This window comes from Comamonas halotolerans (assembly GCF_030162935.1).
Lineage (GTDB): Bacteria > Pseudomonadota > Gammaproteobacteria > Burkholderiales > Burkholderiaceae_C > Comamonas > Comamonas halotolerans.
In genome coordinates, this window is sequence record NZ_JASAUZ010000009.1 from 1 (window position 1) to 55,967 (window position 55,967).

The 55,967-nt window shown below is 57.2% G+C and carries 46 protein-coding genes; 16 read left to right on the forward strand and 30 right to left on the reverse strand.

All coding sequences use genetic code 11. From position 1 onward, the window contains the following. Window positions 1–213 precede the first annotated feature (213 nt). The 9 genes from QEP11_RS06550 to QEP11_RS06590 all read right to left on the reverse strand — a co-directional run bounded on the left by QEP11_RS06550 (window position 214) and on the right by QEP11_RS06590 (window position 9,777). The gene (locus QEP11_RS06550; RefSeq protein ID WP_284335845.1) at window positions 214–1,659 is read right to left on the reverse strand and encodes an ATP-binding protein; all 1,446 of its coding nucleotides are present in this window, start codon (window positions 1,657–1,659) and stop codon (window positions 214–216) included. Further along, window positions 1,656–2,333, reverse strand: coding sequence for a response regulator (locus tag QEP11_RS06555; RefSeq protein WP_284335846.1), 678 nt, complete (start codon window positions 2,331–2,333; stop codon window positions 1,656–1,658). Before QEP11_RS06555 ends, QEP11_RS06550 begins: the two co-directional genes overlap by 4 nt. A 206-nt stretch (window positions 2,334–2,539) precedes the next feature. Further along, a complete protein-coding gene (locus tag QEP11_RS06560) occupies window positions 2,540–5,725 on the reverse strand; it encodes a tetrathionate reductase subunit A (RefSeq protein WP_284335847.1) in 3,186 nt (1,061 codons plus the stop codon). A 103-nt stretch (window positions 5,726–5,828) separates the two neighbouring features. Continuing rightward, window positions 5,829–6,866, reverse strand: a complete 1,038-nt coding sequence (nrfD, locus tag QEP11_RS06565; protein WP_284335848.1) for an NrfD/PsrC family molybdoenzyme membrane anchor subunit — start codon at window positions 6,864–6,866, stop codon at window positions 5,829–5,831. A 17-nt stretch (window positions 6,867–6,883) separates the two neighbouring features. Next, window positions 6,884–7,654 carry a sulfate reduction electron transfer complex DsrMKJOP subunit DsrO gene (gene dsrO / locus QEP11_RS06570; RefSeq protein ID WP_284335849.1) on the reverse strand — a complete coding sequence of 257 codons (771 nt, stop codon included), beginning with the start codon at window positions 7,652–7,654 and terminating at the stop codon, window positions 6,884–6,886. 618 nt (window positions 7,655–8,272) lie between these two features. Beyond that, the gene (locus tag QEP11_RS06575) at window positions 8,273–8,695 is read right to left on the reverse strand and encodes a DUF6691 family protein (RefSeq protein WP_284335850.1); all 423 of its coding nucleotides are present in this window, start codon (window positions 8,693–8,695) and stop codon (window positions 8,273–8,275) included. A gap of 19 nt (window positions 8,696–8,714) precedes the next feature. Next, the gene (locus QEP11_RS06580) at window positions 8,715–9,158 is read right to left on the reverse strand and encodes a YeeE/YedE family protein (RefSeq protein WP_284335851.1); all 444 of its coding nucleotides are present in this window, start codon (window positions 9,156–9,158) and stop codon (window positions 8,715–8,717) included. Further along, complete coding sequence (locus QEP11_RS06585) at window positions 9,155–9,523, reverse strand: ArsR/SmtB family transcription factor (protein WP_284335852.1); 369 nt, start codon at window positions 9,521–9,523, stop codon at window positions 9,155–9,157. Before QEP11_RS06585 ends, QEP11_RS06580 begins: the two co-directional genes overlap by 4 nt. A gap of 56 nt (window positions 9,524–9,579) precedes the next feature. Beyond that, window positions 9,580–9,777, reverse strand: coding sequence for a YgaP family membrane protein (locus QEP11_RS06590; protein WP_284335853.1), 198 nt, complete (start codon window positions 9,775–9,777; stop codon window positions 9,580–9,582). 133 nt (window positions 9,778–9,910) lie between these two features. Here QEP11_RS06590 and QEP11_RS06595 point away from each other — a divergent pair, with 133 nt between their 5' ends. Both QEP11_RS06595 and QEP11_RS06600 read left to right on the forward strand, forming a co-directional pair. Next, window positions 9,911–10,831 carry an MBL fold metallo-hydrolase gene (locus QEP11_RS06595; RefSeq protein WP_284335854.1) on the forward strand — a complete coding sequence of 307 codons (921 nt, stop codon included), beginning with the start codon at window positions 9,911–9,913 and terminating at the stop codon, window positions 10,829–10,831. Window positions 10,832–10,875: 44 nt separating this feature from the next. Next, complete coding sequence (locus tag QEP11_RS06600; RefSeq protein WP_284335855.1) at window positions 10,876–11,235, forward strand: carboxymuconolactone decarboxylase family protein; 360 nt, start codon at window positions 10,876–10,878, stop codon at window positions 11,233–11,235. Between the two features lie 84 nt (window positions 11,236–11,319). Here the strand turns inward: QEP11_RS06600 and QEP11_RS06605 are convergent, their stop codons facing one another. The 3 genes from QEP11_RS06605 to QEP11_RS06615 form a co-directional block, all read right to left on the reverse strand. After that, window positions 11,320–12,603, reverse strand: coding sequence for a TRAP transporter large permease (locus QEP11_RS06605; protein ID WP_284335856.1), 1,284 nt, complete (start codon window positions 12,601–12,603; stop codon window positions 11,320–11,322). Between the two features lie 24 nt (window positions 12,604–12,627). After that, the gene (locus tag QEP11_RS06610) at window positions 12,628–13,143 is read right to left on the reverse strand and encodes a TRAP transporter small permease (RefSeq protein ID WP_284335857.1); all 516 of its coding nucleotides are present in this window, start codon (window positions 13,141–13,143) and stop codon (window positions 12,628–12,630) included. Window positions 13,144–13,340: 197 nt separating this feature from the next. Next, complete coding sequence (locus QEP11_RS06615; RefSeq protein WP_284335858.1) at window positions 13,341–14,327, reverse strand: TRAP transporter substrate-binding protein; 987 nt, start codon at window positions 14,325–14,327, stop codon at window positions 13,341–13,343. Window positions 14,328–14,695: 368 nt separating this feature from the next. On the opposite strand from QEP11_RS06615, the gene QEP11_RS06620 reads away from it, so the two are divergent. After that, window positions 14,696–15,067: a hypothetical protein gene (locus QEP11_RS06620; RefSeq protein WP_284335859.1), complete on the forward strand. Its 372-nt coding sequence runs from the start codon at window positions 14,696–14,698 to the stop codon at window positions 15,065–15,067. Window positions 15,068–15,162: 95 nt separating this feature from the next. Here QEP11_RS06620 and QEP11_RS06625 read toward each other — a convergent pair whose 3' ends face one another. Continuing rightward, window positions 15,163–15,714: an NADPH-dependent FMN reductase gene (locus QEP11_RS06625; RefSeq protein WP_284335860.1), complete on the reverse strand. Its 552-nt coding sequence runs from the start codon at window positions 15,712–15,714 to the stop codon at window positions 15,163–15,165. 135 nt (window positions 15,715–15,849) lie between these two features. Between QEP11_RS06625 and QEP11_RS06630 the strand changes: the two genes are divergently transcribed. Both QEP11_RS06630 and QEP11_RS06635 read left to right on the forward strand, forming a co-directional pair. Continuing rightward, window positions 15,850–16,587: an energy-coupling factor ABC transporter ATP-binding protein gene (locus QEP11_RS06630; RefSeq protein ID WP_284335861.1), complete on the forward strand. Its 738-nt coding sequence runs from the start codon at window positions 15,850–15,852 to the stop codon at window positions 16,585–16,587. 3 nt (window positions 16,588–16,590) lie between these two features. Then, window positions 16,591–17,184 carry an energy-coupling factor transporter transmembrane component T family protein gene (locus QEP11_RS06635; RefSeq protein ID WP_284335862.1) on the forward strand — a complete coding sequence of 198 codons (594 nt, stop codon included), beginning with the start codon at window positions 16,591–16,593 and terminating at the stop codon, window positions 17,182–17,184. Between the two features lie 68 nt (window positions 17,185–17,252). On the opposite strand, the gene QEP11_RS06640 is transcribed toward QEP11_RS06635, so the two are convergent. The 4 genes from QEP11_RS06640 to QEP11_RS06655 form a co-directional block, all read right to left on the reverse strand. Further along, entirely contained in the window at window positions 17,253–17,690 is a 438-nt protein-coding gene (locus tag QEP11_RS06640) for a universal stress protein (RefSeq protein ID WP_284335863.1), read from the reverse strand. A gap of 99 nt (window positions 17,691–17,789) precedes the next feature. Then, entirely contained in the window at window positions 17,790–18,551 is a 762-nt protein-coding gene (locus QEP11_RS06645) for a 2OG-Fe dioxygenase family protein (RefSeq protein WP_284335864.1), read from the reverse strand. 222 nt (window positions 18,552–18,773) lie between these two features. Further along, window positions 18,774–20,459 carry a long-chain fatty acid--CoA ligase gene (locus QEP11_RS06650; protein ID WP_284335865.1) on the reverse strand — a complete coding sequence of 562 codons (1,686 nt, stop codon included), beginning with the start codon at window positions 20,457–20,459 and terminating at the stop codon, window positions 18,774–18,776. A gap of 273 nt (window positions 20,460–20,732) precedes the next feature. Then, the gene (locus tag QEP11_RS06655; RefSeq protein WP_284335866.1) at window positions 20,733–21,329 is read right to left on the reverse strand and encodes a hypothetical protein; all 597 of its coding nucleotides are present in this window, start codon (window positions 21,327–21,329) and stop codon (window positions 20,733–20,735) included. 208 nt (window positions 21,330–21,537) lie between these two features. Between QEP11_RS06655 and QEP11_RS06660 the strand changes: the two genes are divergently transcribed. Further along, entirely contained in the window at window positions 21,538–22,524 is a 987-nt protein-coding gene (locus tag QEP11_RS06660) for an SDR family oxidoreductase (protein WP_284335867.1), read from the forward strand. A gap of 63 nt (window positions 22,525–22,587) precedes the next feature. On the opposite strand, the gene QEP11_RS06665 is transcribed toward QEP11_RS06660, so the two are convergent. The 5 genes from QEP11_RS06665 to panD form a co-directional block, all read right to left on the reverse strand. Then, on the reverse strand, window positions 22,588–22,770 hold the full coding sequence (locus QEP11_RS06665; RefSeq protein WP_284335868.1) for a hypothetical protein: 183 nt from the start codon (window positions 22,768–22,770) through the stop codon (window positions 22,588–22,590). Between the two features lie 97 nt (window positions 22,771–22,867). Further along, window positions 22,868–24,268: an MBL fold metallo-hydrolase RNA specificity domain-containing protein gene (locus QEP11_RS06670; RefSeq protein ID WP_284335869.1), complete on the reverse strand. Its 1,401-nt coding sequence runs from the start codon at window positions 24,266–24,268 to the stop codon at window positions 22,868–22,870. Between the two features lie 207 nt (window positions 24,269–24,475). Beyond that, complete coding sequence (panC, locus tag QEP11_RS06675) at window positions 24,476–25,324, reverse strand: pantoate--beta-alanine ligase (protein WP_284335870.1); 849 nt, start codon at window positions 25,322–25,324, stop codon at window positions 24,476–24,478. A gap of 126 nt (window positions 25,325–25,450) precedes the next feature. Next, the gene (gene panB / locus QEP11_RS06680; RefSeq protein ID WP_284335871.1) at window positions 25,451–26,344 is read right to left on the reverse strand and encodes a 3-methyl-2-oxobutanoate hydroxymethyltransferase; all 894 of its coding nucleotides are present in this window, start codon (window positions 26,342–26,344) and stop codon (window positions 25,451–25,453) included. A 108-nt stretch (window positions 26,345–26,452) separates the two neighbouring features. Then, window positions 26,453–26,833, reverse strand: a complete 381-nt coding sequence (panD, locus tag QEP11_RS06685; protein WP_284335872.1) for an aspartate 1-decarboxylase — start codon at window positions 26,831–26,833, stop codon at window positions 26,453–26,455. Window positions 26,834–27,131: 298 nt separating this feature from the next. On the opposite strand from panD, the gene QEP11_RS06690 reads away from it, so the two are divergent. The 5 genes from QEP11_RS06690 (at window position 27,132) to QEP11_RS06710 (ending at window position 34,184) form a co-directional block, all read left to right on the forward strand. After that, a complete protein-coding gene (locus tag QEP11_RS06690) occupies window positions 27,132–28,019 on the forward strand; it encodes a MurR/RpiR family transcriptional regulator (protein ID WP_284335873.1) in 888 nt (295 codons plus the stop codon). 422 nt (window positions 28,020–28,441) lie between these two features. Further along, a complete protein-coding gene (locus QEP11_RS06695) occupies window positions 28,442–29,416 on the forward strand; it encodes a TAXI family TRAP transporter solute-binding subunit (RefSeq protein WP_284335874.1) in 975 nt (324 codons plus the stop codon). Window positions 29,417–29,600: 184 nt separating this feature from the next. After that, entirely contained in the window at window positions 29,601–32,204 is a 2,604-nt protein-coding gene (locus QEP11_RS06700; protein WP_284335889.1) for a TRAP transporter permease, read from the forward strand. A 43-nt stretch (window positions 32,205–32,247) separates the two neighbouring features. Next, window positions 32,248–33,579 (forward strand): aspartate aminotransferase family protein, encoded by a 1,332-nt coding sequence (locus QEP11_RS06705; protein ID WP_284335875.1) that lies wholly within the window; start codon window positions 32,248–32,250, stop codon window positions 33,577–33,579. Window positions 33,580–33,608: 29 nt separating this feature from the next. After that, window positions 33,609–34,184, forward strand: a complete 576-nt coding sequence (locus tag QEP11_RS06710) for a carboxymuconolactone decarboxylase family protein (protein ID WP_284335876.1) — start codon at window positions 33,609–33,611, stop codon at window positions 34,182–34,184. Between the two features lie 111 nt (window positions 34,185–34,295). Here the strand turns inward: QEP11_RS06710 and QEP11_RS06715 are convergent, their stop codons facing one another. Then, window positions 34,296–34,799 (reverse strand): hypothetical protein, encoded by a 504-nt coding sequence (locus tag QEP11_RS06715; RefSeq protein ID WP_284335877.1) that lies wholly within the window; start codon window positions 34,797–34,799, stop codon window positions 34,296–34,298. Window positions 34,800–34,873: 74 nt separating this feature from the next. After that, complete coding sequence (hrpA, locus tag QEP11_RS06720; protein WP_284335878.1) at window positions 34,874–38,920, reverse strand: ATP-dependent RNA helicase HrpA; 4,047 nt, start codon at window positions 38,918–38,920, stop codon at window positions 34,874–34,876. A 262-nt stretch (window positions 38,921–39,182) separates the two neighbouring features. Between hrpA and QEP11_RS06725 the strand changes: the two genes are divergently transcribed. Next, on the forward strand, window positions 39,183–40,355 hold the full coding sequence (locus QEP11_RS06725) for a metallophosphoesterase (protein ID WP_284335879.1): 1,173 nt from the start codon (window positions 39,183–39,185) through the stop codon (window positions 40,353–40,355). Between the two features lie 82 nt (window positions 40,356–40,437). Here QEP11_RS06725 and QEP11_RS06730 read toward each other — a convergent pair whose 3' ends face one another. The 3 genes from QEP11_RS06730 to QEP11_RS06740 form a co-directional block, all read right to left on the reverse strand. Further along, window positions 40,438–42,588: an FUSC family protein gene (locus QEP11_RS06730; RefSeq protein WP_284335880.1), complete on the reverse strand. Its 2,151-nt coding sequence runs from the start codon at window positions 42,586–42,588 to the stop codon at window positions 40,438–40,440. Continuing rightward, a complete protein-coding gene (locus QEP11_RS06735; protein ID WP_284335881.1) occupies window positions 42,585–43,004 on the reverse strand; it encodes a MarR family winged helix-turn-helix transcriptional regulator in 420 nt (139 codons plus the stop codon). Before QEP11_RS06735 ends, QEP11_RS06730 begins: the two co-directional genes overlap by 4 nt. 423 nt (window positions 43,005–43,427) lie before the next feature. Beyond that, a complete protein-coding gene (locus QEP11_RS06740; protein WP_284335890.1) occupies window positions 43,428–44,000 on the reverse strand; it encodes a flavin reductase family protein in 573 nt (190 codons plus the stop codon). A 110-nt stretch (window positions 44,001–44,110) separates the two neighbouring features. Between QEP11_RS06740 and QEP11_RS06745 the strand changes: the two genes are divergently transcribed. Continuing rightward, window positions 44,111–45,088 (forward strand): alpha/beta fold hydrolase, encoded by a 978-nt coding sequence (locus tag QEP11_RS06745; RefSeq protein WP_284335882.1) that lies wholly within the window; start codon window positions 44,111–44,113, stop codon window positions 45,086–45,088. Here the strand turns inward: QEP11_RS06745 and phnE are convergent. The 3 genes from phnE to QEP11_RS06760 all read right to left on the reverse strand — a co-directional run bounded on the left by phnE (window position 45,078) and on the right by QEP11_RS06760 (window position 48,532). Continuing rightward, on the reverse strand, window positions 45,078–46,652 hold the full coding sequence (phnE, locus tag QEP11_RS06750) for a phosphonate ABC transporter, permease protein PhnE (protein ID WP_284335883.1): 1,575 nt from the start codon (window positions 46,650–46,652) through the stop codon (window positions 45,078–45,080). The two genes, QEP11_RS06745 and phnE, sit on opposite strands and share 11 nt — an antisense overlap. Next, on the reverse strand, window positions 46,652–47,476 hold the full coding sequence (locus QEP11_RS06755; RefSeq protein ID WP_284335884.1) for a phosphonate ABC transporter ATP-binding protein: 825 nt from the start codon (window positions 47,474–47,476) through the stop codon (window positions 46,652–46,654). Before QEP11_RS06755 ends, phnE begins: the two co-directional genes overlap by 1 nt. 174 nt (window positions 47,477–47,650) lie before the next feature. Beyond that, window positions 47,651–48,532 (reverse strand): putative selenate ABC transporter substrate-binding protein, encoded by an 882-nt coding sequence (locus tag QEP11_RS06760; protein WP_284335885.1) that lies wholly within the window; start codon window positions 48,530–48,532, stop codon window positions 47,651–47,653. Between the two features lie 410 nt (window positions 48,533–48,942). On the opposite strand from QEP11_RS06760, the gene argA reads away from it, so the two are divergent. The 3 genes from argA (at window position 48,943) to QEP11_RS06775 (ending at window position 55,733) form a co-directional block, all read left to right on the forward strand. Beyond that, window positions 48,943–50,289: an amino-acid N-acetyltransferase gene (gene argA / locus QEP11_RS06765; RefSeq protein ID WP_284335886.1), complete on the forward strand. Its 1,347-nt coding sequence runs from the start codon at window positions 48,943–48,945 to the stop codon at window positions 50,287–50,289. Window positions 50,290–50,786: 497 nt separating this feature from the next. Further along, window positions 50,787–53,162, forward strand: a complete 2,376-nt coding sequence (locus QEP11_RS06770; protein WP_284335887.1) for an adenosylcobalamin-dependent ribonucleoside-diphosphate reductase — start codon at window positions 50,787–50,789, stop codon at window positions 53,160–53,162. 1,470 nt (window positions 53,163–54,632) lie between these two features. Then, the gene (locus QEP11_RS06775) at window positions 54,633–55,733 is read left to right on the forward strand and encodes a branched-chain amino acid aminotransferase (protein ID WP_284335888.1); all 1,101 of its coding nucleotides are present in this window, start codon (window positions 54,633–54,635) and stop codon (window positions 55,731–55,733) included. Window positions 55,734–55,967 lie beyond the last annotated feature (234 nt).

Here is a 55,967-nt window from a genome sequence, read left to right on the forward strand (position 1 = left end):
TCCATTAATCGTATTAATGATGAGATAGCTCAATCCCAGGCAGGTTTGTGCAGCTGCTTGCATACAAAGATAAGCGCCCAATTCAGCCCACGGGAGCCCACTGGTTGCCTACGACGACAACCGAGTACAGAACTCTGTCTGCTATCAGGTAGGCGTCAACACCGCGCTTGACTGCTCTCCAGCAGGAAAACCAGGTAAACGCTGTTGCGCGGTTCACGTACCAAGGGGCACATGCAGCGGCACATGCAGTGCCACCCGCAATCCCCCGCCGGTTGCAGCCTCCAGACTAAGCTGCCCCCCTGCGCTGTAGAGGATGCGTTGAACAATGGTCAAGCCCAGTCCAGCGCCTTGGCCTAGAGGATTTTTTCGCCAGAAACGTTGCATGGCCTGCGCGCACTCTGCGTCTGTCATGCCCGGGCCATAGTCACGCACCAGGATGCATAAAGCCTGCAACCCGGGGTCCACCCGCCATTCAATTTCAACAGGTTGCATGCCGGAGTTATGCCGCAATGCGTTATCCAGCACATTGCTGATGGCAGAGATCAGCAATGACACAGGGAGAGGAAGAACAATCACTCGGTCTTGCCAACCAGAAGGATCGCTGGGGTGAATGATGGTGATCAGTGCTGCTTCATCACCTTTAGCACGTGCATTTTTTGTCGACTGTTCGCACGCTCGCTCAACAGCAGCCAAGATTTGTGCACCTGTATGTTGCTCGACCACAGGAGCACTCGTTCCTTCAATGCGAGCCAGTAGCAGCAGCTGCTCCAGCGTGTCCTGCATATGAGAAATACCTTGTTGTGTGTGCTCCAGCGCCTGCTTGATTTGCTCGCTGGCGGCGAAGCTATGCTCGCCAAGGCGTGCGCTTTCACGTTCACATAACAGTTGGGTCACCTGCATATGGGTTTTGATGGCCGTCAGCGGTGTACGCAGCTCATGCGCGGCATCCGCAGTCCAGCGCCTCTCATGCTCCAGTGCTGCATGCGTGCGCTCCAGCAAAGCATTGAGGCTTTTAACCATGGGTGCCAGTTCAGCTATATCCTGGCCGACTTCAATGGGCGTGTTGTCTTGCGGGGGGCGCTGAGCCAGGGCTTGTTGCAAGCGCCTCAGGGGCTCAAGTCCTTTTGTGCCTACCCACCAGGTGATTGCCAGCACTCCTATGAGTGCCATCACAAAGGGCAGCACCATCGCATAGGCAAACGACTGCATCAGGCTTTCGCGAATATCGATTCGGTCTGCCGTTGTGATGCGAATGCCGTTTTCCTCCAGTACATAGGTACGCCATGGTTTTCCGCCTTTGGTGATGCGCCCAAAGCCCAGCTCCGCCAGCTGACCGAAACCGGGGCTGTTGTCGGTGCTGGCAATGGGCAGCACTTCGACTTCACTGCGTACCAGGCTGACTTCACAGGCGACGCCATCACGCGCAATGACTGAGGTGAGGTCCACTTGTGGGCCAGGCTCACCAGCGGGTTCGACATGGGCATGTGAAAACTGTCCCACAATTCCTGCGACCATGCGTGTCGAGGCTACCAGACGATCATCCAGCACGTTCTGTAGCTCACTACGCATGCTGGTAAACATCCATGCAGCTACGGTGCTCCAAAGCACGCAGATGGAGATGCACAGCGTCACCACCAGCCGCAGACGCAAACTTTTCATGGCTGCGCCCTGCAGTAAGCGCTACCCAGACGGAAACCAATTCCGCGCACGGTTTCGATGATGTTGCCGCCCAGTTTTTTGCGCAGATTGTGTACGTGCACATTCACGGTGTTGCTGCCCACGTCTTGCTCAAAGCCATACAGGCTGTCATGTAGCTGAGAAAGCGTAAGCACGCGTCCATTGGCTTGCAGCAAGGCGTCCAGCAGGGCCCACTCTCGGCGTGCTAGCTCCACTGCTTGGCCCTGTACCCAGGCTTCATGGGCTGCCGGGTTAAGGCGCAGGCCCGGCCATTCCAGCCAATCACTGGCGCGGCCTGCTGCACGGCGATGCAAGGCTTGCAAACGCACCACCAACTCTTGCAGATCAAACGGTTTGGTCAGGTAGTCATCACTGCCTGTCTGGAAACCCTCCAGCTTGTCTTCCAAGGCACTGCGGGCCGTCAGGATCAGTACCGGCATCGTCAAGCCACGCGCTCGCCATTGGCGCAACAACTGCAGGCCATCACCGTCAGGCAAGCCCAAATCCAGCACGCACCCATCAAATCGGCTACCGGCTATCAAGAGTTGCGCAGCGGCAGCACTGTTGGCGACATCACAGGTAAAGCCATGCAGCTCCAAGCCAGTCTTAATACCTGAAGCTACCAGTGTGTTGTCTTCAACAATCAATGTATGCATAAGCGAGCATGCGCTTTCCAATAGAACAATGGGCGTGTACTTTGCCAAGTATGGACTGTGTATGGTCTGACAATTATGGACAGTGCAGTGGGCAGTGGCACGCTGGTGCGAGGCCAGACAAGGACTGCTCAAGTAGCAGCCAACGAAAATGCCCACCACCCAGGGTGGGCAAGCCTCCAGGCTGGCCGTAGCGATAAAGTACGTCACTAAACCTTTTTGACACGTACAGGCAAGCCTTGGCGAACAACGGCGCCTGAAACCCAGTCAATCCAGACGTTGTCTCTGGCTGGCCTGGTCGGGTCTGCAAAACCCAAGGTGTTCAGGTTGACACCGTTGCCGTGCTGCGGGTTGGCATAGGTGGCATTCCCGTCCACGGTATGAGGCACTGTACCCAACTGTTTGTGCCCATAACCATACTCGATGGCAATCGCACCCTGCGCAATGCCGCTGCGCACCAAGGCCACGCCTTGCAATTTGGCTCCTGGTGTCTCGACTTCAATGCGGTCGCCATTGGCAATGCCCAGGCTAGCCGCATCCTGTGCATTCAAGCTGATGGGATTGTGCGGATGCACCTGGCGCAAACGAGGCGCTGCTATCGACATGCTGCTCATCAGGTTGGACTTGTACGAGCTCATGCTCAGCGGCCATTGGGTTTGCGGGAAGTGCTCGCGCATGCTGCTGCCGTCTGCAAAACGCGCCGGATACCATGTGGGGCAGCCGCTATAGCGCTCGCCCGTCATCGAATGACGCATCTTGGCCAGACCTTCGTGCCAGATTTGCACAGGGAACTTGTGCGCCTGCTTGAGATGGTCGCCCTTCCAGGCGTTTTCCACCTTGTCAAAACGCCCGCCCCGGCTCATCACCATTGCCACACGGCGGACCTCCTCAGGCTTCAAGCGCTGCTGCAATGCTGGCATCCATTTGTTCAGACCGGTGAGGGCAATGTCGTCGTCGCTTGCTTCAGGCACAGGCTGACCCGCCTGGTAAGCAATGTTGCACATGCCGCGCAGATAAAAGTCTTCGGCACATTCCAGATCCAAAGGCTCGCCGTATTTGGTGGACATGGCGTTCTTGCCGAAACCAGGCAATTGCAGCTGTTTGGCAAGCGCAAATACAAAGGTTTCAAAACTCACGGGCCTGCCATCCGCAGTCTTGGTCGTCGCTGCATCCACCGTGGGCCAGCGCACGGTGCTGCTCTTTGCAACCACGTCTGCCCACGGCGCGCCAATGCCCCAGCTTTCATACGTCACCGTGTCCGGCACGATGTAGTCGGCCAAAGCAGAGGTTTCGTTGATGAACGGATCCACCGAGATGAACAAAGGCAGCTTCTTGGGGTCCTTGATGGCATCCACCAGCGTGTTTTCAAATCCACAGATCGCATACACCGGGTTGCTCATGTGGTTGATCCACGCTTTGACAGGGTATGGATAGCCCAGCAAACCCGCCGCCAACATTTCACTGCTTAGACCTCCTGGCGCGGGATACCAGGGAGCCTTGGCAGGATATGGATTCTGGCCCGCATCTTTCTTACGCTTGAACTCACTGGTTTTCTCATACGGGAAGCGGGTCCGCGACAAAGAGACGCCGCTGGCCTTCACCGCCCCTTTGAACTGTGCAAAGTTGTAGCGTGGCCCTGGACCAAATGGACCGAATGGACCCGCGTCCATCACCCAGCCACCCTTGACATTCAAGTTGCCAATCAGATTGTTCAGCATGGCAATGGCATAGGCGGTGTAAAAGCCTGCGCCGCTCATGGTTCCGCCATGCGAGTTGGCTACAGCTTGCTTGCCGTGGCTGGTGAATTCACGCGCCAGCGCCTGAATTTCTTCCACAGGCACGCCGCAGACTGCTGAATACGCCTCCAGCGTCATTTGCTGCGCTTCTTCCCGCAACTTGGAGATGGATGTGCTGACGGATACGCCAGCTTCAGATGCAGGAGCACCGCCTTGTGCGGGCAGCTGCAATTTCACTTGCAGATCTTTCACCCACATTTCAGCGGGCTGCGCCGTGGTGTGCGGTGCCAGACTGCCATCGTGCAACTGCACCACATACACATCTTCGACGGGAGTTTTCTCGTCTTCTGCCGCAGGCAAGGGCCACCCCATGTCCGCACCGCGAAGAAACTGGCCGTAGCGTGGGTGCTCCGGGTCATTGATCAAAAGGTGGGTGGCATTGCTCCACGATGCCTCTCCAGCGGCAGCCATGGCTGCGGGGCCGGGCTGACTCAGGAACTGGGCGTCATAGCGTTCGTTGTCCAGGATCCAACGAATCATACCCATCACCAAAGCCAGATCGGTGGCGGGTTTGATCGGTAGCCAGCGGTTGTTGTCACCTGAAGCATGGCTGGACGAAGTGGGCAGAACTGGCGAAACCACCACATAGGTATAAGTTTGCTCTTCACGCGAACGAGCCTCTGCCAGTTCGCGGCCCTGACGCTGAAAGGGATTGCCAGCCTGTGCGGGCGCTGTACCAATGAACAAGCCAAACCGCGAGTTTTTCCAGTCGGGCTTTCCATGAGGCATGCCGGGAATATTGCCCAACGCAGCCGCCGTGCCCACACGATAGCTTTGACCACAATAAGCCCCATGGTTGGCGACGTTGACCGTGCCAAATGCTTGCCGAGCAAAACGATTGATCAACGGGGTTCGCCCTTCATTGGAGGCATCGGTGACAAGTAGCTGGTTGGCCTTGGGGCCGTACTCGGGGTTGTCCGCATCAATCAGTGTTTGCAGATCACGGATACGGGCCAAGCCTTCCACATGGCCTTCACCAAACAGGTCTCCGCCTTCGCTGATTTCCTGCACCAGCTGTTCCAGGGAGATGCTTTTCCACTGACCTGAGCCTCGTGGCCCCACACGCTTGAGCGGGGTCAGCACGCGATGCTCTGCCTTCTGGTGCGCCAGCATGGCCGAACCGCGCGCGCAACTGGTAGCACGGCCTTCCAGGCCGTTGTCACCACCGAGCATGGCAAACACCTCACGCACCGGCATTTCCATGGGCGCAGGGTTGGTTGTGGCCAGTGGGTGGTAAGGATTGCCTGCAATGCGCAAGATGGTGTTGCTCTCGGTGTCAATGCGCACGCGCACACCGCATTGCGTCCAGCAGCCCAGGCAGCTCGAGGGGCTAACCACCTGGCCCGGTTGGGTGCTAAGTTGACCCGTCACAGGATCAATACGGAACTCTGGCTGTAGCGAATTGCCACGCGTTGCGCTAGCAGTGGAAACACCCGAGGTTCCATTCACTAACCCTTTGGCTCCACGTGCCACGGTTTGGCCATAGCCTGCGGCAAAGGCGGCCAAGCCACCTGCGACGGCACCACCGCGCAGCAGCATGCGCCGACGCGCGACATCTGTTTCTTTGGATTGTTCGGGGGTAAATTTCTTGTCAGTCATGCTTGCCCTTTCAGGGCAGGCGCATGCAGCTTTGAAGCGCTGCCTGCACCCGTCAATATTGCGTTAAAGGCTGTTTACGGTTTGTTGGCTTCAAGCCTTGCACTTAAGCGGGTTGGCTGAGTCGGCCTGGAAACGCTTCCAAAACCCAGGTGACCATGGCCACCAACGCCACGCACAGACCCGCCACACCAACCATGCCCATCAGGCCATCGCCACCCCATGGCATGTGGTACAGATACAAACCGGCGCCAAACTTGGGCACGCCCTGCACCCCCATGAACAACGCCCATCGGAATGCCCAGGCAGCAGCAGCCAAGCCCAGACCCAATACCAGCGTGAAGCCTCTGGCTTCCAGACGATGGCGCCCTCGCAACAAGGCCCCCACCACGACGGCACCAAAGATGGCGGAACCAATCATCGTCAGACGCCAGACCGGGAACTCCTGCATCAAACGCAGCGCCTCGTTAAACGATGGGCTCATCCCCAGCATGCCGCTCACAGCCCAGGCCACCGCTACCAGTACTAGTAACGCGGCCAGACACAAACCCATGCTGCGCAAGGCTTGCATCGCGGATGCGCCAGGACGCAGATTGGCAGGCAAGAACCGCCCAATCACCATGGCAACACCAACCGCTGCCAGCCATCCTGTCAGTGCGAGATTGATCGGTACCCACAACGTGTTCCACAGGGGGCGCGCGCGAATCACCATCATTTCCGCCCCTGTGTACACACAAATAGACAGAGCAGATAACACCAGCAAAGGTGCCAGCAAGCGCATCCAGCGCTGCAGACCCAACCACCACAAGGCACACATGGCAAGCGATAGCACCACAAACAAAGGCAATAACAGAGCGCCCCATGACATCCATGACCATGGCGTGAAATGCGCATAAAAGTGCCAGAAACGCGCAGGTTGGTGCAAGTCTGCCAACAGTGATACCGGTGCAGCCATGGCACTCACAGCCAGAGTCAGCACCGCTACAGGCAACATGCGCTGCAGCGCACTGCCTGCCTGCCCATACACGCACATGCTCACCAGCAGCGCGGCGCCTGTGGCCACGCCAACCAAGAAGAAATACTGCACTGCCCAAGGCAACCAGGCCACTTCGTAGTGCGGTGTCAGGAGTTCAATGATTTGCATAACGGTCTCCTGGGAGTTCAATGCTCAGCCAGCAGGCGCACGCTGGCTTGTCCATCAACGCCGTGCACAAAGGCATCCGGCAGACCGATGTAGAACACACGTGGTGACGTCTGCATGTCCGGCTTGAGCACCTTGATCTCATCCTGGTGCTGCGCCATGCGTTGATTTATTTCGCTGCCGGGATCGTTCAGATCTCCAATCACACGGGCACCTCCTACACAGCTTTCCACACAGGCTGGCAGCAAGCCAGCTTCCAATCGATGCTCACAGAAGGTGCATTTGTCTGCCGTTTGTGTTTCGTGGTTGATAAAACGTGCGTCATAAGGACAGGCCTGCACGCAGTAACCACACCCCACACAGCGTTCGTTGTCCACCAGCACAATGCCGTCAGTGCGCTGAAACGTGGCTTGAACAGGGCACACAGGTACACAGGGTGGGTTATCGCAGTGATTGCAAAGCCGCGGCAGGCTGACCATGGCTGGCTCACGCGCTCCCTCCTCATGGATCTCGTACTGCAGCACGGTGGTACGGAACTGACCGATAGGAGGCAGGTTTTCTACCGAGCAACTCACCGTACATGCCTGACAGCCAATGCATTTGCGCATATCAACCAGCATGCCAAACCGCTTGCCTTTCAGGCCTGGACGGCGGTTGGGTTGAAAATGCGCACTTTCAGGTTCTGCCTGCGCCGTATTAGCTAAACCCAAGCCTGTGGCCAAAGCCACCAATTCCTGCAAAAAACTACGTTTGCTGTCGGAAGTCGTGGGAATATGGCGGTTTTCATTCATATTGAAAATCCGTTTATTAATAAAACAAACTGATTCTCCAAGTATTAACACCCCACCAAATTGATATCAATCAATAGCACAAGCTATTGATTTTAAATACATTTTTAGAGAAAATTTTTAATTATATTTAATGAATATTAAGAAATAATTAAGTGGTTTTAATTATTTATTCGGTTCAACACTGAAAAATTACAAGATCAAAGTCAAAAAGAAAAACAGAAAACAGAAAACAGAAAATAGAAAATAGAAAATAGAAAATAGAAAATAGAAAATCAATGCAGGTTGTAATGAATTTTTTAAAAAATAAATAAACCTACTTCTTCGGCATGAAATATTTCCATCACCATGAAGCACGCTTAAATGGAGCACGTAGCGCAAGTCTTCCCCCCCCACGCATTGAGTAATGCCTCACCGCACACTGGTCACTGCCAGGCATAGGTCATAAGTCTGAAATGCGTCTGCGTACTTTGTGCTGGCGTTAACAAGGTCACCAGCTCAGGCCTGACATGGTTTGCCAACAAGCTTTCAACGTGTATCCCATGAGTTGGAACCTGCTTTGGGCCATCAGAACAAGCAATGCTCCACAGAGATAAAAGGAGCTGTGCCAAGAGTGCGCAATCACCTTGCGCCAGACATCCTGCTCCATACATGCTGCACCACGATGCCAGCCACCATGGCGGCAACAAACAGTACTACCTCTGTTTGCAGTGTTGCCAGATTCATGACCGCAGGCCCCGGGCAAAAGCCTGCAAGCCCCCAGCCCACACCAAACATGGCAGCGCCCACCAGCAGTTTGCAGTCAATCTTTGTTGATGTGGGCAGCTGCATTGGCTCACCCAGCAAGGAGGTTTGACGCTGCTTGGCCCATGTAAAAGCCACCAACCCTATCGCAATAGCACCGCCCATCACCAAGCCCAGTGATGGATCCCATGTGCCAAAAATATCCAGAAAATTTTGCACCTTGGCAGGGTTTCCCATGCCAGACAACAGCAGTCCCAGGCCAAATACCAGCCCGGCAAGTAAAGCGATCAAAACAATCATGGCTTTACCCCTCTCCCCCTCAAACCAGCACATGGCGCATGACAAACACAGTCAGCACACCTGTGCCCATAAACATCAGCGTCGCGGCCAAAGAACGCAGCGACAAACGCGAGAGACCGCATACACCGTGACCGCTGGTGCAACCCGAGCCCAAGCGAGTGCCAAAACCCACCAGCAAACCCGCAATCACAATCACAACGGGATTGGATGGCATCTCCATGGCTGGCAAGGGCGCAAACCACTGCCACAACAATGGAGCAGCCAGCATGCCGATCACAAACGCGAGACGCCAGCTCCATTGCCGCACAGACGTCCACGTCGTGCCTTGCAGCAGGTTGCCGAGAATGCCACTGATGCCTGCAATGCGTCCCAGCAATACCACCATCAAAGCCGCAGCGGCTCCAATGAGCACGCCGCCTGCCAGAGAGGACCAGGGTGTGAAACCGAGCCAGTCAATGCTCATGTTTGAGCTCCATGTGCGGCTGGGCCGCAAAAAAGTTGATGCACCACCTGCATCAGTTGCAAGGCTCGGGCATCAGCCAGCTGGTACCAGATGAATTTGCCCTCACGGCGCGTTGACACCAGTCCGTCGCGACGCAAAACCCCTAGCTGCTGAGACAGCGTGGGTTGGGTAATTCCGGTGAGCTGCTCCAGCTCACTGACCGTACGCTCCTGCACTGCAATCTGGCACAGCAGCATCAGCCTGTCTTCATTGCCCAAAAGTTTGAGCAATGACACCGCTTCCGCAGCATGCGCACGCATGCTGGCCAAGTCCATCTCCGCTGCTGCAGCAGCTGTCTGCTCACTCAATGATTCATGCGAAACCATGTTGTTGCCAGCGGGCGCTGATGCGCCCTTTTTCTTTCAAAAGTGCTGTTGATGGCTCATTGTCTGCGATGCAGCGGACAACTGCTGACACCCAGCAAGGTGTACAAAGGACAGAAACGCACAATCCCTGTCAGCAACGGCACGACTCCCAGCCACCCCCACCATCCCACCGTTCCAGTGGCAGCCAAGACAATCAATACCAAGCCCACCACGATGCGTAACCAACGATCCCAACCTCCAATATTTGCTTTCATTGCATTCTCCCTAGTTGATGGAACATAGATTGCGCTGACTGTTCTCGACGTCAGACCAAACGGTTTACACAATCTATGTTTTTATATTATATTATTTTTAATAATATTTCATGACCGTTGATAAGGAAGTCGCATGTGCACATCCATCGCTCCTCACATTGAGTCCTTTTTCGATGCAGTCACTGGCACAGTCAGTCATGTGCTGGCCGACACGGTAAGCAAACATGCCGCCGTCATTGATCCGGTACTCGACTTTGATGCCAAATCAGGCTCCCTGACCAGCGCCAGCAGTGACCGGATCATTGACTACATACGCCAGCAAGCCTGGCAGGTGCAGTGGATTTTGGAGACCCACGCTCATGCGGATCACATCTCTGGTGCCCAGCATATTCGCCACCACCTGGGGGGCAAGATCGCCATTGGTGCCAATATTCGCAAAGTGCAAAAGCTATTCCGCTCGGTGTTTCACTTTGAGCGCAGTTTTTTACCGGATGGCAGCCAGTTCGATCATCTTTTTGAAGATGGTGACGTGTTCCAAGTTGGTGACCTTGAAGTCACTGCCCTGCTGGTTCCCGGACATACACCCGCCGATATGGCATATCTGGTTGGCAAGGATGTGTTTGTGGGAGACACCTTGTTCATGCCCGATGTGGGAACGGCCCGTGCAGACTTTCCAGGCGGCGATGCCACAACGCTATACCGCTCCATCCAGCGGATCCTGAGCCTGACTGCTGACACCCGGATTCACGTCTGCCACGACTACCCGCCTGATGGACGAGGCCCCGCCTGGGTCAGCACGGTGGCTGAGCAAAAAGCGCAGAACATCCACGTGCATGACGGTATCAGCGAAGCGCAGTTTGTGGAGATGCGCAATCGACGCGATGCCACCTTGCCCATGCCGACCTTGATCCTGCCTTCGGTACAGGTGAATTTGCGTGCAGGCCGGATGCCACCTGCACTGGCCGATGGGCGCACCTATATCGAACTGCCTGTCAATGCCTTCCTGAAAGACCGCAGTCAGGCTCCTGACGGCATTTGGCAAGACATCTGCTAAATCTATCCACGATTCACCGCATCACAACCACCAAGGAGTTCAGCATGAGTTCGTTTGATCACAATAACCTGACCCGTGACATCAACAACGCGCTACGCCCATTCCGTCAATCGCAAAGCAGCGTCATGCAAGGCTTTGCACAGCTGGCACAAGCCTCCATGGCCGAAGGTGCCATCAGCGCCAAGCACAAAGAGCTGATTGCGCTGGCCATTGGCGTCACCCAGCGCTGCTCTGGCTGTATTGGCTTTCATACCAAGGCTTTGCAAAAACTGGGGGCTACCCGCCAGGAGCTGGAAGAGATGCTGGGCATCGCTGTATATATGGGCGGAGGCCCTGCGCTGATGTATGCTGCCGAAGCGCTCGACGCCTGGGACAAGCTGACCCCACCACTGCAAGCAGCCTGAGCGCCAGCAAGGCGCACACACAAACGCATAACGTTGCCATAAAAAAGCCCGGTAAATCCGGGCTTCATTGTTTCTGACTAAGGCTCAGAACCCCAGAGTGTGTGGCAGCCACACCGACAAAGCGGGCACAAAGGTCAGAAGCATCAACACGATCAGCTGCGCCACCAAGAAAATGGGGAGTTCCTTGTTAAGCTCGGAAAGCGAAGTTTTTGTAGCTACACAAGTCACAAACAGCAGCCCTCCCACAGGCGGAGTGATCATGCCCAAGGTCAGGTTAACCACAACCACCATGGCAAACTGAATGGGATCAATACCCAGTGCATTGGCAATAGGAGCCAGGATAGGCACGAGGATCATGATGCCTGGCAACGGCTCCATGAAAATGCCAAAAATCAGCAACAATACGTTCACTGCCAACAGGAACATGATGGGAGAAAGCTCCCAGTTGATGATCAACTCCGACAGGTACTGCGGAATACCTTCCACTGTCAAAATCCAGGCAAAAGGTTGCGATGCAGCCATCACCAGCAACACAGATGCTGTCAGCAGCCCCGAGCGGGCAGTGATACCGGGAATGGCATCCCAGCGCAGTGTGCGATAGATCCATTTTCCGCAGATAAAGGCATACACCACGGCCACAACCGACGCTTCTGTGGGCGTGAACACGCCAAAGCGGATACCGATGATGATCAAGGCGACCAGCAACAAGACAGGAATGGCTTTGAGCGTATTGATCAGCATCTCTTTGCCCGAAGGTCGTGCCTCGGTCGAACGATAGCCACGCTTTTTGCACACCCACCAGTTCACCACGCACAAAGCGGCAGCAATCAGCAAGCCAGGCACAAAGCCTGCAATGAACAAGGCCCCCACCGAGACGTTTTCATCCTGCAGTGAGTAGATGATCATGCTGATCGAGGGAGGAATGATGGGGCCGATGATGGCGGAGTTGGCCGATAGCGCGGCCGCATAAGGACGGTCGTAGCCAGCCTTGGCCATCATCTTGGTCATCATGGCACCGGGGCCAGCAGCATCGGCCAGCGCCGAGCCCGAAATACCGGCAAACAAGACTGAAGAGCCAACATTGGCGTAACCCAGCCCACCCCTCAGATGACCTACGAACTGCGCCGCAAAACGCAGCAAAACCTGCGTCAGCGCACCACCAGACATCAGCTCTGCCGCAAAGATGAAAAATGGCACGGCCATCAGGGGGAAACTGTCAATGCCGGTGAACATCTCCTTGAAAACCACCAGTTGCGGATAGCGCCCACCCACAAACACGGCAATTGCCGAGGCAATCGCCAAGGCAAATGCCACGGGAAAGCCCAACACCATCAGGACCACCAGACCCACAATCAGTGTCAACGTCATTTCTGTTCCTTGTTCTGACCCTGCTTACAGCGAGCCTGCTGTTTCACCATCGATTTCTTCGGAGCGCTCGAACTCCCCTTCCTGGATGTAGTTGCGAGCAATCAGCAGCAAATGCACCAGCATCAGCACAAAGCCCACGGGCATGGCTGCGTAGATGAAAGAGATCGGAATATCCGTTGCTGCCGTACTTTGAAAGCGTGTGCGCCACACGTAATCGCTGGAGGCCACTGTCATGAAGATAAAAAACAGCGACAGCCCCACCACCACCAAAGTCCGCAATACACGTGCCGTACGTGTGCTGACTGCGCGGTGCAGGTTGTCAATTGCGACATGACCACCAAAGCGCAACGCCAGACCGGCACCAAGAAATGCCACCCAGATCATCATGTGGCGCGCAACTTCTTCGGCCCAGATGATGGAGTCGCCTGTGCTGTAGCGCAGCACCACGTTGCAAAAAATGATGATGGCCATGGCCAGCAGCAAAACGATCAATAACCAGCGGTTGGCAAACACCAAGCCACGTTCAAAGCGATCCAGCATAGCTTTTGGTTGAAGTCTTGCACCGCATGCAAGCACTCCGATTCCCCGTTAGACAATCTATCGCCCTTGGCTTGCAAGCAAGCTTTTGGGCACCAGTGCACAACATTCCTGCACACGGCCAGAAAAGGCAAAGCCTGCGGGGCTTGAAGCACACGCAGGCCAGCTACCTTTTCTCGCGCAAGAAGAAGCTGTTGTGCTTACTTCACGTTGGCAATTGCGTCCAAGGCCTGTTGACCGAACTTCTTGGCGTACTGCTTGTAGGCGGGCTCCAGCGCCGCACGGAATGCAGCGGTATCCACCTTCTCGACCACCTGCATGCCGTTGCTCTTGGCCAATTCGACACCCTTGGTTTCCACGTCATCCACAAATGCACGCGAAGCGCTCGCACCCGCCTTGGCGCCTTCGGTAAAGGCTGCTTTTTGTGCATCGCTCAGGCTACCCCAGAATGTAGGCGACAAGATCAGCACCACAGGCGCGTAAACGTGTGCTGTCAGCGTCAGATGCTTTTGCACTTCCCACAGCTTGGAAGAAGTCAGCACAGAGATGGGGTTCTCCTGACCATCAATCGTGCCTTGCTGCAGTGCACTGATCACTTCGGGCCAGGACATGGGTGTAGGCGATGCGCCCAGCGTACGGAACGCTGTGATATGCACAGGATTTTCAGTCACTCGGATCTTCAGACCCTTCATATCCGGCACGCTCTTGACCGCAACCTTGTTGTTGGTCAGGTGGCGGAAACCTTGCTCGCCCCAGGCCAGCGCAACCAGACCACGTTGCTTGAATTTACCTAGCAGGTCTTGACCAAACTTGCCGTCCAGCACTGCACGAGCGTGCGCAGTGTCACGGAACAGGAAAGGAATATCGACAATACCGACATCACCCACGAAATTGCTCAAAGCACCCGTGGAAACGATGGCCGCTTCCACCGTGCCCAATTGCAGGCCTTCAATCAGCTCGCGCTCACCACCCAGCGCACTGGAAGGGAACTGCTTAACGGCAAATGCACCGCCCGTGGCTTTTTCTACAGACTCGGACCAAGCTTTGGCTGCAGCACCGTAGTGCGAGTTCACAGCCAGCGCGTAGCCCAGCTTGACTTCCTTAGGGGCAGCAACAGCATTACCTGCAGCCAGCGCCACGGCAGCAGTAGCGCAAGCGGCAATAAAAGTACGGCGAATCATGACCATGGGAATTCCTCGTTGTCTGTCAGCAAGCAATTTTTCGCATTTTGTGTTACTTGCCCATGGGCTCAGCAAACGCTGCAAAGTGCGACTTGTAAAAAAACTGCCATACATTGTAGAAAATTCAAGCAGTGAGAATATTGCTTCAAAGCGCCAGCAGAAAAGCAAAAAATCTTTTTAAAAACAAGCAGCTATTTGGACAAAGAAAATCAAAACTGCAAAAAACAACCACTACGTGTTTATACGCACATAGCGAAAAACGAAGGCAGACTCCTGGCACAAGAACCCCAGCCCCATGCTGTGAGAAACGTTACTTAGTGTTTCCCCTGGGTCTAGAATGAGTACTACCTCTATGAAAAGGCCAAACTGACCTCATGGCAGCACACAGACCCCCCTCTCCAGCAAGCAATGACTCCCGACTGATCATGATTTTGGTCAGTACTGCGTTGGTGCTGATTGCAGCATTGATGGTGGGTGGCTATTGGATGCAAAAGCAGCGCAGCCAGCAAACCCAGCGCATACAGGCTGCCGATGTGTATGAAAGCTATCTGCGCAATACCAGCCCAACGCCAATGCCAGTCGAGACAGACCCGTCGGTCATCAGTTCACAGGCTCAGGCGCAAGCAACCCGTAATTTTTTGCTCAACCATCCAGCTGTGACGCCTGGTCCAGGCTTTGACATGCCTGGAGTGCAATCCACAGGCAAAACCATTGTGGATGCCATGGACCATGCGCAAAGGCTCTAAGCGGACCGCGCCACATTTGAAATTAGAAAAGGAGCTGTAAATAGCTCCTTTTTGGTGGGCAGCACGAATGCACCACCCAAGTGCACACTGTCTATTTAGCGCTTGTGCTTGCCGATCCAGGCCACAAACTGATCGACAAACTTCTGTACAAACGCATTGCTGCGCTCACCGACAGCACCGTCTGCGCCAAAGAAATCTTCCTTGTATTGCAGGAACATCTCTGGCTGGCCCAGAGTCGGCATATTCAAAAATGCCAGCACATTGCGCAAATGTTGCTGCGCCATGGACGTTCCGGCCGCACCAGGGGACATGCCAATCACTGCAGCAGGCTTGCCATCCCAGACACTATGACCGTATGGACGCGAACCCTGGTCCAGTGCATTTTTGAGCACTCCCGGCATTGAGCGGTTGTACTCCGCAGTCACGAACAGCACCGCATCCACATCGCGCAAGGCATCGCGGAACTGCTTGACCACAGCCACTTCGTTGCCATCGTCGTCCTGGTTGTACAGAGGCAGTGCCCCAATTTCCACCTCTTTAAACACAACGCCTTCAGGAGCCATCTTCATGATGGCTTGTGCCAGCTGGCGGTTGAATGACGCTTTGCGCAGGCTGCCCACGATCACGGCAACTTGGATTTGGCTCATAAAAAACTCCTGGGTTGATCACATTGAACATTATGTGTCCGTGTCCGAGGCTTGCACGTGGGCACACGCCTACAACCACGGTTTGCAGGCAATCCATCAGGCACAATGCGGCCTGCTTTGCCTGCTAGTCGTTGAATGAATCCTTCCTCCGCCTCTGACTTCGGTTCCACACCTGATCTGGAAGTGCGCCACGTGCATTTGCAGCGTGGACGCACGCACGTTTTTACAGGCTTGAGCTTGCAGTTGCATGAGGCCCGCATTGGCCTGATTGGCGACAACGGCGTTGGCAAAACCAGCTTGCTGCGTCTATTGTGCGGACTGGAGGTACCCGACAGCGGTCATGTGCTCAGCCAGGGACAGGACTTGCATGGAGCAGGTGCGCAACGTGCTCGGTGGGTGGGCATGATGTTTCAAAACCCCGATGACCAGATCATCTTTCCAACGGTCGTGGAAGAGTTGGCCCTTGGCTTGCAGCCGCAAGGACTGAGCAAAAAGGCAGCCAAGGCCCAAGCCTTGGAGTTTTTGCAAGAGCGAGGTCTGCAGGACTGGGCCGATCGCGCAGTCACCAGCCTGAGCCAAGGGCAGCGCCAGCACGTGTGCTGGCTGGCATTGCTGCTGGCAGGCCCCCGCAGCCTGTTGCTTGACGAGCCTTACGCCAGTCTGGATTTACCCAGCCAGGCACGCCTGGCACAAGATATTGCCCTCGCGCGACAACAAGTCATTGTCTCCACCCATTTGCTGGATCACGTGCGCCACTTCCCTCGTGTGATCTGGCTGGACCAAGGGGCTGTTCGTGCCGATGGTGCAGGCCCTGAGGTATGCGCAGCTTATGAAGCCAATGTGCGTGAGCGCATTGCAGCCATGGCAGGCTAGAACATGGGGAGTCTCTACAGCGAACACCTGACGTGGCTGCACCGCCTGAGCCCTGCGCTTAAGCTGGTGCTGATGGCCGTGCTCAGCACCGCACTGTTCATGGTGCACGCCCCCACCATCATGCTGGGCTGCGCACTGGCTTGCTGCGTGCTGTGGCTGAGCCTGGGCAAGGCCACGCGGGTAGCGCGCCGACTGATTCTTTCGGTGCTGGTTGCAGCATTATTGATTGCCGCATTTCATGCCTATATGGGCAACTACGATTTAGCCATTGTCAGCGCGCTGCGTCTGGCCTGCGCTTCCACTTTGGGCGTGGCATTGACGGTAACCACCCACCCCACGCACATACTGCAGCTATTGGAAACACTGCTCGCCCCTTTGTCCAGATTAGGCTTTCCAGCGCAGCGCTTTGCATTGCAACTGGCGCTGATGATGCGTTTTATTGAGCATTTTTTTGTTCAATGGAAACGCCTGGACGAGGCCTACCGGCTGCGCACAGGCAAGGCAGGCGGATTTCGGCTGCTTGCACCGCTGAGCATTCAAATGCTGCAGACGGCCAAACGTGTGGCCGATGCACTCTTCGCCCGATTAGGACAATAAGCTTCGCGAGCACCACAAAAAAACGCTGCACGAATGCAGCGTTTCGAGTCTCATGAGGGAAAGCGCAATCAGTCGCGCACCACCAGTACCGGTACATGCGCCGTTTGCAGCACACGCTGAGCCACGCTACCCAGGACCAGCTTTTCCAGACCACGGCGACCATGCGAGCCCATCACGATCAGGTCAGCACCCACATGCTCACCCACACGTGCAATGCCTTCGTGTACAGCATGTCCCTCGCCCACCATTGTCTTCACAGTCACACCGGAGTTGGCCATCGCTTGGTTCACATCTTCCAGCGCCTTGTTGGCTTCAGCAGTCGCCGCGCTCAGATATTGCGCTTGACCATAAGCGAAGTCTGCACCCACGCCTGTGAAAGGATAAGGATCGAGCACGTAAACGGCTGTCACTTCGCTACCAAATGCCTTGGCAAGTTCTGCCGCCTTGGATACCGCTTTGAGCGAGGTTTCCGACCCATCGACAGGAACCAGAATGTGCTTGAACATGAATAACTCCTAGTTGTGTGAACAGGCAGTTGATGCATGCATCAACCGATGATTACAGTCTGCGCCTGTAGTAGAACGCCAACCTTGATTCGCGTCAAATCAGCCGGTGTTTTTATTGCTGTCACCCTGAAATCCATGGGCTCTGCATGTCACTACCAAGGTATCACGTGTGCCGTTACTGCCATTTTCCAGAGGCTGGATAGGAGTGGATTCATGAATCATGCGCGCATCATCAAGCAGCATCAATGACCATGGTTCGGTCAGCGTAAAACGCAGACCGCCAGGACCTGATGCTTCAAAGATACGTGTTTCCCCACCTTTGATATTTCTGCGACCGACCAGGAACACCGCCACCAAATCAACACCGTCTCGGTGCGCACCTTCCGGTGTGGGGCGTCCGATACCATTGGCGGTATCAATGCGAAACTGGTGGGCTTCCACATAGCATGTAGATAGTGCTTGTGATGCAAACAACTGCTGAGACAGATGCGCCAGCGCACTCACCAATTGCCTCCACACCACCTGCTCGGTGGTGGAGGCCAGCATGGGGGCAAACCAGCGCTCCATGCCTCCGTGCAATGCGTTGTATTTCACTGGCTGCCAGTGTGCGCGGTGCGGCACTTGCTGTACCTCTCCTCCAGCCACAGTAAAGCTGGAATGGCGCCGAAATCGGTAGCGGCCTCCATCCTTCAAAAACGCATCTTCAGGCAAATTCTCCCAGTCAGTGTTCAGTGCAAGCAAATCTTGCAGATCACAACCAAGCCACGCTGCCACGTCTTGCGGCTGCAACACCACATAACCATGGTCACGCAACTGCTCAGCCACCCGACTGGGGGAGTGATAAGGAGGAGAGAAAGTCATCGCAACAGCCATAGCCCTCAAGCTTACTCCTCGTTGGCTTGTTGTTGTCTGTCAATACGAATACGCAAGCCATAGCAGCTCGCCATAGCTATGGACTGATTACAGCTTCACACCTCCGCATGGCAGATGTAACAGCATCAGCGCCCCCTCAAGCCCATGGAAAAAAGCCTGTGCTTTACCAAAAGAAAAGCACAGGTTTAGCTTCACGTCAGCCGCACGTCACTAGGCAGTTTCTGCTTCTTGCAGCAAGCGCCACATCACCTTGCCGCTGCCGCTCTTGGGCAATGCATCCACAAACGACACCAGACGTGGGACTTTGTAAGCCGCCATGTTCTCACGACACCAGGCAATGATGTCTTCCTCGGACACCTGTCCCTTGTGGGTTTCGCGCAAAACCACCACCGCTTTGACCGTCTCTCCCCGATAGGCATCCTTGGCTGCAATCACACACGCTTCCTGAATGGCTGGGTGGCGGAACATCAGCGCCTCCACTTCAGCAGGCCAGACCTTGAAACCACTGGCATTGATCATGCGCTTGAGGCGGTCGGTGATGAAGAAATAGCCATCTTCATCCATGCGTCCCAGATCTCCTGTACGGAAAAAACGCTGGCCATCCAGTTCTACGAACACAGCCTGGGTGGCTGCTTCGTTACGCCAGTAGCCCTGAAACAGCTGCGGCCCGGCCACCACAATCTCGCCTTGCTCACCCACAGGCATTTCTTCCAGCGTTTCGGGGTCAACCACACGGCTTTCCGTACCAATAAATGGAATGCCCAGACACTGCTGCTTGGCGTTTTCCGGTGGATTGTTGTGCGAGGGGGCTGCCGTCTCGGTCAAGCCATAGCCTTCCTGGTAGCGCAATCCGTACGCCTCAAACAAGCGTTGCGCCACCGCTTGCGGCATGGCGGCACCGCCACCACCGATATAAGTCAGGCTTGTCAGGTCAAACTGTTTGAAGTTGGGGCTGCCAAACAGATCAATCACCATGGTCGGAATATTGGTCCAGTTCGTGACCTTGTACTGCGAGATCAGCCTACCCGCCAGTTCGCGGTCCCAACGCGGCATCAGCACCATGGTGGCACCCACATAAATGCTGGAATGCATCATGGACACCATGCCCGTGATATGGAACATGGGAATGACAGCCAGCGTCACGTTTTCGCTGGTGGCATTGCCCCACACGGCCGATGCAATCGCGTTGCTCATGATGCTCGAATGCGTGTGCATGCAGCCTTTGGGCAAACCTGTGGTGCCGCTGGTGTAGGGCAGCACACTCAAATCATTTGGACCAACCTCCAACGCCGGAACATCAGCCCTACACGCCAGAGCTTGCCGCCAAGTCACAACTTCACCGCCATTGAGCTGCAGCGCCGGGCGCTCCATGGTCAACCAGGCTTGCCAGGCGTCAGGAATGAATTCCCTTTGCCCTTGCTCGGGCAAGTATTCGCCCACCTGGCTCACGATGACCTGCTGCAGCCCTTGTCCGGCTGGCAAGGCATTGCTTGCCTTCACCAACTCTTGCCCCAGATCGGCTGTAGTGATTGCCAGCTTCACCTCACCATCAGTGATGTAGTGTTCCAGCTCCTGCGCCAGATTCATGGGGTTCACTGGCACTACCACGGCATTGGCCCGCAAGATGGCGAAGTGTGCCAACACCAGCTGCGGCAGGTTTTGCATCAGCAATATCACCCGATCGCCCTTGCGCACACCGCTGGCATGCAAATGCGCTGCCAGCCGCTGTGCACCATCGGCCAATTGACGGTAGGTGGTGCACTTGCCGAAAAACTGCAGTGCTGCTTTATCGGGATAGCGCCGCGCACTGGTCTCCAGGTTGTCCCACAAAGAAGTCGCCGGTGCTGTCAAGGACTGGGGAACACGACGTGGCCAATGATTGAAGTGCGCGCGCATAAAGGCAGATCCATTTCAGGTTGCGAAGACCTAAAACTAGCGCCTCCGATGCCAAACCGCATTCGGGAAGGTCCCCACGCAACGTCACGTTTGCGACCTTTTGTTGTGTTTCGCTATGCAGAACCGCCAAACGAAAAAATGTTTTAAGAAACTACTATTGCTCCCTTTTTCTTCAAATCGTCACAGTAGACAAGCACCATTTGCTACTCAAGTTGAAGCACGGAGCACACCATGGTGACAGACAGCGCACAAGCGAGCCGTTTCTGGATGGCTTCACTGCTTCATATTTCCAGTTTGACGTCTGCGCAAGCGCCCACGTTGCACTGCGATCGACAGCAAAGCATGGGAAGTCAATGGCTTCCCACCCACTACGGACTGTACGTAGTCTTGCCACATCTGGCCTTGCTGCTCCACATTTGCTAGCCAGAACTGGCGCAGCAGTGCTGTGGCACTGCTGCATTCTGTGTAGAGATAAGGATTCTCGCGCCGCACTAGCCAGCGCCACTGCAAGAGCAGCGCTTGCCGCGAAACCGCAACCCCTTGCCTGCGCTGCAAGGCATGCAGCAGCTCATGGGCAAACAAACCAGCCACCAGCGGATGCTCCAGGCGCAGCCCTTCCTTTGGATCACCACCTTCATACATGGGCTTTGGAAAAGATAAACGCCCTCCATTGAATGACAAGGCTCTGCGAGTGTCCCCCAATCTACGAAGACCAACACGCACGTTGGCGATCAGCCAACTGCCTTGCTGAAGGCCAAAAAAGGTCAACACAAAAGCACGCTCATCTGGCAACAGACCGCGCCATCCAAGTGCTTGGCAATGACTCCACACAGCAGAAAGAGAACGGACAAAAGCGGTAAACAAAGACATGGTGATAACACTGCATTGAACCGCAGCCCGGCTCACCTCTGTGAAAGCGCACGCAAAAACCATATACGCCTTCCGCCCACTGTTGAGGCATTAGAAGCCGACACTCTCCTACCCTGCCGATAAAGATTTGCCCCCAAACCATTAGGCCTGCCTTGGCAACACTGACTACGACTTTCATACGACTTTGAGCCCAGACCAAGGAGATCTCATGGCGACACGCACCGCTGCGTCCACCACAGCCCAAACCACTGCCCAGCGGCAACGACGTTTACAAAAAGCCCAAAACACCAAAGACGCACAGGCCAGCTCCAAAGCTGCGGCACCGGGTCCCGGCCATGCAATGCCAAGCACCCCCATGCCCAGACAGACGCTGGACAAGCCCGGTCACGAGCACCGCATGGAGTGCAAGCCGCTGTTTGCGGCACCTCACTACCGAGGCAGTGGCAAGTTGAAGGGAATGACTGCCCTGATCACCGGTGGAGACTCCGGCATAGGCCGTGCTGTCGCCATACTCTTTGCAAGAGAGGGGGCAAATGTGGCAATCGCCTATCTCAACGAGCAAAAGGACGCCAAAACCACTTCGCAATATGTCCGAGAGGAAGGTGCCCAATGCCTGCTGCTAGCAGGCGATGTGCGAGACCCTGCTTACTGCGAGCAGGCAGTGCGCAAAGTGGTCAAAAAATTCGGAGGTCTCAATATCTTGGTCAACAATGCTGCTTTCCAAGAGCATGCTGAAGACCTGGAAAGCCTGAGCGACGCGCGCATCGACGAAACCTTCAAGACCAATATCTACGGCTATATGCATATGGCCCGGGCTGCCCTGCCCCACATGCAGCGCGGCGACTGCATCATCAACACAGGCTCCGTCACCGGCTTGCGCGGAAGCGCCTATTTGCTGGACTACGCAGCCACCAAGGGTGCCATTCATGCCTGGACCAAATCATTGGCTGCCAATCTGGCTGAACGTGGCATTCGAGTGAACGCCGTTGCTCCAGGCCCGGTGTGGACGCCCCTGAATCCTGCCGACCGCACAGAAGACGATATTGCCAATTTTGGTGCGGACACTGATATGGGCCGCCCCGCACAACCAGAAGAAATATCCCCTGCCTATGTGTTTTTGGCTGCGCCTGCATGTGCCAGCTATATCACCGGCATGGTGCTGCCAATTACTGGTTCCGCAGGTGATGGGGCTTAATTTCCACAAAGCAATGCGCGCGTTCACATGACTGGAAATCAAGCCAGAAATGGCCCGTACAACCTAGCTGGGCTTCACATCCGGCGGCAGCTGAATCGGTGGAGTGCCCGTTGGTGGCTCCTGGATCGGCACGGGCTTGGGTGGCTTTGGCGGAGCAATCGGAGGCTTAGGCATTGGTGGCACCGGGCTGCTGGGCACCGACTCTCCCACCGCAGCGCTAGCCTCTTCCAAATGACAGCGATGCATGACATGTCCTTTCTGCTTAAATATTGTGCATCGCTTTGTGCGCAGCACACTGTCAGTCTAGGTCGCCTGTATCGATATATCCACCAGGACGCACAGCCTATAGATCAAAGCGCTGCCCCAGCTGCGGAATCCGCACTTCAAACCCCAGTTGACTCTGCAACTTGGCAGCCAGCGCCTGGGCAGCATGTTCTTCCCCATGCACGACATAGGTATGACGAGGCGGCTGCCTGAAAGCACCAGCCCATTCCAGCAATGCTTTTTGATCGGCGTGGGCGGAGAAGCCCCCCAGGGTGTGCACCGAAGCACGCACATCGATCTGCTCTCCAAACATACGTACCTGCTTGACGCCATCTACCAGGCGGCGTCCCAGCGAGCCTTTGGACTGGAAGCCACAAATCACAACCGCGCACTCGGAGCGACCAAGATTGTTGCGTAAATGGTGCAGCACACGGCCGGCATCGCACATGCCACTGGCCGAAATGATGACCGCGCCACTCTTGATGCGGTTGAGCTTGATCGAGTCCTCCACATCCGTGATGAAGTGAACGTGCTGGGCGTCTTGCAGCTGTTTGACAGCCCCCAGCAAACGATGCGCCTCCTCGTCAAACACCGAGAAATGCTTCATCGTGATCGCTGTGGCTGCCACGGCCATTGGTGAATCCACAAAAATCTCAACATGCGCCAAGCGCCCCTCTTGCTTGAGCTGCAAAAAGTGATAGAGCAACTCCTGCGTGCGTCCCACGGCAAAGGCTGGGATCACCACATTGCCACGCGGCGCAGTCGTGTTGACGATCTCGACCAGTTCATCCAGGGTGGAAGCGGAGTCTTTGTGCAAACGATCACCATAGGTGGACTCCAACAGCAGGACGTCAGCGTCTTCAATCGTTGTGGGGTCGCGTAATATCACTCGTCCAGGCTGCCCCAAATCGCCACTGGCCACCAATTTGCGAGTACCCCCCTCTCCGTCGTTGAGCCAGATTTCTACAATCGCAGAGCCCAGGATATGACCCGCATCACGGAAACACACTCTCACGGATGGGTGAGCATCAAACGTTTTTCCATAGGTTTTGGCATGGACCAGCTCCATCGTGCGCGCCACGTGACTGAGTGTGTATAACGGTTGCGGCACATCGCGGTCAGACTTTTTGCCCTCCCGTTTGCGACGTGCTGCACGCTCCGCATCCGTCAGCTGAATGTGCGCGCTGTCTTTGAGCAGCACATCAAGCAAATCTTGCGTTGCCAAAGTCGTGTAGATGGGCCCCTTGAATCCCTTGGCCACCAGCTTGGGCAATAAGCCGCTGTGATCGATATGGGCATGCGTGAGAATCACAAAGTCCACACGCGATGCATCAAAGGCGAAAGCCTCCGCGTTGTGGGTATCGGCTTCCTGCCCGCCCTGAGCCATGCCACAGTCGATCAAAAAACGGCAGCCATGGGCTTCAACCAAATAACAAGACCCCGTCACGGTCTGCGCCGCGCCATAAAAGGTGATATGCATGAAATTGCCGAACTGTGATGCGAATGCATGCAATTTAGCACTGATGGCCAGCTCCCTTTGACGGCGCTTCCGCGGGTCTTGATAAGCATCAAGCCGAGTTCTCAGCCAGAGCGCTCAAGCCCGCTTGCTCGCGCAAGCACATTACGCACACATTTTTGGCACGAACGGGATCTGCAGCCTTGCCCCGTCGGCAGCCCTGAGGCTGGCTCAAAACTCCAGATTGTCAATCAGCCGCGTACCTCCGAGCCGGGCTGCGCCCAAAGCTACCAAAGGGGACTGCGGAGCAACGCCGTCGACAGGCGGGAGCAAATCATCACGTTGACGCACGGTCAGATAGTCGGGCTGCCAGCCCAAGCCGGTCAAACGCTCCATGGCTTGAGTTTCCAACTCGGCCAGTGGCAGTTGCGAGTGACGAACCTGATGGGCCAGCCATTCCAGCTGCGCGTACAAGGCCCGGGCTTGTGCACGTTGTTCGACACTCAGATATGCATTGCGCGAACTCAAGGCCAGACCATCATCGGCACGCTCCGTATCGATGCCGACAATCTGGACTGGCAGCGCAAACTGCCGCACCATGTGGCGAATCACCAGCAACTGCTGGTAGTCCTTCTTGCCAAACACGGCCACTCCACCGCCTGATGCACCAAATACACAGGCAAACAGCTTCATCACCACAGTGCATACGCCCGTAAAGAAGCCGGGGCGGAAGTGGCCTTCCAGCATATCTGCGAGTTGAGGATCGGGCTGCAGCTTGAAAGTCTGAGGCTGGGGATAGAGATCATGCTCCTTGGGTGCAAACAGCACATCGCAGCCCTGCGCCTGCAGCTTGGCGCAGTCAGCGTCAAAGGTGCGCGGGTAGCTGTCAAAGTCTTCGTGCGGCAGAAACTGCAAGCGATTCACAAAAATACTGGCTACGGTGACATCCCCATGCCCGCGTGCATGGCGTACCAAAGACAGATGCCCCTCGTGCAAATTGCCCATGGTGGGCACAAACGCGGGACGACCACGGCCTGCCAGGGCCGCACGCAAGGAATCAATGGAATGAACTATCTGCATCTCAGACGTCCTCTCGAAATATATGGGCCAATAAGGTTTGCAACTGAGACAAGGCCCGAAGCTGCAGGGAGTACGCCGATACGTCAAGGCGATGCAACGACGTCCCAGGAGTGGTGTTAGCCGGTCTTACCAGGCATGTAGGCTGTTGTCGGGGAAAGTGCCAGCTTTCACGGCCTGCACATAGGCTTGCATGGCCCCTTTGATGCTGCCGGCATCCGCCATGAAGTTGTGCACAAACTTGGGCATCTTGCCCAGATTCATGCCCAGCATGTCATGCAGCACCAGCACCTGACCCGCAGTACCATGACCCGCGCCAATACCTATGGTGTGGCAGTGTTGCAGCTCTTGCGTGATGCTGGTCGCCAACGCAGCCGGCACCATCTCCAGCACCAGCATGGCAGCCCCTGCATTTTGCAACTCCAGAGATTGCTGACGCAGCAACTGCGCAGCAGCATCATCCCTGCCTTGCACACGGTAGCCACCCAGCGCATAAACAGTTTGCGGTGTCAGCCCCAGGTGCGCGCACACGGGTACGCCACGCGCCACCAGAAACTCCACGGTCTTGGCGGTCCACCCGCCTCCTTCTAGCTTGACCATGTGTGCCCCGGCCTGCATCAAGGCACAGGCATTGCGCATGGCTTGCTCAGCGCTTTCCGCATAGCTGCCATAAGGCATGTCAGCCACCAGCCAGGTCGTGCCCTGGCAACGGTGCAGCCCACGTGCCACGCTGGCTGTGTGGTAGATCATTTCGTCCATCGACACTCCGACGGTGCTGTGGCGCCCCTGGCAGACCATGCCCAGCGAATCTCCCACCAAGATGCAGTCCACGCCTGCCGCATCGGCCACTGCCGCAAAAGTGGCGTCATAAGCCGTCAGCATGGCAATTTTTTCCCCTTGCTCACGCATATGTGCCAGGCGCGGCAGGCTCACCGGCTTGCGCGCGGGCATGGGAGATGCTGGGGGTATGGTTCCGTAAGGTGTGCCTGAAGGCGCACCGCCATCTGTGTGCAAAGAAGTCATGTCTGTATTCACCGTGGTCACCGGCACGGGCTAGTCGCAGCCCTTTGGCAGTGGCAGGTCAAAACCAATGCTCCGGCAAGCCTTGCCAAAGCAGCTCAAAAGCAGCGCTTACAGCGTCTGCGTCGGCACCTTGTGGCGTAGCTCTGTCTGGCGGTTGTTGTCATCCACAAATACCAGCTGTGGCTGGTGTTCTGCCACATTGCTTTCATGCACCTGGGCAAAGCTGGCAATGATGAGCAAGTCGCCTACCGCTGCGCGGCGTGCTGCCGAGCCATTCACGGAAATCATGCCGCTGCCACGCTCGCCTTTGATGGCATAGGTGACAAAGCGCTCACCATTGTCGATATTCCAGATATGGATCTGTTCGTTCTCGACGATATTGGCAGCTTCCAGCAGATCTTCGTCAATGGCGCACGAGCCCTCGTAATGCAACTCGCATTGTGTGGTTTTGACCCGGTGGATCTTGGACTTCAAAAGTGTGCGGAACATGATTTCTCCCTATGTGTCTGTTTGTGGCGCACCGCTGCAAGCCGTTGACCTGCCCCCGTTTCGGTGCATCCTTTGTTGCGCCGCAGCATTGTGCATGCTGTGCGCAAATCGCTCAACCCCGAACACCCAAGCTATCACCGACAAGGCTTGACAACGCTGGCTTTCCGGGACGAAATGCAACATCAAAATCTCTCAGCACGTGTTGACGATCTCAAGGCTGGTCTTTATCTGTGCAGGCACGGTCATACAGCCCGGATAATCAGTCACCAAATATGCGCTTATATAGAAAGTTTGGACTGTGACGCTGGGCATTCGTGAACAAATCCTTCAGCAATTTGAAAGCTTGAGTCCCCAACTGCAAGCTGCCGCGCGCTTTGTGGTCGATCACCCCCATGAGGTGCTGATGCGCTCCATGCGTGGTCTGGCTGATCTAGCAGCTGTGCCCCCCACTACATTCGTGCGCTTGGCCCAGCAACTGGGCTATGAAGGCTGGCCCGCGCTCAAAGACGAGTTCGCCCATGCGTTGGGACTGGACCAGTCCAATGGATATGCCGGGCGTGCACAACGCCTGGCAGGTCACGCACACAAACCCTCACTAACCGATGAGCTGTTTGACGCCCACGTGACCAACCTGGAGCACACCCGGCAGCAATCAGCAGCCAAGCTGATGCCACTGGCCCAGTGTTTGCAATCCGCTCGTCAGGTCTATATTGCAGGCTTTCGTGCCAGCTACCCGCTGGCATTTGCCCTGCTGTATGGTTACCGGCTCTTCCGCGACAGCGTGCACTCGCTGGATTCACATGCACATAACCTGGAAATGCAGCTGCGCCCCTTGCGCGCAGAGGATGTGCTTGTAGCCATCAGCTTTGCGCCCTATTCGCGAGAATGCCTGGAATTGGCCCAAGCCGCCAAGGACCGGGGCGCCCGTGTGGTGACGCTGACAGACAGCGACACCTCGCCCCTGGCACGCATGGCAGACCACACGGCCTTGTTTGCGGTCGACAGCCCGTCCTTCTTCCCCTCTGTGGCTGCAGGCATGGCCTTGGTCGAAGCTTTGCTGGAGCAGCTGGTAGCCCAGGGCGATGCCCTGCTGCCCCAGCGCATTCAGAAAGCCGAGTCGGCCTTGGTCGAAAGCGGCGTCTACGTACAGGGCAAGCAAGCACTCAAAGCCTTTCGGCATCGATGAAGCTAGCGCTAATGCGGCTGAAAATGGATGACGAATATCCGCTGCGGCGCCCTTTCTGATCATTGCATGTTCTGATTTCGTCAGCACAAACCTGCTTTTCATTCATTTTTTGAGTTGTGCTGCACAGTCGCTGCAGCATTCATCGGCAGCGCGCACCATCCTGGAGCAAGAGTTGCACAACGGTGCAGCATGAAATGTCTCCGGCTCACACGCAGAGCGCACCAGAGGCCGCTTCGGCCATTTTTACGACACCATGCCCTGCCTGACAGCACACCCCTGCATACAGCACTGGCTGGAGGCGGGCTTCCCCCTATTGGCACAAATGTTGCAAAAGAATAAAACACGAATCGTTTGTTCCAAAACCAGGGCTTCTCACCTTGTCGGGGCCATCCCGGCTCATCGCCCGTCACCAGGAGTTCTCTATGCGCACTGCATTTTTCCCCGCTGCTCTGGCCTTGGCCGCCACCACATTGACGGCCCCTGCCACCATGGCTCAGCAATCCAAGTTCGTGACCATTGGCACCGGCGGTGTCACCGGTGTGTATTACGCCGCAGGCGGTGCCATCTGCCGGCTGGTCAACAAGGACCGCGCCAAACACGGTCTGCGCTGCTCGGTGGAATCCACAGGTGGTTCAGTCTTCAACGCCAATGCCATCCGCGCAGGCGAGCTGGATATGGGTGTGGTGCAGTCCGACGTGCAATACGGTGCCGTGAATGGTGAAGGCCAGTTCAAAGCAGCAGGCCCATCGACTGATCTGCGCGCCATGTTCTCCATGCATCCAGAGCCCATGACTGTGGTGGTGCGCAAAGAGTTGAATGCCCAGACACTGAACGACCTCAAAGGCAAACGCTTTAACGTGGGCAACCCTGGCTCGGGCCACCGTGCAGGCGCGGATGACATGCTGGCCGCCTTCGGCATGAAAACCAGCGACCTGAGCCTGGCGTCCGAACTCAAGGCTGATGAACACGGGCCTGCGCTTTGTGACGGCAAGATTGACGGTTTCGTGTTCGCCGTAGGGCACCCCTCGGCCAACATTCAGGATCCCACCACGGCTTGCGGTGCAAAGCTGCTGTCATTGCAGGGGAACAACATCGACAAGCTGGTGGCTGAGCGCAGCTATCTGGCCAAGGCCACCATTGCCGGTGGCACTTACCCCAACAACCCGCAAGCCACCGAGACCTACGGCGTGCTGGCGACATTTGTGACCAGCGCCCAGACACCTTCCGAGACGGTTTACGCCGTGGTCAAGCAAGTGTTTGACAACTTTGATGACTTCAAAAAGCTGCATCCAGCCTTGGCTCACCTCAAGGTGGAGGACATGGTCGCCAACGGCCTGACAGCCCCTTTGCATGAAGGCGCAGCACGTTACTACAAAGAAAAGGGCTGGCTCAAGTAAGCCTGGCACAGACATGTGCTTCAACACCTTGCCATGCCAAGCATACGAGCCATGCGAGGTGTTGGCCGCTCCTCCAAGCAGAAGCTGCCACACAGCAGATTCTCCTTGCTGCTGCACACAAGGTATGCAGCAAAACGTCTGAGACTGATTCACACGGGACGTGTACACCCCGCACGGCAAGCCTATGGCAACTGATATTGAAAAAGCCCCAGCGGCACTGCAGACCCTGGTCGCGGACAGCGACACAGGTGGACGCAGCGCGAAGGGCATTGCGGCAGGCGTGGTGTTTGCCATTTCCATTTTCTGGGCACTGTTTCAGCTATGGCAGGCATCGCCTTTGCCTTTTGCGCTGCGTTGGGGCGTACTCAACGATACAGAAGCGCGCTCCATCCACCTGGGGCTGGCGCTGTTTCTGGCCTTTTTGGCATTTCCCGCATGGCGCAGTGAGAGGGCACGCCAAAGCGTGCCGTGGTTTGACTGGGTACTGGCGGCAACGGCAGCCTTTGCAGGCAGCTTTTTGTTCACCTTCTATAACGAGCTGGCCTCCCGCCCCGGCCAGCCCAGCACGCTGGACATCGTGACCGGTACTGCCGGTTTGCTACTTTTGCTGGAAGCCACCCGCCGCGCTGTGGGTTGGCCCATGGCAGCGCTGGCCATTGTCTTTATTGCGTACTGCCTGCTCGGCCCCTGGATGCCGGATGTGCTGTCGCACAAAGGCGCATCGTTCAACCGCTTGCTTTCGCAGATGTGGCTGGGCACCGAAGGCGTATTCGGTGTGGCATTGGGCGTGTCATCGAGCACCATTTTTGTGTATGTGCTGTTTGGCGCCCTGCTTGACCGCGCGGGCGGCGGCAACTACATGATGCAAGTGAGCTTTGCTGCGCTGGGCCACCTGCGCGGCGGCCCGGCCAAAGTGGCCGTGGTCTCGTCCGGCTTGAACGGTTTGATCTCTGGCTCTTCCGTTTCCAATGTGGTGTCTGGCGGCATTTTCACCATCCCGCTGATGAAGAAAGCGGGCTATGGCGGCGTCAAAGCTGCAGCCATTGAAACCATGAGTTCGACCAACGGCCAGATCATGCCGCCTGTCATGGGCGCCGCAGCCTTCTTGATGGTGGAGTACGTGGGCATACCCTACTCCGAAGTCTGCAAGCACGCATTCTTGCCAGCAGTGTTGTCATATATCGGCCTGTTCTACATCGTGCACCTGGAGGCGCTCAAGCTGGGGATTGAGCCCATGGTCCAACCTCTGCAGCGCACGCTGCGTGAAAAAGCCTTGCGCACTGCCCTGGGCTGCAGCGGCACCTTGGTACTGGTGTGCTTCCTGTACTTTGTGCTGGAAGCCGCCAAGTCTTTGCTGGGTGACTATGCTGGCTGGGCCGTCGGCAGCGTGATGCTGGTGCTATACCTCACCTCCATTCGCATGTCTGCCCGAGAGCCTGACCTGCCCGAAGACATTGATGTCTCCAATCCCAAGCGTCTGGACACCTGGTCCACCGTCAAGGCTGGCACCCACTTCCTGCTGCCTATCGGCACCCTGATCTGGGCGCTGATGGTGGAAGAACTCTCCCCCGCACTGGCCGCCTTCTGGGCTGTCATGGTCATGCTGGTGCTGATGACCACCCAGCACGCTTTGCAGGCCTGGCTGCGCAAGTCCGGCGATGTCTTCGCCCAGTTACGCGTGGGTGTCAACGATGTGGTGCAGGGTCTGAACGCGGGTAGCCGCAACATGATTGGCGTGGCCATTGCGACAGGTACTGCGGGCATCATTGTGGGAGCCATTTCTCTGACCGGATTGGGCCTGCGCATGACGGAGTTTGTCGAATTCGTGGCCCAGGGCAATGTGCTGCTGATGCTGCTGTTCACCGCATTCGTCTGTTTGGTGCTGGGGCTGGGCGTCCCCACCACGGCCAACTATGTGCTGGTAGCGACACTGATGGCGCCTGTGGTGGTGGAACTGGGCGCGCAAAACGGCCTCATCATTCCCTTGATTGCCGTGCATCTGTTCGTGTTCTATTACGGACTGCTCGGTGATGTGACGCCCCCGGTAGGGCTGGCCACCTTTGCCGGGGCGGCCATTGCGCAAGAAAACGCCATCAGGGTGGGCATCCAGGGAGCTCTGTATGGTCTGCGCACCGTGATCCTGCCCTTTATCTGGATCTTCAACCCTGCCTTGCTGCTGTTTGGTGTGAACAGCTGGACAGAGATTGCGCTGGTTGCCTTCGCTTCTTTGCTGGCCATGCTCGCATTCACAGCCATCACCATGAACTGGATGCGCGTGCGCTGCAAGCCGTGGGAGCTGGTCATGCTTGCACTGGCCACCGTGCTGCTGTTCCGCCCTGACTTCTTCATGGACCGCATTGCCCCTGCCTACTCCAGCGCGCCAGCCACGCAGATTTATGAAATTGCCAAGCAGGCGCCTGCCGGTGCATCACTGGTAGCCGTCATCAGCGGCATGACGCTGGAAGGTGACGAGCGCACCAAAACTGTTTCTGTTCCGCTGGGTGAGCCCAATGACAGCGCCCACAAACGCATCGCAGACACCGGATTGCAGTTGATGGCGCTGGGCGACACAGTGCAAATTTCTGCTGTGCGCTTTGGCAGCGCAGCTCGCAAAGCAGGCTTTGAAGAAGGTTTTGACATCACTTCAATTCAACTGCCCACGCATCGCCCTTCGCCATACTGGTTTTATCTGCCTGGCGTGCTGCTGCTGATCGCAGTCTGGTGGCTGCAAGGTCGCCGCATGGAATCCGTTTCTCCGCCAAAAAGCACTTCAGCGCTTGCTGCCTAAGCACTGAAAGCGTGCCTTTCATTCCATATCCATCTTCAATACCATGACACACGTCATTCACCGCTCCTTGCTCTCAACCCCACGCGTTGCTCAAAGTGCCCAGGGGGTCTTCATCACTGACACCAGCGGCAAGCACTACATTGATGCCAGTGGCGGCGCCGCTGTCTCTTGCCTGGGCCACAGCCACCCTGATGTACTGGCAGCCATGCATACCCAGCTCAATCAACTGGCCTATGCGCACACCAGCTTCTTCACCAGTGCCGTAGCGGAAGAGTTGGCCGACCACCTGGCCTGCCATGCACCTGAAGGTTTGAACAACGTCTACTTCGTCTCGGGTGGCTCCGAGGCCGTGGAAGCTGCGCTGAAGATGGCGCGCCAGTACTTTGTGGAAATTGGCCAGCCCCAGCGTACCCGCTTTGTGGCACGCAGCCAGAGCTACCACGGCAATACCTTGGGTGCCCTGGCCGTCGGTGGGAATGAATGGCGCCGCAAACAGTTTGCGCCGCTTTTGATGGATGTGGGCCGCGTCAGCGCCGCCTACGCCTACCGTGACCAGCGCGAAGATGAAACACTGGAGCAATATGGCCAGCGGCTGGTGGCCGAGATTGACGCCAAATTCCAAGAAATGGGGCCCGATACCGTCATCGCCTTTGTTGCTGAGACCGTGGTCGGAGCTACCGCTGGCGCACTGACGGCACCCCCCGGCTACTTTGCCGGTGTGCGTGCACTGTGCGATCACTACGGCATTCTGTTCATCGCCGATGAGGTGATGTGTGGCATGGGCCGCACCGGCACGCTGCACGCCGTTGAACAGGAAGGCGTGGTGCCAGACCTGCTGACAATTGCCAAGGGTTTGGGCGGTGGCTATCAGCCCATTGGAGCCGTGCTGGCCAAAGACCATGTGGTGCAAGGCATGCGCCGAGGCAGCGGCCTGTTCCAGCACGGACATACCTATCTGGGCCACCCTATGGCCGCAGCCGCTGCATTGGCGGTGCAAAAGGTGATTCAGCGCGACCAGCTGTTGCCCCAGGTGCGTGCACGTGGTGACTATCTGCGCAATGCTCTGCAAGCCCGGCTTGGCGAGCATGCGCACGTAGGTGACATCCGTGGTCGTGGCCTGTTCATGGCAGTGGAACTTGTGCAGGACCGCGCCACCAAGGCCACGTTTGCCCCCTCCCGCAAGCTGCATGCGGCCATCAAGGCCCAAGCCATGGAACACGGCCTGCTTTGTTACCCCATGGGCGGGACCATCGATGGCCAGAATGGCGATCACGTGCTGCTGGCTCCGCCCTTCATCTGCAGCGAAGCAGACCTCGACCTTATTGTCGAGCGTCTGGCGCAATCGATTGACGCAGGCCTGCGCGTAACGGCCTGAATCCCGACAACCTCCTCAGACTTCACACCATGTACACCCTTGACGATGACCGCATGCCCCCCATCCCTCCCAGCGATTGGACGCCGGAACAACGCCGTCTCGCCCAGCCCATCATCGATGGGCCACGCGGCGCTTTGATCTCGCCTTTTGTCCCTCTGCTGCGCAGCCCTGAGCTGATGGACCATGCACAGCGCATGGGCGAGTACCTGCGCTATCGCAGCAGTATTGGTCTGCGCCTGTCCGAGCTGGCTATTTGCATCACGGCACGCCAGTGGTCACAGCAGGTGGAATGGGCGATCCACGCCCCCATCGCCCAGCGTGAAGGCATTGACCCTGCAGCGCTGGACGATATTGCCCATGGCCGCCGCCCCCAGGCATTGCAAGCCGATGAAGTCGTGCTGTATGAGTTTTGTCATGAATTGCATCACAACCGCGGTGTCAGCGACGCCACTTGGCAAGCAGCCAAAGACTTGTGGGGAGAGCAAGGGGTGATGGACCTCATCGGTGTGAACGGCTACTACAGCTTCCTGTCCATGGTGATGAACAGTGCCCGTACCGCCGTACCCCCATCCACGGCAAAGCCCCTGCCTGTACTGGCGGGGTAGGCCATGCCCCCAGCACCGCAGTCATGGAATACGCCTGCCCATTGCGCACGCCTGTTGCCCTGTTGCTGAAACAAAATACGCAGCGACGATAAAGGGATAGAGCTGTTGCGCTCACAGCCCCAATTCTTTGGCTGCGGCTTTCAGTTCAGCAAACTGGTACTCCTGCACCGTGTGCCTGGATGTCACCACACGACCGTCAGGACCGGGCACCAGCAACCATGCCGTAGCGCCCTCATCAACGGGGTGTGGCATGGCAAACATCAAAAATTCGCAGTCAACGCCCCACACATCATCCACCTGCATGGGCTGGCACTCAGCAGGAATGTGCATGTAGGTGACCTGCTCAGCCACGGCACGCAAAAAATCTTCATCCTGCGTGTCATTGGCATCTGCCGCACCTTGAACGGGGTTCACATGGCGAATCAGCGGCGTGCTGCTAAAAGATGCATGCGCCCATACATCCGCCTCACGCTGAAACATCAGTGTGGCCGATCCCGTGAAGGCAAAGCCTGCGGGATCATCGCCCATGCAATAGGCACGGGCAGCGGCCACGGCTTGGGCATAGCTGTCATTGTCAATAGCCACCACACACAGGTCTTGGGTGATATCGGTCATGAAAATTCCTTGAATAATGCCCGCACCACACATGGGTTAGGCTGCATGCCGCATGTAAGCCAGCAATGCCGGTTTTACTGCTGCAACTGCACCCAGACTTTGTCGAGGCGTTTGGCGCTCACCGGGTATGGTGTGCGCAGTTCTTGCGCAAAAAAACTCACTCGCAACTCTTCCAGCATCCAGCGGTACTCCTGCATGCGTGCATCAATCTGGCCTTTGCGCTCCGCCACAAGGCGCCAGTAGCGCTGCTCCAGCGGTTGCAGCTCTTTGTACTTGGCCGCATCGCGAGCGGGATCAGCGCGGTATTTGTCCAGCCGTGTGGTAATCGCCTTCAGATAGCGCGCATAGTGCCCAAGTTGGCTCCAGGGTGCCACGGCGATAAAGTTCTTGGGCATGAGCTTTTGCAATTGCTCGCCCGCATCCTTCGTGGCTTCAGGAGCGTTTTTGGTGTCCTTGATCTTGCGCGCAGCGGCTGCGTACTCGGTCAGGATCACGCCAGCCATACGCGCAACCTCATTGGCAATCAAGGTCAATCGACCCCGACCATCGTGCACGCGTTGCTTGAAGTCAGCCTCATTGGCAGGCAGCGGCTCTTGCAGAAAAGCTCGGTCAATGGCCACATCAATAATCTGGCTGCGCAACTCTTCCTGCGTACCCAGAGGCATATAGGACACGGCCATTTTTTGCAGGTCGGGAATATTTTTTTCCAGGTATTTGAGCGCATCCTTGATCTGCAAAGCGAATAGTCTGCGCAGACCCACGCGGTGTTTGGCCGCAGCTACTTCGGGCTCATCAAACACTTCAATGCCCACGTCCGTTCCGTGATCGATCAGCGCCGGGAAACCAATCAGCGTTGTGCTGCCCTTGCTGATTTCCATCAGCTCCGGCAGTTCTCCAAAGCTCCAAGCGGTGTAGCGCTGCTCTGCCTTTTGGGCAGGCGCAGACTTGGCCACTGGCTTTTCGTTTTGGCTCTGCGCCTTGCCAGGCTTGGGCGTTGCAGCGGGAGCTGCGGCCATCCGGGATTGCTCTACTGTGGCGGCCACCTTCAAGGATGCCAGTGCCTGGAAGGCCCCGCGTGCCTTGGCGCCCCACTCCGCTTTGAGGGCAGCCAGATTGCGCCCCTGGCCCAGCTGACGGCCATGCTCGTCAATCACCCGGAAGTTCATGAACAGGTGGGGGCTGAGCATGTCCAGCTTGAAGTCGGCGCGCTTGACGTCCAGAGAGGTCTCGTCCCGCACCTGTTTGAGCAGCACATCAATCAGCCCCCCCCTGGCCCAGCGCTCAGACTGCGTGAACAGCTCTGCCAGACGCGTGGCACTCTCGGGCAACGGGACAAAACGGCTGCGCGGGCGCTGCGGCAAACTCTTGAGCAGGGCCTGAATCTTGTCCTTGAGCATGCCAGGCACCAGCCATTCGGCGCGCTCTTCACTCACCTGGTTGAGCACAAACAGCGGCACCGTCACCGTCACGCCATCACGTGCGTCACCTGGGCTGTGCAAATAGGCTGCGCTGCAATCCACACCGCCTAGCTTGACCACCTTGGGAAAGTTGTCCGTTGTGATGCCAGCGGCTTCATGGCGCATCAGCTCGTCTCTGGACAGACGCAGCAACTCGGCCTGCCCCTTGCTGGCCGTGCGGAACCACCTGTCAAAGGTGGCACCACTGTAAATGCCTTTGGGAATGTGCTGCTCGTAAAAGGCGTAGATCAGCTCGTCGTCCACCAGTACGTCCTGGCGGCGCGACTTGTGCTCCAGGTCTTCAATCTTGCGCACCATTTTCTGGTTGGCGGGCAGGAAGTGCCACTGCGTATCCCACTGCCCTTCGACCAGTGCCTGACGGATAAACATGGTGCGCGCCGCATCGGGATCCACACGGCCATAGCTGACGCTGCGACCGTTGTAGACCACCAGTCCATAAAGCGTGGCACGCTCCTGCGCCACCACATCGGCCTGCTTCTTGGACCAGTGCGGATCGAGCAATTGCTTTTTGAGCAGATGTGCGCCCACCTCTTCCAGCCATTGCGGATCAATTGCAGCAATGCCACGGCCATACAGACGCGAGGTTTCGACCAGCTCGGCGGCAACAATCCAGCGCCCAGGCTTTTTGCTCAAATGCGCTCCGGGGTGGGGATGGAATTTGATGCCACGCGCGCCCAGGTAGGCGTCGCTTTCCTCGCCCTTGTAGCCGATATTGCCCAGCAACCCTGACAGCATGGACAGATGTACGGCGTCATAGCCCGCGGCTTCGTTATTGATCAGCCACTTTTGCTCTTTGACCACGGTGAGCAGCTGGCTGTGAATGTCACGCCACTCCCGCACGCGTCGGATGTTGATGAAGTTCTGGCGCAGCAGCTGCTCCCACTGGCGATTGCTAAGCTTGTGGGTATCTTCCTGCACCCCTTCAGCCGGGTTGAACAGCGCCAGACGTTCTTCCACCGAGCCGTCCAGTTGCGCCCCGCTGGCACGCTGGCTCACTGGCAAAAAAGCCTGATTGCGTGCGCTCGGCTTGGCCGCAGGCGCGTGCTGCGCGGCCATTTCCTTGCGGCTCTTGGCCACCGCCTTGCCTCCACGGGCATCCTGCAGCCATTTCCACAGACGCAGATAGCCGCTGAACTCGCTCTTCTCGTCATCAAACTTGGCATGCTGCTGGTCGGCTTGCTGCTGCGCCTCCAGAGGACGGTCACGGACATCCTGCACCGACAGCGCCGAGGCAATGATCAGCACCTCCGCCAGCGCCCCGCGCTCACGGGCTTCCACAATCATGCGACCCACACGCGGGTCCAGCGGCAGACGCGACAGCTCCTTGCCCATATGCAACAAGTTGCCGCGCTCGTCCACAGCACCCAGCTCGGCCAGCAACTGGTAACCGTCTGCAATCGCACGGCCCGAGGGAGCTTCCAGGAACGGGAAGTGCACCACATCGCCCAGCCCCAGCGACTTCATGCGCAAAATCACGCCCGCCAAAGAGCTGCGCAGGATTTCCGGGTCAGTGAACGGCGTGCGACTGATGAAATCTGCCTCGTCGTACAGGCGAATACAGATACCGTCGGCCACCCGGCCACAGCGGCCCGCACGCTGGTTGGCTGCGGCCTGGCTGATGGGCTCCACCAGCAACTGCTCCACTTTGCTGCGGAAGGAATAGCGTTTCACGCGCGCCGTACCTGCATCAATCACATAGCGAATACCAGGTACGGTCAGCGAAGTTTCGGCCACGTTGGTTGCCAGCACAATGCGGCGGCCTGTGTGCCCATCAAAAATTCGATCCTGCTCGGCCTGTGACAGGCGCGAGAACAAGGGCAGCACTTCCGCATTACGCAGCGCTGGCTGGTGCTGCAAGTGCTTGCGCAAGTGATCCGCTGCCTCGCGGATTTCACGTTCCCCGGGCAGGAACACCAGAATGTCGCCGCCCTTGCCACCACCATTCCACAGCTCATCCACGGCATCAGCCATCGCATCGTTGAGGTCGTAGTCCTTTTTTTCCTCAAATGGGCGATAGCGCACCTCCACCGGATAGGTACGCCCCGAAACCATGATGACAGGCGCCGGCCCCTTGGAGCCTTCAAAGTGCTTGGCAAAACGGTCGGCATCAATCGTGGCGGAAGTGACCACCACTTTCAGATCGGGGCGCCTGGGCAGAATCTGCTTGATGTAACCCAGCAAGAAGTCGATGTTCAGGCTGCGCTCGTGCGCTTCGTCAATGATCAGCGTGTCGTATTGCCTGAGCAGCGGATCAGTCTGCGTTTCGGCCAGCAAGATACCGTCGGTCATCAGCTTGACGGACGCACCCTTTTGCAACGTGTCCTGAAATCGTACCTTGTAGCCAACCACTTCCCCCAGCGGCGTGCCCAACTCTTCTGCAATGCGCTTGGCCACCGAAGATGCCGCAATGCGGCGCGGCTGGGTATGACCAATCAAGTGCCCACGCACCTGTCCATTGGCGTCTGGCTGCGCATTGATCTTGCCGCGCCCTAGCGCCAAGGCAATCTTGGGCAACTGCGTGGTTTTACCCGAGCCTGTCTCTCCACAGACAATGATGACCTGGTGCTTGTCCAGCGCCTCCATGATTTCTTCACGGCGGCTGGATACGGGGAGCGACTCGGGGAACGTGATCTTCAAAGACATAAGGGGCGCAATTATCCGCGCAGTGGCCGATCTGCGCCGTCAACAGGTTTAGTGAAGCACTCTGCTAAAGCTGCGCACGCGCAAAAACCTGCCAACGTTCCCCTCTCATGCGAACTTACGCCATGCAGGTGAGTCTTCACATGCATTTCCTTACGCTGTACAAGCCTAGCAAGAGTCTTTTCATAGGCATTGCTATGCTCAAGCGTTTACGTCCACTTTTTTCGCAGCCTATGGCTGCACCCTTGTTTGCTTCTGAGTGTTTATGGTTTCCTTACTTGCGCTGCTGGCACCTGTTTTTTCCCTGTGGATTTGGTATCCACTGTGGCGCTCACATCGCCGCTCTTTCTGGTGGTGCGTCGCACTCACAGCGCTGTTGGGCTTCGCTCCTGCCCTGCTGATCTGGCTTATGCGCCAGAACGTCCTGCCCTTCGGGCTGGTGTCCTTCCTGCAACTGGCAAGTGGCACATTGTTTGCCACCATCGGCATGGGACTGCTGTGGTCTTTGCTGCGTGATGGGGGGCACCTGATCTTGCGGCTTGCCCAACGCCCTGTTGCTGCCCGCAAATTGCTGACCCCAATCTGGACAGTGGCTGCCATCACCGGGTTGTCATTGCTCAACGTCTATGGTCTGACCCAAGGCACCAAACTACCCGAAGTGCGCGAGCATACGGTCACCCTGAGCAAACTGCCTGCTGCGCTGGATGGTTTGCGCATTGGCGTGCTGGCCGACATTCACGCCACGCCGGTGAATAACGCGGCTTATGTTCAAGGTTTGGTCGATCGCATGAATGCCGCAACCCCGGATATGGTGGTGCTGCCCGGAGACCTGATTGATGGCGATGCGCCCAGCCAGGCGGGCAATATTGCACCGTTGGCGCAGTTGCAAGCGCCCCTGGGGGTTTGGTCTGCCCCCGGCAACCACGAGTACTACAGCGGCTATGACGCCTGGGCCAAGGTTTTTCAGCGCCTGAACCTGAACTACCTGGCCAATGAGGCGCGTGTGCTTGAAGTGCGTGGCCACAAACTGGCCATCTCCGGCGTGGGAGACCCTGCTTATGGCCGACTGTCCGAGCAGAACGCCGACCCCAATGTTCCAGAAGGCGTCCCGCCGGATGTTCAGGCCGTCGCCGCGCAAGCGCAAGCCGGCGCAGCGCAAGTGCATATTCTGCTGGGCCACCAGCCCAAGATGGCACGCAGCTATGCGCCGCACGGTATTGACCTGCAGATAGCAGGCCACACACATGGCGGCCATATCCTGGGCTTGGACCGCTGGGTGGTGGCTCCCGCCAATGATGGTTTTGTGAGCGGGCTCTACGATGTGGGCAATATGCGTTTGTTTGTGAGCAATGGGGCCGGCCTGTGGCCCGGCTTTGCCGTACGCCTGGGCGTTCCTTCATCCATTGATATCCTGGTGCTGCGCAGTGCCGCCCCTTGAATAGCTCACCCAATGCCATCCCGCAAGAAAGGCCCGGCAAACAATTCCGGGCCTTTTCCTCTTTATTGGGTTACGTGTGCTTTCACGGAACCAATGTGCTGCGCGCCTCATCAAGCACCAGCAAATCTCGCTGGGCCACCCGTAAAGCCTGCCCGGCAAGAAAAGAAGGCAATGCCCCCTGAGTGGCCAGCACCTGCCATGCTGCCTGGGCCTTGCTGCATGCCTGCGGTTTGGCCGCAGATTCCCCCCAAGCTGCAGTACGCCGCAGTGCCAGTTCTGCCAGACGTTCGGTTCTGCGCAAGTCTGGAGTCGCCAAGATGGTGGTGTTTCTCCATTGCTGCACCTGCAGCATGATGGACTGCACCGCACGCAGCGACATGGCCATGCGTGGCAATTGCTGCCGCTGCGGCAACTGGGTCTTCTCCGCCCATCGCACCAGGCGTAACAAGCGATGGTGCAACTGTGCTTGCCAGACATTGCCTGTGGAGTTGGGCCACGCAGCCACTTGCACTGTTGCCCCATCCTGCAGCAAGCGACGAGCCATGGCAGGCACTTCCTGCAGCATCATGTGCGCCACGGTTTGCATTCTGCGTTGCGCGTTGGTCGGGTAAACCCAGCGGTACACCATCCAGGCCAGGACTGGCCCAGACACCACGGCCAATGCATAGCTCAGGTGCTTGCCAAAACCCGCTGTATCCGGAAACACTGGAGCCAACAAAATGAACATGGCCATATTGGTATCCATGGCTCCGGCGGCAGTGCGTTGGTGCGCAAACACCAAGCCTCCAATCAAGGCAAATGGCAAAGTCAACCAGACCATCTGCGCAGCGGAATCTGCCAAAGGCCAAACCAGGGTCTGGCACAGCAGCGCCAGGCCCGCGCCAATGAGCTGACCACGCACGACAAACGCCATGATCCGGCTGGGACTTTCAAAGGCCGAAAACACCAGCAGCATCGTCGCCAGACCCAGCATGCCAAAACCCACAATGCTCGCGCCCGTCCAGGCCCACACCACACCAAACAACAGCAAGGTGCCACCGGCGCGAACGGCGGCTTCCTTGGCTCCCACCCAATCGCGATGCAAAGGTAAGGGGGGCAGACGGTGATCTACACCGGCACGGGCAGAATCCATCTGCAAATCCATGGCCTCTGCCTTCAAGCCCCGTCGCATTTCCTGCAGCAAAAGATACAGCGCATGCATGCCAGGCTGAACAGATTGTTGCGCTTGCAGCACTGCTGCCACAGAGGTCTCACACGCAACAACTGCCTGTTTCAGCGCTACACGCAAAGCGGGCGTATTGGCTTGCTGCGCCTGTGGCGCAAGTTGAAGTGCTCCGGCCAAGGCATCCAGTGCTTGTGCCAAGGCCTCGGACTCTGGCTGCGCGTGCTCCAAGGCAGTGAATGTCCAGATCGCATCTAATGCACCGTGATGATGGGCATGTGTATCTGCCTGCGTTTGCCCGAGGTGATAAACCACCTCCATCGCATAGTGCTGCTGCCAGTGGATCACCTTGGCCGTGTGCCGCGCTGTTCGCGAGCCCTCTGGATACAGCTCCAACAACTCCTCCACCTGTGCCAGGCGGGCAATCAGGCTCACGTTGTCCAAGCCTTCAGGAATAGCTTGCTGGCGCAGCCGCGCCGCCGTCGCTTGCAGCACCCCAGCCAAAGCTGCACGGCTTTGCGCTATCAACACCGCGGCCTTGCGCCGAGGGGCAAAGCACCAGGAAATGCACAGCGCAGTCGCCACACCGGTGATGACAGTCAGCATTCGATCCCATGCAAACGGCCAGATGGTGTGCGCGGGGCCATGGTGCAGCAACACCACCATGGCAGCAGAATACCCCGCCAGCATGCAGCCATAAACCATGTAACCACGCTGCAAATTGCCCAAGAAAGCACATAGCGCTCCCCAAAAGGCCAGACCCAATGCAAGCACCCACTGCGAGTCTTGCGCCAGCAGCACCAGGGCCACAGCATAGGCCACACCTACTACAGAACCAGCAAAACGATAAATGCCACGCGAGAGAAGATGCTCGCGCATGGGCTGACTGGAAGCCCACACCGACATGGCTGCCCAATGCGGATGCTCCAACCCCATCGCATAGGCAATTGCCAGGGCTGCAAATGCCGCAACAGCGGTACGCAAGGCAAAAGCCAGCACGGGAACATGAAACCCCAATGCCCTGCCTGCGCGCTGCCACCCTACCAGCGTCATTTTCTCGGCACTGCTCATGCACCCGCCTTGTCTTGAGCCTGTATCGACAGCAAACGCTCATGCAACTTCTGCATGCCAAGACACAATGTCTCAGTTGTGGCGGCATCCATATCTTCGAGCAGCTGGCTTTCCACCTGATGCAGCTTGGCGTGCACATCGGCCACCATGTGCAGACCTTCTGCGGTCAGACTCAGCGACTTGCTGCGTCTGTCATGCGCATCGGTGACGCGCACGGCCCAGCCACGTGTTTCCAGCAAATCCACCACCCGCACCAGCGTGGAACTATCGAGGCCCACGCGTTGAGCCAATTGCTTGAGCGTGAGCGGCTGGCCCGCCGCATGCAGGTGAAACAGCGGTACCCATGTGGCATCGGTCAGCCCTAGTTGCCCCAGACGTACCTCCAGCACACTACGCCATGTTCGGCTGACCGCCATCAGCATATGCCCAAAAAATGGTGGTTGCGTTGGGCTGTCTGAATCAAAAAAAGGCTGCGCAGGCGCAGCCTCTGTCGACAAATTCGGCTTCATTATTCTGTGACACATCAATTAATTTGCAATAAAAATCATTTTATTTGCAAATCAATAACACAGCATTTACCAGTACCTTAGACATTCCATGTTTCTTCAGCGCTTTGCTACATCTTGGCTACAAGGATGGGAGTCCAGGCACACCACATCGACTCTGGCTGCAACATGTGGCAATGCCTCTGCAAACAGCACTGGCCAAAACAATCGGGGCACTGTCTGGCAACAATACCCACATTGGCACAGGCATTGCTGACTTTGCTTCGCAATTGGCTGCTAGCCGGCAGATGAGGAATAGGCAAAGACTCGACATCCATACGGTATAGCTAGACGCTAGACAGTATCTGCAGGAACATCAATGGCTTGCCCAGTCGCATAAAAATGCCCGCCTGCCACGTAATGCAGAGTGCGCAGTTCTGTCGGCGCACGCTCAAAGTGCCAGCGCCCATTGGAAAAAACGCGGGCATCTGCCCAGGCCCCTTCAACCTCTGCAATGAACAAGTCATAAGCCTGCTGATTGTGTGGCTCAGGAATCACGCGGCATTCCAGCCAGGCCGCGCAGCCCTGCACCATGGGCGCGCCGCGCAAAGGCGAAGCAAACAAGGGGACAGCCTGTGTCTGCAACTTGTCTGGCTGCTGGTATGCCGAGACTGTGCCCACTGCCACGGTCAGCGCCGCCTGTGTCACCGTGGGGAGCTGCAGCACCAAACGTCCACTGGCCTCCACCAGCCCACGCGTGAAAGCAGCTTTGTCCAGCACCACCGTCACCTTGGGTGGCTCAAAGTCCAAAGCACATGCCCATGCTGCAGCCATCACATTGGCTTGCCCTGCATGCTGTGCAGACACCAGTACCGTGGGGCCGTGGTTAAGTAGCCGGTAGCACTTGTCCAGCGGCACGCACGCCATATGCGCAGGCGCTGCTGTGCGCGCCCAATAAGAATCGTTTTGCTGCGTGCCATTGTTGCCCAAGACCTTGCCCGCATCGACTTGGGCAACTGGCCTCAAAATAGAGCACCATGCAGCATCCCTTACCTCCAGCCTACGAAGACGTAGACCAATTTGCCGACCTGGCAAACGGACTGCGCATTTGCTATCGCAGCTATGGTCAGCTGGAGCACCCCGCCATTGTCCTGATTGCCGGACTTGGCTTGCAGCTCATATCCTGGCCCATGGCGTTGATTGAAGGGCTGGTAAAGGCTGGTTTTTATGTGATCACGCCAGACAACCGCGATATCGGGCGCTCCACCCACTTGACCGTTCCGCCACCACCACGCTGGCGCATGATGCTGCGCTGGGTGCCTGAAGGGCACTACCGCATCCGTGACATGGCGGACGATGTGGCGCAGTTGCTAGACTGTCTGGGCATTGCCAAGGCCCATGTGCTGGGCATGTCCATGGGGGGCATGATCGCGCAAAACTTTGCGGCACAGCACCCGGACAGGGTGCGATCCCTCACCTCCATTTTCTCCACCACTGGCAACCCGCGCGTAGGCCAGGCTGCAGGCTCTACAGTGTTACGCATGTTGTTCAGCCGCCCGGCCACCACACTGGAAGCCGCGCAAAATAACTATGTGCGCATGATGCGCCACATAGGTAACCGCAAAGTGCCTGGGATCGAGTCGGTCTGGCGTGACTACATGGCCAGGGCCTGGCAACGCACCACGCCCGAGCAAGCCCAACAAGGGTATGAACGCCAGATCACCGCAATCCTGTCTTCCGGTGACCGCAGTGCCTACCTTTACCGCATCGATACGCCGACGCTCGTCATCCATGGCGACAAGGATCGTATCGTGCATCCCAGCGGGGGCGGCGCCACCGCCCGCTCGATTGCTGGCGCCCAACTGCACACCGTGGTGGGCATGCGCCACCAGCTGGATGCCTCGGTGACGCCAGAATTGCTGAGCGTCATCGTTCCACACCTGCGCAATGCTGATGCTGCGGATGCGACGCACACAGTGGAAGTAGCGACGGACAACGCCCCTGTTAACGCATAGCCCGACGCAGCCAGGCGCTGGTCTGATCCACCGCTATCGACAGCAGCAACATGGCGATAATGACCGTGCTGGCCTCTGCGTAGTGGAACAAAGACAGCTTGAAATACAGCAACTGCCCCAGGCCACCCGCGCCTACAAAGCCCAGAATGGCCGCCATGCGGATGTTCATTTCCCAGCGGTACAGCGTATAGGCCAGCAATTGCGGCGCTGCGCCCGGCAAGGTGCCGTAAAGAAATGCCAGCGCACGGCTGCTGCCCGCATGGCGCAAGGCTTGCGCTGGCGCTTTGGGTGCATTTTCCAGCGCCTCAGCATACAAGCGCCCCAGCACGCCAGCGGTGTGCAAGGCCAACGCCAGTGCGCCAGCAAATGGCCCCAGACCCACGGCCAGGGCTGTGATCGTGGCCCACACCAGTTCAGGCACCGAGCGCAACACATTCAGCAGCACATTCCACGGCGCTCGAAAAGTGGGCAATGCAAGCGCCATGCCCGCCATGGCAGCCAGCAGCGTGCCCACCACCGAGATAGCCAGCGTTTCCCATACACCTACCAGCACGGCCCACAACCATGCACGACTGGTATCCGGAGGGAAAAAGCCGGAGGCAAAGTCTCCCATGGCTGATGCGGCATCCCCTGTGAACAAGGCAGACAAGTCCATGTCCAGCAGCTGCCAGCTGGCCGCAATGCCTGCCAGCAGCACCACGCTCACCAGCACGCTGCGCCAGCCCCAGGCACAAGTACGCGCCGGAGGCACCACATCCAATGCACGGCGCAGCCAGCTGGACAGTGCATCTGCCAGCAGCACCAGCACCATGAACATCAGCAGGATGGAGCATGCCTCTCCCCCGTTGAGCATTTTCATGGCCTGGTCCATCAGCTGCCCCAGACCGCCCGCGCCTACAAAACCCATCACCACCGATGCACGAATCGCGCACTCCCAGCGGTACACCGTATAGGACACCAATTCCTTGGAGGCCAAAGGCAGCAAGCCATACAGCAGCGCCACAGCCCTGGGGCTGCCGGCGCGCAGCAAGGCGCGTGCGGCAGTGCCGTCTTCGCTTTCCAGAATTTCCGCGTAGACCTTGCCCAGCATGCCGCCATAAGTCAGGCCCAGCGCCAGCACACCGGCAGCAGGTCCCAGACCAAAGACACGCACAAACACCAAAGCCCAGACCAGCTCCGGAATACCGCGCAACACCGTGAGGATGATCCGCGCCAGCGGGTTTTGCGTGGCTTTCTCCCGCACAGCGCTGGTGGCCAGGTATGACAGCGGTACCGCCAGCATAAAAGCCAGCAACAAGCCAATCGTGGCAATGGCCAGGGTTTCCAGAGCCGCCTGCCACAAATAGCCTGCGAACTCGGCACTGGTGTCCGGTGGCAAGAACCCGGCAAGAAAACCACCAATCACCTGCAGATTGTCGGCATCAAACAATGCCCCAGGCTTCACGCCTGCGCCCTGCAACAACGGCCACAGCACCATGGCCGCAATCACCACGCTCCAAAGGCGGTGCGGTACAGCTGGATCACGCAATGCAGCGCCTGCCTCCTCAGAAGACGAACGCGCCATCAGAAGCACCCATGGGTTGGCACGGCAGCAATATCTGCTACCCGGGCGTTGCCCAGACCCGAGGTCCACTGCGGCAGTGCAGCCCCCACATCGGCAGCGTATAACGCTTGCAATTGCGCATCCGTCACCGCATGGGCTGGCAAGTCGAATGCGATACGCCCATCCCGAATGCCAATCAAGCGGTCAAAGCACTGGCGTGCCAGCTCCACCGCATGCAGGCTGGCCACCAAAGTCGCATTGCGCGCCTTGGCTTCACGCACAAGCAGTTCAACAGTGTCCAGCGCCAACGCGGGGTCCAGCGCCGAGACGGGTTCATCCGCCAAAATCAGTTGCGCCTCTTGGTACAACACACGAGCAATGCCCACGCGCTGCAATTGCCCGCCCGAAAGCTGGTCGCAGCGCACGAACAATTTATCGCCAAGATGCACACGCTCCAGCGCCTGCCTTGCACCTGCCACATCTTGGGGATAGACCAGCGAGAGCAACGACTTCCACGCTGGCCACTGCCCCAGCTTGCCAGCCAGCACAGCAGTCACCACCCGCTGACGTGCTGGAATGGGAGCAGACTGGTGCACTGTACCAATGCGCGCACGCAAGACCCGCAATGCACCGGGAGCCGCACTGACGGCCTGCCCCAGCACGCTGATGGCGCCAGCTGTGGGTATGTGCGCAGTCCCGATGGTGTTGAGCAGCGTGGTTTTGCCCGCACCCGAAGGCCCGATCAGCGCAATGCTTTCACCCTGCTGCGCTTGCAGGCTGACATCGGCCAGGGCTACGAAACCATTGGCGTGGGTCAAGCCCACGCCCTGTAGAGAAAAGCTCATAAAGATGCTCCGCCCAGCCAGGCGTGCACTGCGGGCGTCTGATCCATTTGCCTCACGAGGCGGTTGGTCATTGAACAAGAAAGACTGCAGCACCGGCGCGGCAAGCGTGCTCGAGCTTGCCGCACAAGCCCCGGTTGCGCCTGCCTCTGGCAGCTGCTATGCGCCCGAAGGCTGTTACTTCAGCAGGCCCGCAGCCTTGGCTGCATCTTCAATACCCTGGTAGTTTTCTGGCTTGCTGGGGATGAACTTGGAGGCGCGCTGCAAATCCATGATGGCCTTGTGCTCGGGGTTGGCGGGGTCCAGCTTCAGGAAAGCATCGGTCAGCTTCTGCGTCAAAGCGGGGCCCAGGTCACCGCGCACTGTCCAGTTGTAGTCAAAGTATTCAGGCGTGGTTGCAAACACGCGCACTTTGGCCGGGTCCACCTTCTTGGTTTCCACCAGCTTGTCCCACACCGATGCGTTGAGCACACCTGCGTCAGCCTTGCCCGCTGCAACGAAAGCCACGGTGGCGTCGTGCGCACCAGAGTACGCTACGTTTTTGAAATCTTTTTCAGGATTGATACCCGCCTTCTGGATGAAGTAGCGTGGCATCAGCGAGCCCGAAGTCGAAGAAGGTGCGCCAAAAGCAAACGTCTTGCCCTTCAGATCTTCGAGAGACTTGATGGAAGGATCGGCCGTCACAAAACGCGAAGTGAACACCGCATCTTCCGCACGCTGCACGATGGGGTTGGCAGTACCCTTGGTGCGAATCTTGGCCTGCACATAGGTAAAGCCGCCCAGCCATGCCATGTCCAGCTTGCCAGTGGCCAGAGACTCAACCACAGCAGCGTAGTCACTCACGGGAGTGAACACCACCTTCATGCCTGTTTCTTTGGACAGGTATTCCCCCAGAGGCTTGAACTTGCGCTGCAGCTCGGTGGGTGCTTCGTCAGGAATCGCAGAGACGCGCAGTACCTGTTCAGCAGCCGAAGCGGAGAAAGAAGCCAGTGCAGAGATTGCGGCAACAGCAAGCAACGCCTGCTTGATCACCAAGCGGCGGGCAAAAGAAGTAGTCATGAAGTTTCCGATTCAAAAATCCACCACCGGACGGACAACACGGTGGCTTAATAAGCAACCCACACGGGGCATGAAATAAGGGCGGTACGACTGACCGCTGGCGGAAATTCTCGCACCGTCCTGGCAAGTTCGGCGCCTGGTGTCCTATTAACCATAGCGATGACGACAGCCATCAACACGCCAGACTTCAGTCATCACGCTATTGATTTAGAAGTTTTGCCTTCTTCCAGCAGCGGCTTCAATCCTGCAGCACAACCGCATGTGCGCCATGCATCCAGCCTTCGTTGTTGGCGAGTTGCACATTGGCGCAAAAATCACCGCGACAGGCATTCACACCGCTACACTTGCGTTTGGCTTGCATTCCATGGGGAATGGCAGGCCTTTTGTCCCTTTGCAGCCTGCACCTCTCCATGTCCACTGTTTTCAACTTCACCTTTGTTCCCTGGTTCCGGTCCGTGGCCCCATACATCCACAAGTTCCGACATCAGACCTTCGTGGTGGGTATCACGGGAGAAGCGATTGCAGCGGGCAAGCTGCAAAGCATCGTGCAGGATCTGGCCTTGATTCAGGCCATGGGCGTCAAGATTGTGCTGGTGCACGGTTTTCGCCCTCAGGTCAACGAACAGTTGCGTCTCAAAGGCCAGGAGCCCGCGTACTACAACGGCGTGCGCATCACCGACAGCGTGGCCCTTGACTGCGCCCAGGAAGCCGCAGGTCAGCTGCGCTACGAAATTGAAGCGGCCTTCAGCCAAGGCCTGCCCAACACCCCCATGGCAGGCGCTCGGGTGCGTGTCATGTCAGGCAATTTCCTGACAGCTCGCCCTGTGGGCATCGTCAACGGGGTGGACCTGATGCACTCCGGATTGGTACGCAAGGTGGACGTGCAAGGCATAGAGCGCGCCCTGGATTCTGAAGCCATGGTGCTGCTCTCGCCATTTGGCTTTTCGCCTACCGGCGAGGCTTTCAACCTGAGCATGGAAGAGGTGGCCACCCGTGTCGCCTGTGAGCTCAAGGCCGACAAACTCATCTTCTTGACCGAAGTTCCCGGCATCCGCACGCGCCCGCAAGATCCTGAAGGCGAAGACAACCCCATCGATACCGAACTGCCGCTGGCACAGGCCCGCAAGCTGCTGGCCCAATTGCCTCCTGCACAAGTTTCCACCGATACCGGCTTCTACCTGCAACACTGTGTGCGGGCTTGCGAGCATGGTGTGGAGCGCAGCCACATCCTGCCATTTGCTGTCGATGGCGCCTTGTTGCTGGAAATCTATGTGCACGATGGCATCGGCACCATGGTCATCGACGAGAAACTCGAAGAATTACGTGAGGCCACCATCGATGACGTAGGCGGCATCATCCAGCTGATCGAGCCTTTCGAAAACGATGGCACCCTGGTCAAACGTGACCGTACCGAGATCGAACGCGACATTCACAGCTATACCGTGATTGAGCACGACGGCGTGATCTTTGGCTGCGCCGCTCTGCACCCCTACCCTGAAGCCAGGACCGGCGAGATGGCTGCCGTGACGGTCTCCCCCAAGGCCCAGGGCACCGGCGATGGCGAGAAGCTTCTCAAGCGCATTGAGCAACGTGCACGCGACCAAGGTTTGGAGTCGCTGTTTGTGCTAACCACACGCACCATGCACTGGTTCATCAAACGCGGCTTCCAGCCCGTCAGCCCGGAATGGTTGCCAGAAGCCCGCAAGGCCAAATACAACTGGAACCGCAAGAGCCAGGTACTGGTCAAGCACTTGTAACAGCACACCTTTATGTAGCCCAGCCCCCCTTGCGGGCGCTTTTTCCAATTCCAGCACTCGCTGCAAAGACTTTTCACTCGAGTTGTTGCAATTCATCACACCGCAGCAAAAAAATCTTTGCTGCAAATTTTGCCAATTATTTCAATGCTCTGCATGGCTCAAAAACAGGGCTTTGCTCTCATTTTTGAGTCACCCCAAGGGCTAGAATACAAACCCAGCAACAAGCCCTTGAACTGCGGTCTGCGTTCCTACACTAGACTATTCAAGTTCGGTGTGATGACCTTGCAGTGAACACTACATATTGTGTGTTTAGCCGCGAAACCGGCTAAATTTAGGTACAACTAGGGCCTTCACCCAATTCATGGATAAGCCCTAGGGCGCTGACTTCCACCTCCCCGTCCGGGCGCGATAAACGCCCGGTTCTTCTTTTCTTGTAACGCGCTTGAGCACGCCTTTTGCTTGCACGATCGCTACGACAAATACCTCACAAAGACGTAATGACTTCTTTGAACACTCAACCCATCAGCCAAGATGTCTTGGCCGAGAAATACTTGGCTGCGGGCGAAAAAACCGCTGAAGATCTGTTCCGCCGCGTCTCTCAAGCCTTGGCTGATCAAGAAAAGCCTGAGCTGCGAGCCGAGTGGGCAGAGAAGTTTTTCCAGAACATGCAAGCAGGTGCCATCGGCGCAGGCCGCATCATGGCAGCCGCTGGTCTGGACACCAAAGCCACACTGATCAACTGTTTTGTCCAGCCTGTGGCCGATGCCACCAACGGCTTTGACGAAAACGGCAACCCTGGCATTTACACCGCCCTGTCGCAAGCTGCTGAAACCATGCGTCGTGGCGGTGGTGTGGGTTATGACTTCTCCAACCTGCGCCCCAAAGGCGCCAAGGTCAAGGGCACCAACTCCTTCGCCTCAGGCCCCTGCTCCTTCATTGACGTCTTTGACGCCTCCTGCACCACCGTGGAATCGGCGGGCGCCCGCCGCGGCGCCCAGATGGGTGTGATGCGCATCGACCACCCCGATGTGCTGGAGTTCATTACCGCCAAGCGCCAAAAAGGCCGCTGGAACAACTTCAACGTCTCCGTAGGCGTGACCAGCGACTTCATGCAGGCTGTAGAAGCTGACGGCCAGTGGGAACTGGTGCATGTAGCCACACCTTCGGATGTACAGATTGAAGGTGGCGCCTACCAGCGTGAAGACGGCAAGTGGGTGTACCGCACCACCACCGCACGCGAACTGTGGGACACCATCATGAAGTCGGCCTATGACTTCGCCGAACCCGGTATCTTGTTCATTGACAACATCAATACCGACAACAATCTGTACTACGCAGAAACCATTGCCGCCACCAACCCTTGCGGCGAGCAACCTCTGCCCCCCTACGGTTGCTGCGACCTGGGCCCCATCATTCTGACCAAGTTCGTGCGCGATGCCTTCACGCCCGAAGCACGCTTTGACTTCGACGCCTTCCGCGCTGCGGTTGCCATCCAGGTGCGCATGCTGGACAACGTGCTGGACGCCACCGTCTGGCCCCTGCCAGAGCAGCACAAAGAATCGCAGCAAAAACGCCGCATTGGCGTGGGTTTCACCGGATTGGGCGACGCCCTGATCATGCTGGGCCTGAAGTACAACAGCGACGCTGGCGTCAAGCAGGGTGAAGAGATTGCGCGCCACATGCGCGATGCCGCTTACCTGGCCTCTGTGGAACTGGCCAAGGAAAAAGGTGCTTTCCCACTGTTTGACGCAGACAAATACCTGCAAAGCGGCTTTACCAAGCGACTGCCGGAAGAAGTTCGCGCCAAGATCAAAAAGCACGGCATCCGCAACAGCCACCTGCTGTCGATTGCTCCTACAGGCACCGTATCGCTGGCCTTCGCGGACAACGCCTCCAACGGTATCGAACCACCTTTCTCGTGGACCTATAACCGCAAGAAGCGCACCGCCGATGGTGGCAATGCCTACTACACGGTAGAAGATCATGCCTACCGCCTGTTCAAGTCCATCCATGGTGAAGATGCGGCCTTGCCCGAGGCGTTCGTAAGCGCCCTGGAAATGACCGCCGCCGAGCACGTTGCCATGATGCGCGTGGTGCAACCCTACATCGACACCGCCATCTCCAAGACAGTCAACATCCCTGCCGACTACCCATTTGAGGACTTCAAAAACCTCTACATGGAAAGCTGGAAGGCTGGCCTCAAGGGCTGCGCGACCTACCGCCCCAACGATACATTGGGTGCCGTGCTTTCCGTAGATGCACCCAAGCCTGCAGAAGCCGCAAAGACTGCCGCTCCTGCCCACTCCAGCAATATCGCCGCCGTGGTGGAACGCCGCCCCGAAGGCCCGCTGAACGCAGTGGTCGACAAGATCGAGTACTTTACGCACGACGGCGCCCGCCGCCTGTACCTGGTGGTGAGCTTCATGCTGGTAGACGGCGTGGAACGCCCCATCGAGTTCTTCATGCCTGTGGGCCAGACTGGTGAAAGCCAGCAATGGATCACCGCCACCATGCGCTCGCTGTCGCTGGCAGCACGTGGTGGATTCCTGGAAAAAGCCCTGGAAGACCTGCGCAAGGTGGCGTGGGACCGTGGCCCCATCCGCTACGGCTGGATGGACAAGGCAGATGGCAGCCGCGTTCCACTGTGGCATGACAGCGAAGTGGCCCTGCTGGCCTACGCCATCCAGGCCATCATCGTCAACCGTGGTGAAGCACAGCCAGCTCCCTCCACTTCGGCGGCGCCTGCCCCTGCGCCAGTGTCCACTCAAATCATGAGCGGCACCAAATGCCCTGACTGCGGCGCACATGCCGTTATCAAGAAAGACGGCTGCAGCTTCTGCACCGCCTGCGGCTATATCGGTGCCTGCGGTTAATTCTGGTTACCAAGACCAGGCAGCGTCATGCTGCTAGGCCTTGGTACAGGAGAGAGAAAGGCCAGCTAGTTGCACTCTAGCTGGCTTTTTTAATACTTGTCCGACCGGATTTGGGAACAAATACCCGCCGTCCCTTGTCGCGAAGGCACCATGTGTTGCGCTCCCATACTGCAATCCGGCAACATCCAAAGCCAGCAGCCCTGCGCAGGACTTCTGACAGTCTGTGTCTTGCGGTCAAGCAATGTCAGCCTGACTTTTTTATAGCTGACAGCTTCAGGCTGGCTATAGCCGCTCAACCATGAAGCCAATGACTGCTGCAGACCCCAAAGCGGACATTGCCCTGATGCTTCTCAACTGTGTTAAGCCCAAAGCAGTCACCTGAGCCTGACAAATAGCGGGACCACCTTTGAATGCGTTAAGCTGGCGCCATAGACTCAGAGCAGACCTCCAAGCTGCCAATACCGGTGGTAAGCCATGCACTCAATAGCCTCGGGTTTGGCGAATTGATAGGCGCGAGCATAAGTGCTGCACCAAGCCAGAGCAGCGGGGCAACTCAAGCACGAGAGAAAACCTGCCACGCTTGCTAGATATGGGGCAGCGCAACTAAGCAACGCAAACAGGCCTAGCGCAAACTGCCCAAGCTGATCTACACCCATGCCCCCTGTTTACCGCAGTGGCCTGAAACCGGGATGAAAGCCATCTAGCCAGCAAACGCTCTATTACAGAGCCGATGAGCACCGTTTGAGCAAGTGGGAAGAGAAAGATCAGACCAAAGAGCGCTGAACCATCGCCAACAGCGATGAGTCTCCAGGTCGCACAGCGCAAAGGACACGGCTAGAGCGTTAGCTAAAAACTCAATAGCCAACGCAAAAAATACATGCGCCAACTTGGTGGCAGTAGAGCTGGCAAACGGGAGAGCGACCAAAGCTGCGGCAAGTACAGCGGCGATCAGACTCTTCATGCGGCAGACTAGATTTAGACGACATACAAAAAGTTGTCGCTCATATGAAGATGACTTTAGCCGTAAAGGTGAGAGTGAACAAAACGTCAAGATGCTTCCAGGCAAACCTAAACTTCAAAATCGCATTCTGGAATGAGCAAGGAGACAATGATTGACTGGCAGCTCCTACCCTATGGACGGCCGTCGCAAAGCGAGGCAAAGAAGAAGTTCTCCGCATGCAAATAGCGCCCTATATGACAACTTCTTCAAAGTAGGCCCATGGTGATACACAAAGCAATGGAAGCCTAGCTACAGGCAACCCCGAACTTTTCAGACTTGTTTCCCCAAGCTATAAATTCTCCACTCTTCTACTTATATACCCACAATTCCGTTAAAACCCGCAAAATAGCAGGCTTGACGGTGTCAGGCGTGCTTGCTGTATGACACCGCTTCGAAGCCACCCACGAATGGCCCTGAAGCTTTGCAGGTGCCAACGTATCACCCTCATGCATTCTGAAAGAAATCGTCAAGTGGTCTCCTCTACAACCAAGTTCAAGCTGACTCCCTCGAGCCACCTCCGCAGCGCTGAAGCACGCGCCAAAATTCTCGAAAAACCTGGTTTTGGCCGGTACTTCACGGACCATATGGTAGCGGTGCGCTGGGAAAAAGAAGCTGGTTGGCATGATGCAGAAGTGATGCCCTATGGCCCTATCTCGCTAGACCCGGCTGCTGCCGTTCTGCACTACGGACAAGAGATTTTCGAGGGAATCAAAGCCTACCGTCATGCTGATGGATCGATCTGGACCTTTCGCCCCACGGCAAATGCCGAGCGCATGCAGCGTTCTGCCAAGCGCTTAGCACTACCCGAATTGCCTGCCGATATATTTATCGAATCGCTCAAACAAATCATCGCCGTGGACAAGGACTGGGTGCCCAGCGGCGAAGAAGCCAGCCTGTATCTACGCCCATTCATCATCGGAGACGAGGTATTCCTGGGCGTGCGCAGTGCACACAAAGCTAGCTACTACGTAATTGCCAGCCCTGCAGGCCCCTATTTTGACAAGGGCGTTGGCCCGGTGGCGATCTGGCTGTCGACCGACTTTGCTCGCGCCGCCAAGGGTGGCACGGGTGCGGCCAAGTGTGGCGGCAACTATGCGGCCTCATTGCTCCCCCAAGAACAGGCATATGAAAACGGCTGCTCTCAGGTGCTTTTCCTAGACCCTGCGGAAGGCAAGTACCTGGAAGAGTTGGGTGGAATGAACTTGTTCCTGGTCTTCGGCAAAGAGAATAAGCTGGTCACTCCCGCGCTGTCGGGCAGCATCCTGGAAGGCATCACTCGCGACTCTATTTTGCAACTGGCTCGTGACCGAGGCATGGCGGTGGAAGAGCGCAGGGTTTCGGTAGATGAATGGAAGCAAGGTGTGGCATCTGGCGACATCACTGAAGTGTTTGCCTGCGGCACGGCTGCGGTCATCACCCCGATCGGCCAACTCAAAGGTACGGATTTCTCAGTGGGCGATTTGAGTGCACCAACTGGTACCGTAACTTTGTCTTTGCGCAAGGAACTTACAGACATCCAATATGGTCGCGCACCCGATCGACATGGCTGGATGGTTCGTCTGGACGCTTGATAAACCCCGAAGCTCGAACAAAGCCGCCATTGCAAATGCTATGGCGGCTTTTTTACTGGCAGCAGCTCACACATTCGCATTTCCACTCGCGGCCCTCCCAGGAACCTGATTCCCATCAAATTCACCACCAAGTGCAGCCCTGCTTGCTGAGGTGTGCAAGCACCTGATCACCCAGATCCAGTTGTCGCCTGCACAATATGCTGAAGCCTGGTGCTGACCATGTAAGGCCCATCC

Bases quoted from the DNA above. Each gene is read 5' to 3' on its own strand.
- QEP11_RS06550 (WP_284335845.1), bottom strand. From the start codon at position 1,659: ATGAAAAGTTTGCGTCTGCGGCTGGTGGTGACGCTGTGCATCTCCATC.
- QEP11_RS06555 (WP_284335846.1), bottom strand. From the start codon at position 2,333: ATGCATACATTGATTGTTGAAGACAACACACTGGTAGCTTCAGGTATT.
- QEP11_RS06560 (WP_284335847.1), bottom strand. From the start codon at position 5,725: ATGACTGACAAGAAATTTACCCCCGAACAATCCAAAGAAACAGATGTC.
- nrfD (WP_284335848.1), bottom strand. From the start codon at position 6,866: ATGCAAATCATTGAACTCCTGACACCGCACTACGAAGTGGCCTGGTTG.
- dsrO (WP_284335849.1), bottom strand. From the start codon at position 7,654: ATGAATGAAAACCGCCATATTCCCACGACTTCCGACAGCAAACGTAGT.
- QEP11_RS06575 (WP_284335850.1), bottom strand. From the start codon at position 8,695: ATGATTGTTTTGATCGCTTTACTTGCCGGGCTGGTATTTGGCCTGGGA.
- QEP11_RS06580 (WP_284335851.1), bottom strand. From the start codon at position 9,158: ATGAGCATTGACTGGCTCGGTTTCACACCCTGGTCCTCTCTGGCAGGC.
- QEP11_RS06585 (WP_284335852.1), bottom strand. From the start codon at position 9,523: ATGGTTTCGCATGAATCATTGAGTGAGCAGACAGCTGCTGCAGCAGCG.
- QEP11_RS06590 (WP_284335853.1), bottom strand. From the start codon at position 9,777: ATGAAAGCAAATATTGGAGGTTGGGATCGTTGGTTACGCATCGTGGTG.
- QEP11_RS06595 (WP_284335854.1), top strand. From the start codon at position 9,911: ATGTGCACATCCATCGCTCCTCACATTGAGTCCTTTTTCGATGCAGTC.
- QEP11_RS06600 (WP_284335855.1), top strand. From the start codon at position 10,876: ATGAGTTCGTTTGATCACAATAACCTGACCCGTGACATCAACAACGCG.
- QEP11_RS06605 (WP_284335856.1), bottom strand. From the start codon at position 12,603: ATGACGTTGACACTGATTGTGGGTCTGGTGGTCCTGATGGTGTTGGGC.
- QEP11_RS06610 (WP_284335857.1), bottom strand. From the start codon at position 13,143: ATGCTGGATCGCTTTGAACGTGGCTTGGTGTTTGCCAACCGCTGGTTA.
- QEP11_RS06615 (WP_284335858.1), bottom strand. From the start codon at position 14,327: ATGGTCATGATTCGCCGTACTTTTATTGCCGCTTGCGCTACTGCTGCC.
- QEP11_RS06620 (WP_284335859.1), top strand. From the start codon at position 14,696: ATGGCAGCACACAGACCCCCCTCTCCAGCAAGCAATGACTCCCGACTG.
- QEP11_RS06625 (WP_284335860.1), bottom strand. From the start codon at position 15,714: ATGAGCCAAATCCAAGTTGCCGTGATCGTGGGCAGCCTGCGCAAAGCG.
- QEP11_RS06630 (WP_284335861.1), top strand. From the start codon at position 15,850: ATGAATCCTTCCTCCGCCTCTGACTTCGGTTCCACACCTGATCTGGAA.
- QEP11_RS06635 (WP_284335862.1), top strand. From the start codon at position 16,591: ATGGGGAGTCTCTACAGCGAACACCTGACGTGGCTGCACCGCCTGAGC.
- QEP11_RS06640 (WP_284335863.1), bottom strand. From the start codon at position 17,690: ATGTTCAAGCACATTCTGGTTCCTGTCGATGGGTCGGAAACCTCGCTC.
- QEP11_RS06645 (WP_284335864.1), bottom strand. From the start codon at position 18,551: ATGACTTTCTCTCCTCCTTATCACTCCCCCAGTCGGGTGGCTGAGCAG.
- QEP11_RS06650 (WP_284335865.1), bottom strand. From the start codon at position 20,459: ATGCGCGCGCACTTCAATCATTGGCCACGTCGTGTTCCCCAGTCCTTG.
- QEP11_RS06655 (WP_284335866.1), bottom strand. From the start codon at position 21,329: ATGTCTTTGTTTACCGCTTTTGTCCGTTCTCTTTCTGCTGTGTGGAGT.
- QEP11_RS06660 (WP_284335867.1), top strand. From the start codon at position 21,538: ATGGCGACACGCACCGCTGCGTCCACCACAGCCCAAACCACTGCCCAG.
- QEP11_RS06665 (WP_284335868.1), bottom strand. From the start codon at position 22,770: ATGCATCGCTGTCATTTGGAAGAGGCTAGCGCTGCGGTGGGAGAGTCG.
- QEP11_RS06670 (WP_284335869.1), bottom strand. From the start codon at position 24,268: ATGCATATCACCTTTTATGGCGCGGCGCAGACCGTGACGGGGTCTTGT.
- panC (WP_284335870.1), bottom strand. From the start codon at position 25,324: ATGCAGATAGTTCATTCCATTGATTCCTTGCGTGCGGCCCTGGCAGGC.
- panB (WP_284335871.1), bottom strand. From the start codon at position 26,344: ATGACTTCTTTGCACACAGATGGCGGTGCGCCTTCAGGCACACCTTAC.
- panD (WP_284335872.1), bottom strand. From the start codon at position 26,833: ATGTTCCGCACACTTTTGAAGTCCAAGATCCACCGGGTCAAAACCACA.
- QEP11_RS06695 (WP_284335874.1), top strand. From the start codon at position 28,442: ATGCGCACTGCATTTTTCCCCGCTGCTCTGGCCTTGGCCGCCACCACA.
- QEP11_RS06700 (WP_284335889.1), top strand. From the start codon at position 29,601: ATGGCAACTGATATTGAAAAAGCCCCAGCGGCACTGCAGACCCTGGTC.
- QEP11_RS06705 (WP_284335875.1), top strand. From the start codon at position 32,248: ATGACACACGTCATTCACCGCTCCTTGCTCTCAACCCCACGCGTTGCT.
- QEP11_RS06710 (WP_284335876.1), top strand. From the start codon at position 33,609: ATGTACACCCTTGACGATGACCGCATGCCCCCCATCCCTCCCAGCGAT.
- QEP11_RS06715 (WP_284335877.1), bottom strand. From the start codon at position 34,799: ATGACCGATATCACCCAAGACCTGTGTGTGGTGGCTATTGACAATGAC.
- hrpA (WP_284335878.1), bottom strand. From the start codon at position 38,920: ATGTCTTTGAAGATCACGTTCCCCGAGTCGCTCCCCGTATCCAGCCGC.
- QEP11_RS06725 (WP_284335879.1), top strand. From the start codon at position 39,183: ATGGTTTCCTTACTTGCGCTGCTGGCACCTGTTTTTTCCCTGTGGATT.
- QEP11_RS06730 (WP_284335880.1), bottom strand. From the start codon at position 42,588: ATGAGCAGTGCCGAGAAAATGACGCTGGTAGGGTGGCAGCGCGCAGGC.
- QEP11_RS06735 (WP_284335881.1), bottom strand. From the start codon at position 43,004: ATGGCGGTCAGCCGAACATGGCGTAGTGTGCTGGAGGTACGTCTGGGG.
- QEP11_RS06740 (WP_284335890.1), bottom strand. From the start codon at position 44,000: ATGGCGTGCGTGCCGCTGGACAAGTGCTACCGGCTACTTAACCACGGC.
- QEP11_RS06745 (WP_284335882.1), top strand. From the start codon at position 44,111: ATGCAGCATCCCTTACCTCCAGCCTACGAAGACGTAGACCAATTTGCC.
- phnE (WP_284335883.1), bottom strand. From the start codon at position 46,652: ATGGCGCGTTCGTCTTCTGAGGAGGCAGGCGCTGCATTGCGTGATCCA.
- QEP11_RS06755 (WP_284335884.1), bottom strand. From the start codon at position 47,476: ATGAGCTTTTCTCTACAGGGCGTGGGCTTGACCCACGCCAATGGTTTC.
- QEP11_RS06760 (WP_284335885.1), bottom strand. From the start codon at position 48,532: ATGACTACTTCTTTTGCCCGCCGCTTGGTGATCAAGCAGGCGTTGCTT.
- argA (WP_284335886.1), top strand. From the start codon at position 48,943: ATGTCCACTGTTTTCAACTTCACCTTTGTTCCCTGGTTCCGGTCCGTG.
- QEP11_RS06770 (WP_284335887.1), top strand. From the start codon at position 50,787: ATGACTTCTTTGAACACTCAACCCATCAGCCAAGATGTCTTGGCCGAG.